Source organism: Bacillus sp. es.036 (genome assembly GCF_002563635.1).
GTDB lineage: Bacteria > Bacillota > Bacilli > Bacillales > Guptibacillaceae > Guptibacillus.
Map to the genome: position 1 here is coordinate 689,088 of NZ_PDIZ01000001.1, position 57,671 is coordinate 746,758.

Consider the following 57,671-nt stretch of genomic DNA (forward strand, 5'->3'; position numbering starts at 1 on the left):
ATTCATGTGAAACTAATTTCTATTCCACATATGATCGAAAACAAGATGCAAGGTATTATTGTTATCGTAGAGGATATTACGGAGTTTAAAGAAACGGAGGAACTTTTAAGACGCTCTGAAAAACTAACGGCTGTCGGTGAGCTTGCGGCAGGAGTGGCGCATGAAATCCGGAATCCTCTGACGTCGCTAAAAGGATTTGCGAGCCTTGTTTATAGCTCCTCTCATGATGAGAAATCAAAAGAGTTTTTGCAAATTATGCTTTCGGAAATCGATCGTATTAATTTTATTGTTAGTGAATTTATGCTTCTAGCAAGGCCACATGAAAAAGAATTCGCCAGGAGTGATCTGGTTTCTCTGCTCAGGCATGTGATTTCTTTATTAAAATCCCAGGCAATTTTAAAGAACATTGAGATCCGAACACAGTATGATTGTGAAGAGTTTCCAATTTTAGGTGAAGAAAATCAGCTGAAGCAAGTATTTGTAAATGTGCTTAAAAATGCTATTGAAGCGATGGAAGATGGAGGGATTATTTACGTTAAAGTCACTGAATGCGAGACGGGTGTGACTGTTCGTATAAAAGACCAAGGAGTGGGGATCCCTGAGCATCAATTATCAAGAATAGGGGAACCCTTTTATACATTAAAGGAAAACGGAACGGGACTTGGTCTGATGGTAAGCTTCGGCATCATTGATAATCATAATGGAAAAATGAGGTTATCAAGTGTGGAAGGGAAGGGGACAACAGTTGAAGTTTCTTTACCATTATATGAAAGAAGGTTAGTGAAAGCATAAGAAAAAAGCGCTGATTCAGCGCTTTTTTCTTATGCTTTCATGTTTATATACTAGAGTCCGCCTTTTTCAACGCCTCAATCGTATCTTTTTCAAGAAATTCAGAGGCTGGAATATCTAGCGCAGTCGAGATTTTTAACAATGTTTGGACGTCTGGCTGATAACGATTTTCTTCAATTTTTTGCATAAGACCTGCTCCAATACGAACTTTTACAGCCAATTCTTGAATGGTCATATTTGCTTCTAAACGATGTTTACGTATTTTGTCTGCTATGTTCATCGTGATGCCCCTCCTTACTTGGAACTTTCACACCACGTACAACCATCACATCGCAAGTGGCATTACGGGTAATATGTTCTGAAACGCTGCCCATAAGCAATCTCTCAACACGATTCATACCAGTTGCACCACAAACGATTAAATCAATTTTGTTTTGTGGAGCAATGGTTTTAGCGATTTTCACTTTCGGTGATCCATACTCGATTACAGTTTTCACATTCGTTACTCCGGCGATCATTGCTTTTTCTTCATATTCTTTCAATAGCCGCTTTCCGAAATCTTCAGCTCTCTCTGTTGCGATATCATATAGCTCAAATGTGGAAAAATTTCTTGTGTCGATAACGTGCGCAATGATTAGGGATGCTTGATCTTGAATAGAAAGTTCGACCGCTCTTGAGAAAGCGACCTCAGCAGATTCAGAACCATCAACAGCAACAAGTATGTTTGTGTGTTTTACACTCATTTGCAATCCCTCCATTTATAATTCTTGTACTTCATATGTTTATTGTAGATGTTATTTTTGTAAAAAACTGTGATCTTTCTCACACCTTTTCAGAAAAACTTCTACTTTTTCACTTTTTTGAATAAACTAATGTTGACAAACATGCATTCGCGCGATAGTTTTGTATTAAGGAAACAATTGTGCGGATGGGCACGAAAGAGATATAAACTGATTGCTTATTTTTTTATCTTAAAGTTGCCTTTGGGAAAAAAATATTCGGAAGGCGAAGAATAGAGCTGTTAAGCAAATGTTTTTCGCGAAAGAGACTTGGAAAAGCACATCAAGAGAAGAAAGCCCATACGTTAGGTTAAAGCATTGTATAGCGGATTAAATGAATGAAGGAGAGGTTATTTAAATGAAAAAATGGATTGGGTATCTTTTGGGGGCATCATTATTCTTACTTATACTGGCAGGATGTAGCAATGAGGCGGATAAACAAAGTGAAGGCAAGATTAAAGTAACAACAACGATCGGTCAAATTGGTGATATTGCCAAAAGTGTGGGCAAAGAGCATGTTGCAGTTGATTCTCTTATGGGACCAGGAATTGATCCTCATTTATACAAAGCTTCTCAGGGAGATATTAATAAGCTATCGCAAGCAGATATCATTTTTTACAATGGTCTTCACCTCGAAGGGAAAATGGGAGATATCTTTGCAAAGATGAAGGAAGACAAACCAACCTATCCTGTTGCTGAAGCAATTCCGGAAGATAAGCTATTGGTTGATCAAGCGAATTCGGCAGCTATTGATCCACACGTATGGTTCGATATTGAATTATGGCAATATGCTGTAATGGAAGTTCGCGATGCATTAATCGAGTATGATCCTGATCATAAAGCAGACTATGAGAAAAATGCAGAAACCTATTTAAATGAGTTAAAGAAACTAGAAGAAGAAGCTCAGGCAAAGATTAATGAAATACCAGAAGAGAGTCGTGTGCTTGTTACTGCCCATGATGCTTTCCAATACTTCGGTCAGGCGTATGGGATGGAAGTAAAGGGGCTGCAGGGCTTGAGTACAGATTCAGAATATGGTCTAAGAGATGTACAGAATCTTGTTAATACTCTCGCTGATCGCAATATTAAAGCTGTCTTTATAGAAAGCAGTATTTCAGAAAGATCGATCAATGCTGTTGTCGAAGGTGCAAGAGAAAAAGGGCATGAAGTGAAAATCGGTGGCGAACTCTATTCAGATGCAATGGGTGAAAAAGGTTCACCTGAGGGCACGTATACAGGCATGTATCGCCATAACATTGAGACGATTGCCAAGGCTTTGAAATAGATGTTGAAGGGAGCTTAAAAATGAATCCAATTCAAGTATCAAATTTAACAGTGGCATATGATCGGAAACCAGTTCTTCAGGAAGTAACATTTCAAATGCCAGAAGGAAAATTAATTGGTGTTGTGGGACCAAATGGTGCGGGGAAATCAACGTTAATTAAAGCCATTTTGGGGTTAATTCCTAAAGCTTCTGGATCTGTTGAGATATATGGAAAGTCTTATCGTACACAGCGGAAATTAGTTGGGTATGTACCGCAGCGTGGTTCAGTGGACTGGGATTTTCCTACCAATGCTCTTGATGTTGTTCTCATGGGAAGGTACGGTCATATTGGATGGTTTCGCCGACCAGGGAAGAAGGATACGGCGATTGCGATGCAGGCCCTTGATAAAGTAGGAATGAAAGAATATGCTGATCGTCAAATTAGTCAGCTTTCAGGTGGCCAGCAGCAAAGAGTCTTTCTTGCTAGGGCTCTTGCTCAGGATGCAACAGTCTATTTCATGGATGAACCGTTTGTAGGTGTGGATGCAGCAACAGAGAAAGCGATCATTTCTTTACTAAACGAACTCAAAGCACAAGGAAAAACGGTGCTTGTTGTGCATCATGATTTACAGACCGTAAAAGAATATTTTGATTGGACGCTGTTATTAAATAAACAAAAAATTGCGCTTGGACCTACAGAAGAAGTATTTACAGTGGAAAATTTACAAAAAACATATGGAGGTCGTCTAGCCTTTCTCGATTCTCAGGTTAGTCCTTCCTATGTGGTGCAGCCATAAGGGGGACCAAGTATGTTTAATGACTTAATCTTAACGTTACAAGATGCAAACACACAGTGGGTCCTTTTTGGAACCATTCTTCTCGGGGTTGCAAGTGGCGTTTTAGGTAGTTTTGCTCTTTTGCGTAAGCAAAGCTTGATCGGAGATGCAATGGCGCATGCAGCCCTTCCAGGTATTTGCCTTGCCTTCTTACTTTATGGAACGAAATCAATAGGATGGTTTTTAGTTGGTGCTGCTTTATCTGGTTTGCTTGCCACATACTTCATTCAGGTCATTATTAATCATTCGCGTATTAAGGAAGATACGGCGATTGGACTTGTCTTATCTGTATTCTTCGGATTTGGTATTGTTCTTCTTACCAAGATAGCTCAATCCGAGAATGGAAATCAAAGCGGGCTAGATGACTTTATTTTTGGTCAGGCAGCATCGCTTGTAGGGAATGATGTTCGCGTCATATCTGGTGTAGCGATCGTCCTTCTTATTGTGACCTGGTTATTGTTTAAGGAATTGAAGTTGTTTACATTTGATCGTCAATTTGCGCAAGGAATTGGGTTGCCTACAGGTCTGCTTAATGGGCTATTGATGGCTTTGATCGTAAGTGCTGTCGTTATTGGGCTTCAGGCAGTTGGTGTAATCCTAATGGCGGCCATGCTCATTACGCCTGCTATTTCAGCAAGATATTGGACCGATCGACTTGATCGTATGGTAATCGTAGCTGGGACGATTGGCGCTTTATCAGGCATGCTTGGAACGTTGTTAAGTTCGATGGCAAATCGACTTCCGACAGGTCCAGTCATTGTTCTTGCGGCAACGGTTATCTTTTTAATTTCACTGATCTTTGCTCCTAACCGTGGGTTAGTTTCAAAAGGAGTAAAGCTCTATCGAATTCGAAAAATCGTTGCAAGAGAAACTGTGCTTCAAACGATGTATGATCTATCCGAAGAAGCAAGCATAACGAACAATAAACTTCTTTTCTCTAAGGAAGAGCTTCTCTCTAGAAGAAAAATGACGGTTCGAAAGCTTGATTCGAATCTAAAGCGACTACAAAAAGAAGGCTATGTTCACCGAAAAAAAGACTTGTGGTATTTAACAGAGTCAGGCGGACATAAAGCTTACGAGATTGTATTAAATAATCGCCTATTCGAAATATATACGATGTATGAGATGAAATTCGCTTCTCTTCAATTTGCGACGAATGATGTTTGGGATTATAAAACTATTAGTTCTTCCACGCTTCATGAGCTTGAACAACTAATGGCTATTCATGAGCGGACACCAAAGCTTGAGCCCGAATACTTTGGTGAAGGAGAAACGTTACGCAAGGAAAAGCCATCTCATAATCCGAAAAAACGTAAGAAAGAGGTGAAATCATCATGAGTTATGGAGCATGGATTATGCTTACGGGATCTCTTGTAGGTGTATCATGTGGCATCATTGGCTGTTTTCTTATACTAAGAAAAATGGCGATGCTTGCCGATGCCATTAGCCATACCGTCTTATTAGGGATTGTACTTGCATACCTCGTTAGCCATTCATTAGAAGGCATTTATATGCTAGTAGGTGCTGGTATTATTGGATTGTTAACCGCATTTCTTGTGCAGGTGCTACATTCTAGTGGCGTACAATCGGATGCGGCAATCGGGGTGGTTTTCACTTCTTTGTTTGCCTTTGGAGTTATCCTGTTATCTGCTTTTGCAGGTAAAGTTCACCTGGATGTGAACCATGCCTTAATGGGAGAGATTACATTTATTCCATGGAACACATTAACGATCGGGGGTATGGATCTTGGTCCATCAGCCGTGTGGATGCTTGGCATTGTTCTGATTATTAACCTCATTCTAATTTTTCTCTTTTATAAAGAGATTAAAATTAGTTCGTTTGATCCTGCGATGGCCACGGCCATTGGCATTCCTGTCATGTTCATTCACTATTTATTGATGTCGATGGTATCCATTACAACGGTTGCTTCATTTGATAGCGTTGGTGCAATTCTTGTCGTGGCCATGTTAATTGTTCCGGGAGCTACCGCCTATCTATTAACAGATAAACTTCTTGCCATGCTTTTTATTAGTGCAGTAATCGGCGTCATTTCAGCGATAGGTGGTTATTACGCTGCGCTCGTTTGGAATATTTCCATCTCAGGTTCGATGGCTTCTATTGCTGGTCTTATCTTCGCCGCAACGTTTATTTTGTCACCTCGATATGGTTTGTTATCAAAGTTACTCGCAAGGAAAAGTATAATCACAGAACAATCTTAATAGTTTAACGCGATGAATCGCAAAAGAAATGATTCGAAACTATATGAAAATTTCGTGATCTGTAGTATAGTAAAGAAACGCGATAGCTTGTGCCCACAAGTCTATCTCCTCAATTAACAGCTCTGTAAGCGAATGCTGGATTCGCTTACAGAGCTATTTTTTTATAAAAGATTAATTTTCCTAATAATGGTTTGAGAAAAAATTACCCTTTTAGATTGAAAGTAATAATTTTTGGGAATAGAGAGAGTGGATAAATGATCTGAGAGAAATGGAAGGGGAATGATGATGGAAACTGGGACAGCAGCAAAACACAAAGCAAGACAAGCATCAAACGATGTAAAGCCCTGGATTAGAGGGCTTGCAAGAGTGGGGTATGCAGCAAAAGGCGTTGTGTATTTAATTATAGGAATTTTAGCATTTCAGGCAGCGTTTGGTCCTGGAGGAAAAACAACGGACTCTAAAGGGGCTTTTGCAACGATTGCAGGAAAACCTTTTGGTGAAGTCCTTTTGTGGATTCTTATTGTAGGATTAATAGGTTACTCCGTTTGGAAAGGAATCCAGGCAATTAAAGATCCTGATAATTATGGCAATGATACGAAAGGTATTTTAATACGAACAGGATTCTTTGGCGCTGGCGTCATCCATTTATTCCTTGCGTATAACGCTGTTTCGATTATTACGAGAGCAGGTAGTTCATCTTCTGGTGGTAAACAATCAATGTCTGCTAAACTATTAGGCCAACCATTTGGTCAGTGGGTTATTGGATTTATCGGCTTATGTTTTATAGGTTTTGGTGTTTATCAGGTAATCAGAGGGTATAAGAAATCATTTATGAAGCAACTAAAGCAGTATGAAATGCATAATCAAGAAGAATGGTGGGGTAAGCGAGCTGGACAAATTGGCCTTGCAGCTCGAGGCGTTGTTTTTACTATGATGGGTGTGTTCTTTATTCAAACAGCGATTACAGCTAACCCTGACAAAACAAAAGGGCTTGATGGCGCACTGTCAGAACTAGCGAAACAACCATACGGCGCTATTCTGCTTGGATTAGTAGCTATTGGATTTATTGCTTACGGCATCTTTATGTTCGTTAAAGGGAAGAATAGAAGAATGAATTTTTCATAATCGCAACGATGTAAGAAGGTGATGGAACTGAAAAAAGTTACACTTGAAGAAGCAAAAGAAGGAATTGAACAGAAACGCCTGTACTTTTTGTACTTATATGGTACGAATTGTTCAGTGTGTCATGCACTGTTGCCTCAAGTTGAGGATGTACTTAAGGATTTTCCACAAATTACGCGGGAAAAGCTTAATGTTCATGAAATTCCTGAAGCGGCTGGAGCTTTTTCGGTTTTTACAATACCTGTTCTTTTGCTGTATGTTAATGGAAAAGAAAGCATTAGAGAAGCCAGGTTTGTCAACATCGAATCTTTTCGTTCTTCGCTTAATCGAATTGTGACATTGTTGGACTAAAAACACGCATTTGGTGGTGCACCCCGAAAGTTAGAGTTAAAAACTAACTTTCGGGGTATTTTTTGTTTGAAAAAACATATACACTCGAATGGAAAATTCAGTATACTGAACATATCTCTTTTGGAAAGGAATTATGTGACAGTAGAATGAATCACTCCAAACAATTAACTTCAACCTCTGAAACATCTCTTTTTATTATTTTATTAGTATTTAGTATTCTCACTTATATTTTCTTGTTTTTTTCAGTTATTGGAATCGTGATTATCGCACTATTATGGTTGATTTCCTTTTTTAGCCATGGCCTTTTTCTTGGACAAATCAGAAGCAATGGAGTGAAGATAACTGATAGCCAGTACCCTCAAATCAATCAAAAGGTTTATGATCTATGTAAGGAAATGAATATTTTTAAAACTCCAAGTGTTTATGTGGTGGAATCGGCAGGGATCTTAAATGCATTTGCGACGCGGCTATTAGGTCGTAATTTTGTTGTACTCTATTCAGATATCTTTGAACTGATTGAAGAAGGTGCTGAGGATGAAGTGACGTTTATTCTTGCTCATGAGCTCGCTCATATTAAACGAAATCACATTTTAAAACAAATCCTCCTTTTACCAGGTAATGTCGTTCCTTTTCTAGGTTCAGCCTATTCTAGAGCATGTGAATATACATGTGATCGAATGGGGGCGTATTTCATTGAAAATGGAGAGTGTGCAGGGAACGGATTAATGATTCTTGCGGTAGGCAAGCGCTTATACCAAAGTGTGAACAAAGATGCTTACATCATGCAACTCCAATCTGAGAGAAGCTTTTTTGTGTGGTTAAGTGAATTGTTGTCGACCCATCCACCACTACCTAAACGAATAGCTGCAGTAGAGACATTTATGAATATGCGGGAAGAAACGCATTTTCCTGCTCCTCGAAAGAAAATAGTCATTCTTTCACTAATCATTTTTCTTTTCTTTGTAGGTGGAGTTGGATCAGCGGTAGTTGCATCGGAAGTGATTATTCCGTCCCTTTCCTCAGTATTTGAGGAGGAAAGCGTGTTTGATGATGGGGGGGTTACTGGCATTACCCCACTTATGGAAGCCATTATGTCAGAAGATGAAGCGGAATTTCAGTCGCTGATCTCAACCGGCAATCTGGAGGCAACGGATTCTGACGGTTGGAATGCACTTCATTATGCAGCAGAATATCCGGAAGATGAAAAAATGCTTGAGACACTCCTGGATCTTGGAATGAATCCCGACCAAAATGATCATTATGGTATGACCCCGCTCATGGTTTCAAGTCAAAATGGCTTTGTTTCTAAAGTTGAGCTTCTACTTGTCGCTGGAGCAGATCCAAATCTTGAAGATCAGGAAGGGTGGACCCCACTTATTTATATTGCTTACATGGAGCCAACCAATCGAAACGATCTTTATAAAGTGCTTCTTGCAGCTGGTGGGGACCCTTTAAAGGAAGATGAAGCAGGTTATACTGCAATTGACTATGCACGAGATGCAGGGAATGAAGCAGACGTTAAGTTGTTATCTCAATAATGGAACAGTCACAGGGTGTTGACCCTTTTTATGAAGTGACACTAATAGGAGAGGCGGAAGTAAAATGAATGATTCGCAAGTGTTAAAGCAATTTACGTTTTGGCGCTATCGTACGATTCAAGCGCTGGATGCTGTCACTAAAGAACAAGCTGATTGTCTTCCGGAAGGTTTTACGAATACGGTTCGATGGAATTTAGGGCATATTCTTGTGACGGCTGAATTTGCTTTAGACCGCTTTACAGATATGGAAAAGAGTCTTCCAGGAAATTACACACCATTATTTAAAGCGGGTACGCGACCTGAGCAATGGGCGGAATCACCGCCTTCACTTGCAGAGATAAAATACTACTTATTAGAGCAAATTAACCGTATAAAGGAGTTGGAAGGTAAACTTCGCGATCCGCTTCAACATGAATTTTCAATAGGCTCTTATTTGGAACTCGAGACAATTGGAGAACTTTTATTATTTCTAATGAATCATGAGAATCTTCATCTTGGAACAATTAGTGGCATTAAACGAGCTCAAGGTATAAAAGAACTTTGGGAAAAAGCATCTGTATGAGTACAGTCAAAAACGCGTGTGATTCACGCGTTTTTTTGTTTGGTTACAAAAAAACGTGTAAAAAGGCAAGTTAAGACGCTAGGTATTTGTAAAAAACACAGGAATTTTAAATTTTCTAAAAAAAGGTTGAACACTTTCGAAAAGTTGTTATATAATACTAACAAATAAAACAAATTGTATTATAACAGATGGAGGGAATCTAAAATGGATTGTTACACTTGTTATGGAAATGGTGAACTTGAATGTCCGCACTGTCATGGGAAAGAAAGAAAAAATGAAGGTTGTCACCACTGTGAGGGAGAAGGATGCGTTGGGTGTCACCGTTGTAACAGTAGCGGTAGGCTTGAATAGGAGGGAAAGCTGTGCTTGATGGAATTGTTGAAAGCGCTAACGTTCACGGAAGTGACTTACTAACAAATGAAGCGATGATGTTTCTAGAGAAGCTTCATCGTCGCTTTCATCAAGATCTACATCAGTTAGAAGAACAGCAAAATCGGACATCGAATGGTCAACTTCTAATGGAAACAAAGGATATAAGAGAAGCTAGTTGGGAAGTGAAAAATGTTCGTAAAGACCTTCAAGAGAGACGCGTCGTTCTCAAGAATTCGGCCTCTCCATTAGAGGCGGTACCTCAAAAATCTGGGGCCAACCTTTTTATAGCTGATTACTTTGCTGAATCGCTTTCTTTCACTGATCGTTTGATCGCACAGGAAAATCTGAAGTCGTTTATTCAAAAAAATTTTTTTCACACGGTCCAAAAACCAATTGCCGTAATGATTACACCTTCTGACTGGAGAAGGAAAGATACGATTAATGGTTTGCAAATGTCAGCTAGTCTAGTAGATTTTGGTCTTTATGTTTTTCATCATACTGAAACTTTAAAAAGAAATGGTTCAGCTCCATACCTTTGCTTAAAAGGGCTAGCGACTTACGAGGAAGCGAAGTGGTGGAATAACGTTCTTACTTATTTAGAAAGAGAAATGAATTTGAAAGAAGGCACAATGAAAGCAACAATCACGATCACAATGGAAAATGTTCATCAAACAGAAGAAATGCTTTATGAACTACGTAACCATTGTGCGGGGATTCACTTGATAGAAGGAAACAGGGGGATAACGGACGTAGCAAGGTATGTTATTAGTATTGGACACAAGCGAAAAACCCACGTCATTAGTGAGGGTAGTGAAAAGAAAAGACAGGCGGATCTTTTCGAAACACTCACGCGAGAAGCGGTAGAAGGATTTGATGGTAAATGCGTCACAGACGCCAGTTTGATACAGATGATAAAAGGCATTTGGAATCATTATATGCCTGAACCAAATCAAATGTGGAAAAAGCGCCATGAATATTTAAGTATATTGGCTGATTTGAACCAAACAAAGGTTGTATAACTTAAAAAACTTAGGGGGAATTAATTATGACAAAGCAAACGGCAGCATCACTTCAAGAAAATTGGAAGCAAGAACGTTTTAAAGGAATCGAACGCCCATATTCACCTGAGGAAGTGTTGAGGTTGCAGGGATCCATTCAAATTGAGTACACCCTTGCAAAGAGAGGGTCAGAAAGGTTATGGAAGCTCGTTAACGAGGAGGATTTTGTTAACGCGCTAGGTGCTCTTACTGGTAACCAGGCAGTTCAGCAGGTGAAAGCTGGCTTAAAAGCCATATACTTAAGCGGTTGGCAAGTAGCCGCAGATGCGAATGTATCAGGTCAAATGTATCCGGACCAAAGTTTGTATCCTGTAAACAGCGTACCACAAGTTGTAAAACGAATTAATCAAGCGCTTCAACGAGCGGATCAAATTGAACATTCAGAGGGTATTCACGATCGAGATTGGTTTGTCCCAATTGTGGCTGATGCTGAAGCCGGTTTTGGTGGGGCGCTAAATGTTTTTGAACTTATGAAGTCCATGATTGAAGCAGGTGCAGCTGCTGTCCACTTTGAGGATCAACTTTCTTCAGAGAAGAAATGTGGTCACCTTGGAGGAAAGGTTCTTCTTCCAACACAGCAGGCGGTGAAAAATTTAATTTCAGCACGTTTAGCAGCAGATGTGATGGGCGTACCAACGTTAATCATTGCGCGGACGGATGCGAATGCAGCCAACTTAATTACGAGCGATGTTGATAAATATGATGGTGAGTTTTTAACAGGTGAACGCACTCCTGAAGGCTTTTTCTACACGAAACCAGGTCTTGATCAGGCGATTGCAAGAGGCCTTGCTTATGCGCCGTACGCTGATCTTATCTGGTGTGAAACGTCTGAACCTAATTTGGAAGAAGCTCAGAAATTCGCAAATGCTATACATGAGCGTTTCCCTGGAAAATTGCTAGCTTACAACTGTTCGCCTTCTTTTAACTGGAAAAAGAAGTTGGATGATGAAACGATCGCTAAATTCCAACGCGAATTAGGTAAGATGGGCTATAAGTTCCAATTTGTTACACTTGCTGGTTTCCATGCGCTCAATCACAGCATGTTCGAACTTGCACGCGACTATAAGGATAATGGAATGGCAGCTTACTCAAGACTTCAGCAAGCAGAATTTGCTAGTGAGGCAGATGGTTACTCTGCTACAAGACACCAGCGTGAGGTTGGAACTGGTTACTTTGATGCTGTATCGCAGGTCATTACAGGAGGAACATCCTCTACGACTGCTTTAAAAGGTTCAACAGAAGAAGAGCAGTTTACTTCAACGAAATAAGAGAAAAAACCGGCTGAAATCCAGCCGGTTTTTGTGTGGATTGCGTTTAAGTAGAGAAAGCGGATGAGAAAGAGTACTAGAAAACGGAAGGGTAATGAGTGAAAAACACTTATTTCCGCGATACTTCCAAGAATTCCGCGAAATTTCGTATATATCCGCGAAAGTAGGATTAATTCCGCGAGATTGGTTTTGGATCTCTCACGGCCCACTTCCGCTTTTCATGTCCAGCTGCAGCGCCCAGACACTCGGTCACTTCACCTTTTCATCCGAACACAAAGACCGTGTTCAAATGAAAAGGCTCCAGTGCCTGCCGTGTCTAAACGGGCGCTTCCGCTTTTCATTATTTAAACTTAATTCCTGATTCTTCTACGTTTCCGCCTTCTTTGGCTTCGACTAGGGTGTTGAGGGCTTTGTTTAGGACTTGTTTATGTTGTTCTTTGTTGTTAGGTTGTCCTACGGCGCTGCCGAATGGGAAGCGGTTGTAGAGAGAGCGAGGTACGTTAACTTGTTCGCTGATTTCTTTAGACATTGTTAATGTGATTGTTGGAATGCCGTTTTCTTCAAGTACGCGTGCGACCAGACCGGCCGACTGTTGACAGACTGGTCAGGAAGGCACCAACAAAGCGAAGTCTACGTTTTCATTAAGTAACTTTTGCGCCACCTCTTGAGCTGTCACATTTTTTAGTGGGTGAGGTGTTGGGATATATCCCATAAAGCTATAGTGCGTTTCTGCAAGTTCACCAATACGTCCTTCTTCTTGAAGTTCTTTCATGACATCAAGAGGGAAGAGGACGTTTGCATCTTGCCTCGCATTTGTTTGATCATAGTGCTCATGAGAGATAGAAAGATCTTTTAATGAAGTTGAAACAGGGATCTCACGATAAGATGGGTCACCAAGTCCATAGTTATCATTAAAAGGTGTTTGTCCTTTTACATAAAAGCCACCAGTTGAGATTAAAGCACCTTTGGCTTTACTTAAGTCTTTATTAAACGGTGTAAAGGGACTTGTTTCATTCTTTTCGTAACGAAAAGAGGGTACCCAATTTTGTTGAACGGCTTGTTCGACTTTTTCAATCATATATTTTCCTCCTTCATTTAAAATTTATGGTACCTGTTTGTTTTAGCATGTATACAAAAAAAACAAAAGTAAAACGTCTTGACCAGCATAAACGGCTTCCTTATGAAATAGGATGAATAGTAAAAGAGCAAGGAGGGACAGGCCGCTATGATAAAGAGAAGAAACGCCATAATCAAATGATCATTCGCTTCTTCACTTTCTTAATCGGATTTGGTCTCTCCGTTGCGGGCGGTGTTACGTTAATTCTTCAACTAAATTTAATTATTATTGGACATAGCTTGTTTGAATATTTTGCGTATATTTCACAAACAACGGAACTTTATTTATTTGTTTCGGGGGTTATCGTCGTTTGGTTTAGTGTTTATTGGCCGAGGTTGTAGTTCTTAAGAATTCGAACTTCTCCGCTAATGCCCCTTCCCGAATAAGAAACCTCTCATACCCTATACTGTAGGCAACCATCATGATAGCCAACAGGAAAGGGAGGAGACCTATGGACAATTATCTCCCCTCACAGGGGAATTTTTTTCAATATCCAGAAACAAGAGTGACTCATGAAATGAGACAATATGCTCACCAGCGGCCATATCCCTTTATTGGTGGTTTTGCAGGAGGGCTCGCTGGAGGACTTGCAGGAGGCTTATTAGGTGCTTTTCTAATTCCAGGATTATACGGTGGTGGATATGGCTATCCTCCGCCGCGACCAGGATATGGTTACCCAGGTCCTGGCTATGGCGGTTATCCTGGATATGGATATCCTGGAAATCCTGGAGGACGCCCCCCTTATGGATATGGACCATACCGGTCATAATTGTAATAAAAAGCAAAGGACTTCCTTTGCTTTTTATTTTGTCATTTTAAAAAGGTTTCCATGTTAATTGACGAGCTTTCGCAAATCGCTTGTTTACTTCATTCCAATTAACAATACTCCACCAGTTCTCAATATATTGCTTTCGTTTATTTTCGTACTGTAAATAATAAGCGTGTTCCCATACGTCGATGGCAAGAAGGGGAACGATATCCCATTGGCTCAAGTTTTGATGTTTCTCTGCTTGAAGAATTTCAAGTCTTCTTGATACAGGAGACCAAACTAAGATTGCCCAGCCGGAACCTTCTACTTTATTCGCAGCATTCGTATACTGTTGCTTAAATTGATTAAAGGAGCCAAAACTCTTTTGAATTTCAGATAGGAGTTCACTATCCGGTTCTCCACCTTTAGGACTCATAACACTCCAAAATAATGTGTGAAGATAATGACCCGCTCCGTTGAAAGCTAATTCACGTTCCCAATGCTTAATGAGGTCAAAATCATTGTTCTTTCTAGCTTCCTGTAGGGCGAGTTCCGCTTTGTTTAATCCATCAACATAGCTTTTGTGGTGAATATCATGGTGTAGCTCCATAATCCTTGAACTAATTGCTGGTTCAAGTGCATTGTACTTGTATGGCAAAGGAGGTAGTGTATGTTCTCCAATCGGAACGGAGGTCGTATTCTCTGGCAAGTTTCGCCATTGATCATATAAGTTGTGAGCTACTTCATTCCATGCGTTTTCTTGTTCACCATCAAGACGCCCTTCTAAACGTTGCATGTCGTCTAACCACTTTTCTGTTCGACGAAGTAAGGGGGATTTCAATTGTTCATGAGCTTTACTAGCTAAGATTCGATCTCTTAGTAGATATCCCCATTCAAGCAGTTCATCTGACAATTCTCTCAACCCCTCAATTCTTATTTAGACGTTATTACTATATGAGTCGTGTTACTAAATTGTTTCAATCTCTTAATAAATGTTTTTAATATGAAACATTTGGGTAACCCCTCTTTATGGAGTTTTACGTTAAGGGGGATTATTATGGGGAAAAAAATGAATGAAGAACCACATACAGGAAAAAACGAGGGGTTAAGGAAAAAGAAGCGTTTTGCTCGAAATGTATTATTAACAGCAGCTTTTTTAATGGTGTTTGTCTTAACTTTTGGGGGTTACCAAACGTATGCGTACATTAACGAAGCACCAACGCTTGAAGGAAATAAACTGAGCTTACCGCAATCTTCTACTTTATTTGATGCTAAAGGAAACAAAATAACTGACATCGTCGGAAAAGAACATCGAAAGGTTGTTTCATTTGATGAAATACCTGAACATGTCGTGAATGCTTTTATTGCAGTTGAAGATGTAAGGTATTGGGAACACAATGGCGTTGATATTAAACGAATTGGTGGAGCCGTTGTCGCAAATATTCAAGATGGGTTTGGGGCAGAAGGAGCAAGTACGATTACACAACAGGTCGTTAAAAATATGCTTCTTGAACCTGATAAGACCGTAAAGCGGAAAGTTCAGGAAGCTTATCTTGCAATGGAATTAGAAAAGCAGTATTCCAAAGAAGAAATTTTAGAAATGTATTTAAATAAAATTTATTTTGGTCAGGGAGCCTATGGCGTTGCAACGGCAGCTGAGACATATTTTAATAAGTCACTTGAAGAGTTAACGACGGCTGAAGCTGCTTTATTAGCGGGACTTCCACAGCGTCCGTCTGGATATGATCCATATAAACATCCGGACATTGCTACTGATCGTCGAGCAACGGTACTAAGCTTAATGGAGCAACATGGGTTTATTTCTGTTCAAGAACGTGAAGAGGCTTCTTCTGTAGCTATTGAAGATACAATTGTAGAGAAGAAAAATCAGTCTACAACGAACGATGCTTTTATTGATCAAGTGATCGATGATTTAGAGAAAGCAGGTATCCCTGAAGATGCTCTTTATTCAGGAGGATTAGAAATTCATACAACGCTAGACGCTCAAGCACAGAAAATTGTCGACGAGTCGCTTACAACAAATCAAGTAGTTGAATACCCCGATGAGGAATTTAGAGCGGGTATCTCTCTTGTTGATACTCAGTCTGGTGCTATTCGTGCCATAGGTGGGAATCGTCAAACCGGGGAAGACGACGTGCAAAAAGGCTTTAATTATGCAACTCAATTAGAACGTTCACCAGGTTCTACGATCAAGCCAATTCTTGATTATGCACCAGGTATAGAAAAACTTAAATGGTCGACAAATCAACAGTTTATCGATGAAGAGCTTGAATTGAACGGAAAAGAATTTAGTAATTGGAATGACGAGTTTCAAGGCAGCGTTTCAATTCGAGAAGCGCTACAATGGTCTTATAATATTCCTGCTATTAAAGCATTTATGGAAGTTGGGGGAGAAGAAGCTCAAAGCTTTGCAAAGAAACTTGGCATTTCAATTGAAGAAACATATCCGGCCTATGCAATCGGTGGCTTTGCGAATGGAATCTCACCTTTACAGCTTTCAGGAGCGTATGCGGCGTTTGGTTCTGGCGGAACTTTTCACGAACCTTATAGTGTAGAGAAAGTGGTCTATCCAAACGGAAAAGAAATGCAACTTTCCTCAAAACCTGAAAAAGCAATGAGTGAAGGAACAGCCTATATGATTACAGATATGCTACGAACCGTCGTTAAAGAAGGGACGGGCATGCAGGCAGCTGTAAAAGGGTTAGATATAGCCGGAAAGACGGGAACAACGAGTCTTGAAGAAGGCATTCATGGAGATGGTGTATCAGATGCATGGTTCTCTGGATATACAACAAACTACACTGCAGCAGTTTGGACCGGATACGATAAAACCACTCAAAGTACTTACATTCATAAAAAAGATGATGACATTGCAAAATTGCTATTCCAGCATGTAATGAGTGAAGTATCAAAAGGGAAAGATACGCCAGATTTTGAACAGCCTGATACAGTTGAAGAGATTGAAATTGATAAAACATCTGGACTACGTGCAAATAATGCAACGCCTTCATCAAATATTATTAAAGAACTTTATTTTAAAGGAGAAGAGCCGAAAAGAGCTCCTTTGCCTAAAAAGAAAGAACCATCAAATGATAGCGAAAATGATCAAACCGATAAGAAACGCGAGACCGAAAAACCTGCAGATAACGCTGCAAAAGAAAAAGATCAACCTGAGAAAAAAGTAGAAGAAAAGCCACAGCCGAAACCAAATAATTCTGTAAAGGAAAAAGAAAAGGAAAAGGAAAAGGAAAAGGAAAAACCTAAGAAACAGAAAGAGCCGGAAGTAAAACAAGAGGAACAAAATAAACCAGAAGAAAAAAAGGAGGAACAAAATAAACCAGAAGAGCCATCAACCGATCCAGTAGAAAGTTCAGAGTCCGATAGCTCTGGAAATGCTGATGGTGAGAGTACCGATGAAAGTGAGACGACACCAGATACGAATAATAGTGAAACAGGTAATGAAGACTCAGGTAATGAAGAAACGAGTGAAGATGAAACTGGTACCGAAGAAAGTGGTGACAACTCAGGAAACGCAAACGCTGATCAGTCTGACGATACGGGAGAAGGTACGACTGGAAATGACTCCTCTTCAGGTACAAATGATGACAGCGGAAGTAGTGAGGAAGGCGAGGAGTCAGAACCTGTGGAAAGTGAAGAAGCAAGTGAACCAACAGAAAGTACAGAAAATCAGCCTTCTGAAGAAGAGACTTCCTCTTCTCAGAAGAACAATGATTCTACTGTAGAAGAAAAAAAGGAAGAAAATCCAACTGAATAACCTCAATTTGTGACGAATGTAACAGTCGTAGCAAGTAACCTCCATTATGATGAAGAAGGAAAAGAAAATTCATCATATGGAGGTTTTTATTATGAAAGCAGCCGTTGTACATGCATTTAAAGAGCCCTTATCTGTTAAGAATGTGGACAAACCTGTTATTGGTCATGGTGAAATATTAGTGCGTATTAAAGCATGTGGCGTGTGTCATACAGATTTACATGCTGCACACGGAGATTGGCCAGTAAAACCTAAACTACCGCTTATCCCTGGTCATGAAGGTGCAGGAATTATTGAGGAAATAGGAGACGGCGTAACACACCTGAAGGTAGGAGACCGCGTCGGTGTACCGTGGCTCTACTCTGCGTGTGGCCACTGTGAGTATTGCTTGACTGGACGCGAAACGCTTTGTAAAGAGCAACAAAATGCTGGCTATTCTGTAGATGGTGGCTATGCACAGTATTGCAAAGCAGATGCTGATTACGCAGTTAAAATTCCAGATAACTTAAGCTTTGAAGAAGTAGCGCCAATCTTTTGTGCAGGAGTTACAACTTACAAAGCTCTGAAAGTGACGGAGGCGAAGCCTGGGCAGTGGGTCGGTATTTATGGAGTTGGTGGCTTAGGACACGTTGCTGTTCAATACGCGAAAGCGATGGGACTTCATGTCGTTGCGGTTGATACGCATAATGAAAAACTTGCTTTAGCAAAAGAACTTGGCGCAGATCTTACGGTGAATCCACTAGAAGAAAACTCAGCAGAATTTATTCAACGAGAAATTGGAGGGGCCCATGGTACAGTTTGTACAGCTGTTTCTAAGCCCGCTTTTAGTGAAGCTTATGCTGCTGTTCGCCGTGGTGGAAGTGTCGTTGCAGTCGGATTACCACCAGAAGAGATGCCGATTCCCATTTTTGATACGGTACTAAACGGAGTAAAAGTAATTGGGTCTATTGTTGGAACGCGTAAGGATTTGATGGAAGCTCTCCAATTTGCTGCTGAAGGAAAAGTGAAAACGATCATTGAGACTCGTCCACTAGAAGAGATTAATCAAATTTTTGAAGAACTCGAAAATGGAGACATTAATGGAAGAGTTGTTCTTACGTTCGAATAAAAAAACCGCCACTGGCGGTTTTTTTATGTTGGAGGAGCTAGTGGTACATATGGTGTTGTTTCTGAAGTTTGTGCACTTGGGAGTTCAGGAGCAGGTTCGGTATATCCGCCTGTGTTATATAGGTTTGAAAGTGGTTTAATAATACCAGCACTACCAATTTGGAGAACGGAAGAATTCGAGATTCCCTCGACTCTTAGCTGATGAATGACGATGTTTTGGTTCACAAAGAAATTCACGAATCCTCAGCTCCCTAATTGTTAGCAGTTATGTTTTCATCGGCAACGTCTGGATCAAGCGAATTAGTTAAGCTGAATCCATTGTTTACAATATGAAAATCCCCTGTATTGAATCCTCCTGAACCAGCATATGTTTTAGAGGTTGATTTCGGTGTCGTGTTAAAACTATCACCGAAGTTGACGACTCCACCTGCGCTATTTATTTTAACTGGTCCTACAATTGAAGGCATGATTGAACACCCTTTAATTCGTTATACAGTAGTGTATGTGCTTGTAAGCCGATACGTTCTTAATCTTCGTCTGCATAAGGATCAGAGAAATATTCGCGGTTATGTTTTACTCGAGCTTCTGTGCGAATCGTTCTTGTAGATCCTACGTGAAGAACAGATGAAGCAGCGATACCTGTGATACGTATACTACCAACTTTAATAATTGGATTCTCATGGATCGTCGTTTGCCTTAGATCTTCAGTAAGAAGAGGGAGGGGCAGAGGTTGTGAGTAAATCGGGAATTGGGTCAGGTCTTCAACTTCATTGCCACTAAAAATGGGTTGTTCTCTTTGTAAGGCATAAATTTTTGCTTCAGGTGTAATTTGATTGCTATCACCAATTTGCACAATGCCACTACTATCGAGTGAGGTGACATAAATCCAGTTTACAAGTGAAGATCGGCTATACATAAAATCATATCCTTATGACGTTGATAGCGGTACAAAAGGTCTTGAGATGATTAAAGATTCAGGAGGCGTATCAAAAATAGAAGAGCAAACAATCGATTCGGTGTCACCTATGAGAAATACAGACGAACTTGCGACCGCCGTAATATCTATGTGACCGACTGATAATCCCCTGTTAATTACGGTGTAATTCACTTTAAATCAGTCCTTCCGGGTAAGTTTTTAAGGAAAGCTTCCATTCCATTTGAGATGTCTCGCTTAATTTTAGCTGATACATCCTCTACCAGTTGCTCAACATTTGCTTCGGGTGAACGCGTCGTTTGTTGGTTCACATAATAATTAATTCTCTGATCAAGCTGCTTTTGAATGTCATTTAAGATAAAGTGGCGATACGGGTCATCCAGCGGATACTGATATTTTTTTTCTAATTCGCCTAGCTTCTGTAGCGCCCCGTTTTGCATATACGACTCCACATTCTGTTGAATGGATTGGATCGCTTCAGGTGGAACATTTGAGGGATTCATCCCATTCCCACCATTTACGGTGAAGTCATCAAGCACGTCGGCCCCTCCGTTAGGAGTAAGGCCAATATTTAATGTTCCATCAAGTCTTTCAATTTTTAATTGATCGAATTTGTATTCGATTTTTTCGATATTGGTTTTTGGAGATTTAGATAATTCATTGCAATTATCTCTTAACTCATCAATCATATCTTCAAGCATTTTGATACGATTGTTTTGTTGTTCAATGCTTTGTTGCATCCGCTGTAAGATCGCGTAGAAATTATCGTTTGGATACATTGACCATCAACTCCCGTATCAAAATGTTGGTTTCACCTTATTTAATTGTATGTTGTAAATAAATTTAGGTGAATGCCCTCTTATATATTCGCAACCACATTTTGATCTGCAACATCACTATCGTCTACACTTGTTACGCTATAAGAACTGCTCACGTTCAAGCCATCCCCAGTGTTGAATGAGCCTCCACCTGCAAATGTCCGTATGACGCTGGTTGGAGATACAACAAAAACATCACCGACGTGAAATACTGCGCTGCTCCCCATCGTGTTTACTTTAATAGCTCCGACGATTGCCGGCATGGTTTCACATCCTTAGAAACAGATTTCACTTATTACTGTATGCGGGATAATAGCGTATGTTCGAAAAGAAGAGGTATGGTACACTACCTGAGTAAGGTAGGTGTGAAGAATGAATGAGGTAAGTAAACTAAATATAGAGCTTGTCCATGTGATTAAAGAATGGGACCCGCTGTCCATTGGAATAGATGATTATGATACGGAAGCAGCAGATGTGGTCCAGCTTGTTCATCAGCTAGATGATGTCGCCGAGTTAAGCAAAGAAATTCAAGCCATTTATCATTTTTCGTATGAAGAAGTGATTCCACTCTCGAAGTGTGAACAGATAGCCGTTCAGCTTCTCGCGAAAAAAAACAATTCATCATGTGAGCGATGAACATGAAGCAGATCCTAAGAGGGTCTGTTTTTTTATGAATAATATTTTTCTTTCGGTAAAAAATAGGCAAGTCACCAAACAAAGCAGAAGGGATGTAATTTTTATGAAATGGATATGGAGTTTCATTATGGTGGTTGCACTTTTAGTAGCCGTCTCTCCACAAAGTTTAGCAGCGGAAAAGAATAACAATGCGAACGTTCGAGTCATTCATGCTTCACCAGATGCGCCAGCAGTTGATATTTATGTAGATGGGCAACCAGCCTTTAAGAACGCAGCTTTCAAAGATGTGACAGACTATGCAATGTTGGCACCAGGTGAGAAGACAATTCAAGTATTTGCTTCTACTGCTAATGGAGAAGGAAAGCCAGTCCTTGAACAAAAATTATCTGTAGAAGCAGGGAAAACTTATTCCGTACTGGCGGTCGGTAAGCTCGAGAATCTTGCGCTAAAAGTACTAGAAGACCAAAAGGGATCAGGGGAAAAAGCTGGTTTAAGGGCAGTACATGCATCACCAAATGCGCCGGCGGTTGACATCGGGGTTAAGGGTGGAGATGCACTTATTAAAAACCTTGCTTTTACCCAAAACTCGGAATACCAGTTTATTGATCCAGGAACGTACAATCTAGAAATTCGACCGGCTGGAACGGATAAAGCCGTGTTGGATCTACCTAATTTACCAGTAGAAGCTGGAGTAAACTACACCGCGATTGCATTAGGTTTATTAGATGGAGATCCATCATTAAATGTTATTCTTCTAAAAGATGGGAAATAATGATAAAACCGCAGCTTAGCTGCGGTTTTATTTATCTATAAAATCGATAAAGGAGCAGAAAGAAAGATGCATACTAAACATACTGTAAGGTACATTTGTGAACGCTATTCTAGCGGAAATTGTTACTATTATAAACAAGAGCTTATTACACATGATTCCTGGCAAAATCCAGCTTCAATCAACTGGTCAACGAAAAGACCAATATCTAGTAGAACGTTTTTTGCTAAGGAGAGGGAAGGGTATAAAACAGTCAACATTTTGCATCGTAAAAAACCAGCTGAAGTTCTTCCATTCTCAAGAACATAAGAAGGTTTATGTGATTAAGAAGGAAGGAATGTGATAGAAAAAGGGGGAATTATTAATGATGAAAACAATTTATCATGTTCAAACTGGAAAGACCAAATCATGGGAGATAAAAAAAGAAGGAGCCGAACAAGCGACAAAATCGTTTGAAACAAAAGAAGAAGCTTACCAGTTTGGAAGAAAAATGTGTGATGAAAATCGCCCTTCAGAGCTAGTCGTTCACAAAGAAAACGGTCAAATTGATGATCGAAGTCTTTATAATAGCTAGGCAAATCTTTTCGATTCGTACATATTTTTCAGCTTATGAATAAACATAGTACTAACTACTATCCTGATGAAAGAAGGGAATATTCATGGATTTTATAAGTCCAACAGCTGGAAAAGTAACGATCGAACAGGTAACACATTTGATTGAGGATTATACGAAAGAAGATCCTAAGGGTATCTATCGGATTGTTATTGGAACCGATTCACAGACAAGCCGTAAAGCGACGCAGTTTGTGACGGCGCTTATTATTCACCGTGTCGGCAAAGGAGCAAGGATATTCTACCGGAAAGTGAAACAAAAACCGATTCATGAGCTCAGGCATCGCATTTACAAAGAGACTGAAATGAGTCTTGAGCTCATGGAATCGTTAAAAAATGAAGGGTTTGCAGAACTATTAGAAACGTGGCCAATTGAAATTCATCTTGATGTTGGAAAACAAGGTGAAACGCGGAAAGTGATTCAAGAAGTCGTGGGATGGGTTACTTCTGTAGGATATATCGCACGCATTAAGCCCGATTCATATGGAGCAAGTAGCGTTGCAGATCGTTACACGAAATCTATTAGCTAAACTGGCCGAATGTGCCGGTTTTTTTGTTGTGAAAATAGGATGAAATGCACAATGATTGAAACCTCATCTCTGCTCACTCGTATTACTAGTAGAGTAAAAATATAGGAGGAGAGCTAAATGAAGTTTCGAATGATTGCAATGGTTAGTGCACTCATGCTTATCTTGGTTGCATGCAGTGGGACAACGGAATCTGGTGGAGAAGTGAGCGTGGAAGAAGGTGTCGACGCCAAAGAAGTTTTTGAGAGATCCATTTCAGCTCAGGAAGACATAGAAAACTTCCATATGAAAGCGGATATGATTCAGAGCATCGGTTCAGGTGAAGAAGAGATGGAAGTGAAAAGCGTGATTGATGCTGACATGGTGATGGACCCAATGGCTTTTCATCAAATGATTGATATGACAGCAAATGGAGAAAGCATGCAAGTAGAATCATACTTTACTGAAGAAGGCTTTTTTATGAAGCAAGGTGAACAGTGGATGAAATTTCCTGATGATATGACGGATACGCTGCTTTCTCTTCAGGAAACACAAGGGGATCCACAAGAACAAATGGAAATGTTAAAAGAATTTGTTGATGAATTTACGTTAACAGAAGAAGAAGATACGTATGTGATGACACTCAAAGCATCTGGTGAGAAATTTCAAGGTCTAATGGAAAAGACAGCGGAAGAAATGGGTGGACAAAATCAAATGATGGAAGAAGCAATGGATCAAATGACCGTAAATGAAGTTGCCTACACCTATACAATTGATAAGGAAAATTACCTTCCTGTGCAAATGAAAATGACGATGGATAGTGAGATGACCATGGAAGGTGAAACGATTTCAAGCGTGATGGAAATGAACTCCACTTATGATCAGTATAATAAAATTGATGAAGTAAAGGTGCCGGAAGAAGTGATTGAACAGGCCAAGGATATGCCAGGAATGAGTGAGTAATCAAACGAGTGCTGTGTAAAGCAGCACTTTTTTTGATGTTGAAAACCGAAGAAATGCGATATTACTGGAAAAAAGTGCACGAAAGCGTTACGATTAGCTCATTCGTATTGTTAGAAAGGAGCGAAGATAATGCCATCAGAAAACCTTGTATACGATCAATTTAAACGTCCGCTAAGGGATCTTCGTATATCAGTTACAGACCGGTGTAACTTTCGCTGCCGTTATTGTATGCCTGAAGAAACGTTCGGACCAGATTATGAATTTCTTCCAAAAACAAGTCTCCTTCAATTTGAAGAGATTACAAGGCTTGCTCGTTTGTTTGTTGAAATGGGGGTTGAGAAAATTCGCCTTACTGGTGGCGAACCGCTTTTAAGAAGAGACCTGGATGTGCTGATTACCATGTTATCTGAGATTAACGGGTTAACTGATATAGCGCTTACGACAAATGCTTCGCTACTTAAAAAACAAGCCTTCAAGTTAAAAGAGGCAGGACTAACTCGAGTGAATGTTAGTCTAGATGCCATTCATGACGAAACATTTGGAAAGATGAATGGAAGAGGCACGAAGATTAAACCTGTCCTTGAAGGAATTCAAGCAGCCGCTGATGCCGGTCTTCAAGTCAAAATCAATATGGTCGTTCAAAAAGGTGTTAATGACCATGAAATTGTACCTATGGCTTCTTATTTTAGAAATAGTGGTCACATCGTCCGTTTCATCGAGTACATGGACGTAGGAAATTCAAACGGATGGAAATTTGATCATGTGATGAGTAAAAAGGAAATCATTGATCAATTATCAGAAGTTTATGATTTAGAACCTCTTGATGCAGCATACTTCGGAGAGGTCGCGTCCCGTTACCAATACAAAGATGGTAGTGGTGAGGTTGGCGTCATTTCCTCTGTTAGCGATTCATTTTGTTCAAGTTGCACAAGAGCGCGTCTTTCTGCTGATGGTGCTCTGTACACATGCTTATTTGCTTCAAAAGGGACTAGTCTTCGAAACCCACTAAGAAACGGAGCCACTGATGAAGAGCTAAGGACCATGGTAGCAAACTTATGGAATGGACGAGATGATCGTTATTCAGATGAGCGAACGGAAGAAAGTGTATTAAATCGAGAAAAGATTGAAATGTCCTTTATAGGTGGTTAACAATGGAGAAACACTTAACAGATCGAATCGTATTAAGCTATCGTGAAGGCGAATGGGTGGAAAAAAATGATCAAATTGCATTAGAAAAGCCGTTCACCATTCGAGTGAATCGTAAAGAGTTTGCAACGCTCGTTTGCACACCGGATCATTTAGAGGATATGGTTACAGGTTTTTTAGCATCAGAGGGAGTCATCCGGTCTTGCGCGGACATTGAGGAAATGCTCTTTAATGAAGGTCAAGGAATTGTGAATGTCAAAGCCAATGTTCACATTCCTTTAACATCTGAAACGTATACAAAACGAGTGATCGGCTCCTGTTGTGGGAAAAGTAGACACTTTTACTTGCAAAGCGATTCCAGGACAGCTAGGACTATAACCAAGGCGCCACAGCTAACAGCGCAAGAATGCCTCGGGAACATGATGGCGCTACAAAGCCAATCAACGACTTTTAAAACAACCGGTGGTGTACATAATGCGGCTATCTTTCTCAATGGTGAGCTTTTAGCTTCACGAACCGATATTGGAAGACACAATGCGCTCGATAAATTATATGGTTATGTTCTTCGTCAGCATCTTAGGCCGTCCCATCTTAGCGTAGCCTTTAGTGGCAGAATATCGTCTGAAGTCGTCATTAAACTTTCTAAAATGGGTATTGGTGTTCTTCTCTCGAAGTCTGCCCCTACTGAGTTAGCGATTCAATTGGCTGAGGATTTAAACATAACAACCGTAGGTTTTATCCGAAACGGCGGATTTAATGTCTACACAAAGCCCGAACGCATTAAACGCTAAACACCTCAACTTTTGAGGTGTTTTTTTTGATGAAGTCGTTCATACTACAGAACAAAAGGCGTTTAGAGAAAGGCGGATCAAGTATGGCTTGGACAATAGCTGTCGTTTTTTGGGTTGCTGGTGTTGCGTTAGTAGGAAGTCCCCGGTATTTGTTTCATCGCCTTGAGGCTATGAAGTCTAATACGGCTGGCCGTGCAAGAGCCTCTGAAGCTTCCAACAAAGATGAAAGTATTTTTTTCTTTATTGAAACAAAAGCCCTTGACTCAATACCATGGTGGGTCGTAACAATCACTTGTGTGACAATAGGACTTTTTTTCATTGCGTTCGGTGTCATCGCCTTAGTTTTTTCATACTAAATTGAAACTTTCTTGTTCTTTTATTCGTCATTAATAGAGGAAGGAGACTGTGAGCGGTTTGGTTTCCCTTCTTTAGTGGTAAATAAAGAGAAAGCTCGTTTGAGATAGGGAGATATGAGGGGTGCATAATTGATGGATGTAGAGAGAAGAAAAGAAAAGGATTTGTGGCGATTTTATTTTTTATTAATAGCGTTACTTTCCCTAAAAACGTACCTTGTTTATCGGTTTGAATTTACTTTTTCGTTAAACGGTATTGGGGAAGAGCTATTCCTGATGATAAATTCAATAGGATCAATCGCATTACTGCTAGGTATCGGTCTATTTAGAAAGCAGTCAAAACCAGGCCTGATGCTAGCAGTTTATTTTGTTTTGTCAGCACTACTTTATTGCAACATTTTATATTATCGTTTTTACATAGACTTTGTAACAGTACCCGTCCTCTTTCAGTTTGGGAATGTTGGAGGTCTTGGTCAGAGTACAGTTGAGTTATTGAACTTATATGATCCATTCATTGTTTTTGATTCAATCGTTTTATTTTGGTTATTAAAGCGTAAAGGACTACATAAATTAGCTCTTTCCAAGAAACTTAAGAAAAGGACAGCGATTAGTAGCGTCGCAGTTCTTCTATGTACAGCTACGTTAGCACTTATCATGCATCCTCTTTTATTTGAAAAATCATATGATCGAGAACTTTTTGTTAAATCGTTAGGAGCCTATACGTATCATGTTTATGATATCGGGTTTAATTCTTTTACGTCAATTAATAGTGCATTTGCAGATGATACCGAGCTATCTGAAATTGAGAAGTATGTGAAAGATAAGGAAGTTGAACCTTCCTCTTATGAAGGAATCGCAAATGGGAAGAACCTTATTCTTATCTCATTAGAATCGACTCAAGCATTTATGCTTAATGAGAGTGTTGACGGAGAAGAAGCAACACCTTTTTTAAATAAGTTAAAAGAAGACAGTTTTTTCTTCCCTAATTTCTACCATCAAACCGCACAAGGAAAAACTTCCGATGCTGAATTTATGATTGATAGTAGTTTATACCCTCTTTCAGGAGGATCTGTTTTTGTAAGAAAGCCACAAAACGAATTTCTCTCTCTGCCAGAGGCATTAAATAACGAAGGGTATACAACAACATCTTTTCACGGAAATGATCGTGAGTTTTGGAATCGATCAGAAATGTATGAGACACTAGGTTATGATCGCTTCTATTCGAAAAAAGACTTTGACGTTAGTGATGAGAATTCCATTAACTATGGCTTAAAAGACATTCCATTTTTTAAACAGTCGATTCCCTATCTAAAAGAGTTGGAACAGCCATATTCTGCTAAATTCTTAACGCTGACGAATCATTTCCCTTATTTATTAGAGGAAGAAGATACAATGATTTCTCTTCCTGAGACGGAAGAAGAGGTAGTGAACCGCTATTTTGCAACGGTGCGATATGAAGATGAATCGATTAAAACCTTTTTTGAAGAAATGAAAGCAGCCGGTTTATATGAAGATTCGATTTTTGTTTTATATGGTGATCACTATGGTTTATCTGAAACGTACGATAAGGCGCTTGGCGAATATCTTGGTAAAGAAATTGGCCCGGTTGAACACGTTGATCTCCAAAAAGTTCCTCTCATCATTCATATTCCTGGGGAGGATGGAGAAGTCATTAATACGGTTGGTGGACAGGTTGATCTTAAACCAACAATTTTAGAATTATTAGGTGTAGAAGAAAGTAAGAGTTTAAATTTCGGAACGAGCCTTTTTTCAGAAAAACGAAAAGACCTTGTGATTTTTCGTGATGGAAGCTTTATTACAAAGAATCTAATTTATACAAAGAATACGTGTTATAACAAAGAAAGCACGTCAAAAACGAATCGAAACAAATGTGCTCGTTATTTTGGTGATGTTCAAGATGAACTCGATTATTCAGATCAGGTTATCTATGGTGACTTACTGCGTTTTATTCAATAATTCCAGTGTTTTTTCTGACAAATTCATGATAGGATTTAATTGGATATACTTTGCAAAGGGATGAGGATATATGGACTTACAAAGACTGCAAATACTCACTGAAGTTGTAAGAGAGTACAAAACCGCTCTTCATATGGATCAAAATAAAAATGAAGTTGGAAGAGAAGTGCTTGATATTGTGATGAACTCACAGGATCTTGTTTTATACGGTCATGTAAAAAGAGCAAAAGACATTGATAAATTTCCTGGTGAAGCAATTAAGCATCTTGATCAGGCAACCTCATACCTCCATGAAAAAATAGATGAACAACTAAAACGCTCCTAGTATAAGGAGTGTTTTTTTGGTTGTAGTACTTTGTGGTAATATGTGAAAAATAGGAATAGTTTGCATTTTGAAGAGAGCGTTGTAACAGTTGCAATACAATGTCATATAGTGATAAGCTTTTGCTGTTTACTAGATTAAAGGAGAGTGAAATAAATGACGAATTTCATGAAGCGACTGGCTCCTGTTCTTTTAATGGGACTAGTTGTTTTTGTTATAAGTGCTTGTTCGAATGGTGGGAATGAATCGAATGGAGCTTCAGACGAAAAAGAAGCAACGAAATGGGAAGAAATACAAGAAGAAGGCAAACTTGTCGTTGCAACTTCAGGAACGCTTTATCCTACATCTTATTACGAAGAAGGATCGGATAAAGTGACGGGCTACGAAGTAGAAGTTGTAAGAGAAGTGGGGAAACGCCTTGACCTTGATGTAGAATTTGAAGAAATGGGCTTTGATGGTATGTTAACAAGCATTAATTCGGGCAAAGTTGATTTAGCAGCCAACGATATTACTTCAACAGATGAAAGAATGGAAAAGTTCACTTTCTCTGAGCCTGTTAAGTATTCTTATGGTACAGCGATCGTAAGAAAAGATGATCTATCCGGTATTCAATCTCTTGATGATCTAGATGGAAAGATTGCGGCTGGTGCTTCTACGACGGTTTATATGGAAGTTGCCCGTGAGCATGGTGCAGAAGAAAAAATTTATGATAATGCGACGAATGAACAGTATTTACGTGATGTATCGAATGGTCGAACGGATATTATTTTAAATGATTATTACTTACAAACACTTGCTCTTGCTGCTTTTCCAGATTTAAACATAACCATCCATCCTGATATTGAGTACTATCCTAACAACCAACATATTGTAATGAAAAAGGATAGTGGCGAATTAGAAACAAAAGTGAACGAGACGATAAAAGAAATGAAAGAAGACGGCACGATGAAAGAACTATCTGAGAAGTTCTTCAATGGAGCTGATGTATCGGTTAAGCCAGATCTAGATATTGAAGAATAAGTGGGAGTTGTAACAAGTGGGGGAAATACACTGGGAATATTTATTTGATGCAGGTCTTGCGTTAAAATCATTTCCCTATGTGATCCAGGGTCTTGGGTTAACGCTATTAATTGCGTTTGTTGGAATGATTATTGGTTTGGGTATGGGCTTATTTCTTGCTCTTGGTAGAATGTCCAAATGGAAAGCCCTCAGATGGCCAGCGCGCCTCTACATTTCCTTTATGAGAGGAACGCCAATTCTTGTTTTTCTTTATATTCTTTATTTTGGTCTACCGGTTGTAGGAATTCAATTCTCAGCGTTAACGTGTGCGTTAATTGGGTTTAGCTTAAATAGTGCGGCATATATTGCAGAAATTCAACGCTCTGCTCTTTCATCAGTTGAAAAAGGCCAATGGGAAGCTTCGACCGCTCTAGGCATGTCCTATTGGACGACGATGAGAGAAGTGGTTTTGCCACAAGCAACGCGAATCGCCATACCGCCTCTATCGAACGTGATGCTCGATCTGATCAAAGCGTCTTCTTTAGCCGCCGTTATTACCGTTCCAGAACTGCTCCATCATGCGAAAATTGTTGGCGGAAGAGAATTTGATTTTATGACAATGTATATCCTCGTAGCTTTTATATATTGGGGAGTATGCGTTTGTGTTTCCTTCTTCCAGGAACGACTAGAAAAGCGGTATCATTATTTACACTAACCCTGGGTTTCTTTCCAGGGTTTTTTCTTTCGATTTTTTAAATAGAGCGCTCAATTGAAACAGCACTTTTATTATAAGGCTCTTTTTCTAATAAATTGTTACTTTTGAATCAATTATTGAATAAAAAAAACACACTTCGCTAATTGTAGCGGAAGGAGGCTCACCGCCCGCCCGGCGGAAAGCGGTGAGGAGCGGAAATTAACCACTTATCTAAAAGCAACAATATCTACGAGCAGAGTCTATTAAAAAAACAAAAATATCCCATATTCTTCATGAAGTTTTTTTAAGAATGTTATACTAAGTAAAATAAACACCATAGACGATTCGTCATATTGGAAGGGAGTTCATCAATTGCATGAAAAAATATCTTAATTTATTATTGATTGTTGGGGTTCTAATGCTTGCTGCTTGTAGTAATAATAGTGAGGCAACGGACGAAGAACCTGCTTCTGAAGATTCAGCAACTGTAGAAACGCAAAAAGAACTTGAAGCGATGAAGGTAGAAGAAGACAAGGTTGTCGCAACGGTTAATGGTGAAGAGATCAAAGGAAAAGATTATAATTCTATGCTTGTACAAACTCAGCTTCGCTATACGATGAGCGGGGAAGATCCATCAGATACTGAGGTAGCGAAATCGATTGAGCAAGAAGTGATGGATAATTTAATAGGACAGGAACTTTTACTTCAAAAAGCGAAGGAAGAAGGTTTCTCTGCATCAGATAAAGAGGTTGAAACAGAACTTGAACAAATAAAAGCACAATTCGATGGGGAAAAGGAGCTTGAGAAAGCGCTACAAGGTCAAGGGATAACTCTTGAGCAGCTTGAAAGCCAGTATGCGGATATTGTAGTTGTTGATAAATTTGTAAAAGAAAAAATTGGTACACCAGAAGTATCTGATGAAGAAGTAAAGGCATTTTATGATGAGCAATTCTCAAAAGATGCTGAAAATCCCCCTTCTTTTGACGAAATGAAAGATCGGATAAAAGACTATTTAGTTGAAACGAAAACACAAGAGAAAGTTCAAGAAATGAAAGCTGAACTGATGAAAAAAGCAGAAGTGAAAGAGAATTTATAGGTCAGCATAGAGCTGGCCTTTTTCTATGATAAGCAACGTTAAATTGAAACAGGGAGAGATCAAGTTATGGACCATGTTATCGCTGAACTCCGTACATATGTGAAACAAAAATTAGAAAAGGAAGGAAGTGGACATGATTGGTACCACATTGATCGTGTCGTAAAACAAGCGCGCAGCATTGCAAAAGAAGAGGGGGCTAACCTCTTTATTTGTGAAGTTGCTGCACTTGTTCATGATCTTGCTGATGATAAAATCGCTTCATCAGAACAAGCTGGATTAGAAGAAGTAGAGCAACTGCTTTTCCCTTTAAATAAGGCTGATCTCGAGCACGTATTGGAAATCATTACAACCATTTCCTTTAAAGGGGGGAATCGTCCACCTGTTCGTAGCCTCGAAGCAAAGGTTGTTCAAGATGCCGATCGTTTAGATGCGATAGGTGCGATTGGAGTTGCCAGGACGTTTGTTTATGCTGGCTCGAAGGGAGATTTAATTTATGATCCATCCATACAGCCACGTGAGCACATGTCAGCTAGCTCGTATCGGAATGAAAAGTCGACAGCCATCAATCATTTCTATGAAAAATTATTGAATTTAAAAGATTTAATGAATACGAATACAGGTTTAAGAATTGCTGAAGAGCGACATGAATTTATGACATCATTTTTAACACAATTTCATGGAGAGTGGGAAGGGTTAAAATGATGATTATTCAGCCAATGACAGAAGATACTGCAAAAAAGATCCAAACGTGGCAATATGAGGAGCCCTATTCCTTGTACAACCTAAATGGAGATTCAGAAGTGTTATTAGAACTTTTGAACGGCTCTTATTTTTCAGTTACAGAAAACAACAAATTAATCGGCTATTTTTGTTTTGGGAAGTCAGCTCAAGTTCCTGCTGGTTATAAAGAAAATGCTTATGCGGCTCCTTTACTTGATTTTGGGCTGGGTCTTCACCCGATGCAGACCGGAAATGGAAAAGGCCTTCGCTTTGTTCAAGCTGGGCTCGCATATGCGTATGAGAAGTACGGTGATAAGAGCGTTCGACTTACGGTAGCCTCCTTTAATAAACGCGCAAAAATAGTTTATGAAAGGGCAGGATTTACATATGAGCAATCCTTCTTAAAGGTAAGTGATAGCGGTTCGACAACCTTTGAAGTTATGGTAAAAAAGATATGAAAATAGGGAGAAATGGGCTGTGGTCACAAACTCTGGATTAAACTGTGAAAAAGCGGGAATAACAGAAGTATACAAGCAAGAAAGAACAGGAGGAAGGTTTCATATTCATAGTGCTATAACTAAAATAGAATCGAATCCTATTGGTCCAACTTGTCTTATTCTTACTAATTCTGACAGACTATAGGAAGTTTGGTCGAATGCGTTTTGATTCCTCTGAGATTTGGGCATAATGATAATGTATTGGCATGAGGAGGAATGAGCATGTATGATGCAATTGAAAGAAAGCGTAAAGAAATGTTCGATATGGCGGGACGTTACGGCTTTGCATCAGAGAGAACCATTCGCTGTAGTCAGGAATTGGACCGATTATTAAATGCCTTAATGCAAACAAAACAACATAATGAGGAAGTATTGTGAAACTTAAATCTAATTTTTTCTTCCTGTAGGGTAAAATAAAGGAGGAAACCTTATGAAATTTGATCTTAAATCAATTCTCACAAAAGAGTTATTTGATTGGATAGATGAACATCCTAAGCGCAATCAGTTGATTGAATCCATTCAAGGAGAGATCTTTCAATCCGTTGTCCATTTCCGTGAGTGGAATGACTCTGATTATAATGGGAACGATGACTGGATTCTGTATGCGCTTCGAAATGAAGAAGTGTGGCAAGATGAAGTCGATCCGATCGATCAGTGTGAAAGCCGTTAGAAGCACGGCTTTTTTTTGTGGGATTTTAGAACTTAATGTAGATTTAAGCAGGAATCATTTGCTTGGAAAGAGAAAAACTACATACTATGGAATTTATCCGGAGTACGTAGGGGGACTTATGGTGAAACATTCACAAGACGTTCTTATAGATAAGCAAGAGCTTCATGAACTTCATAGAAATTATCAAACGTACAAATCGCTATTTGCCCATTATCCAGGTATGATGTACCTTTTAGATCATAATGGACTCATTCAAAATATTAACCACTTCGGTGATGCCTTATCAAAGTATTACAATGTCACAATTAAAAGTAAGCATTATACAAACTTTATTCTAGCTTCAGAACATGACGAAGTTAATCACTTTTTTTATAAAACGCTTCAGGGGCAAGTTACACATTTTAATACGGTTTTCCTTACACCCGATCAAGAGCCATTCGAGGTTGAATTGGTAAATATTCCTGTTTATGTTGACCATGAAGTAAAAGGTGTATTTACGTACGTTCGAGATATTACGGAAGAACGAGCAGCAGCATTTGCTCTACGAGAAAGTCAGGAAAAGTACCGGCTGATTGCTGAGCATACATCAGAGTTAATTAGACTAGTGAATGTCGAGAGCGGTATCATTACCTATGCTTCTCCTTCCCATGAAACCATTCTTGGTTTCAAAACTGAAGAGTATACAGGTCAGTCGTTTTATGAAGACATCCATCCTGATGACCAGGATGCCGTTATTCATTTACTACATAGTACGAAAGATAAGCCAGCAGTCGCAGAATTTCGACGGAGGCATGTAAATGGAAACTGGATTACGTTAGAAGATAGAGCAAGATCCATACCTTATGGCGTCAATGGAGAAAGAATGAATGTTGTCGTCTCAAGAGACATTACTGAGAAAAAAAGAGCTGAACAGGAGCTTCAAAGCACGCTAAAACAGTTAAAAGATTTAAAATATGCCCTTGATGAAAGTGCCCTAGTTTCTGTGACAGATGAGTCTGGGAAGATTACTTCTGTGAATGAGAAATTTTGTGAGATTACGGAATATACCGAAGGCGAACTCCTCGGTCAAACACATATGATTCTAGATTCAGGGTATCATCCGCAGTCTTTTTTTGACGAAATGGACTTGCAAATTCAATCGGGTGCAGTCTGGAAAGGCGAAATCAATAATAAAACGAAACATGGAAACGATTTTTGGGTCGATACAACGGTTGTGCCGTTCACTGGTGATAACGGAGAATCGTACCAATATGTTTATATCCGTAAAGATATTACAGATCGTAAGCGCGCCGAAGAACTGCTTCGAACGTCCGATAAATTATCAGTTATAGGTGAACTAGCTGCTGGCGTTGCTCATGAGATTCGAAATCCATTAACTTCTCTTAAAGGTTTTACACAAATTTTAAAATCAAGGCTGGATAGTGACAGTGATCAAGAGTTTATTAGCATTATGCTTGATGAATTGGATCGCATTAATATGATCGTTAATGAATTTATGGTGCTGGCGCGACCGCAGGCTTTAGCTCCTGAGAAAGCGAACTTACAAGATTTACTTCAAAATGTCCTTACCTTGATTGAAACGCAGGCAACGTTAAACAACGTGCAAATAATCACTAGAGTGATTGAAAACATTCCTAACATATCTTGCAATGAAAATCAGATCAAACAAGTTCTCATCAATGTTATAAAGAATTCGATCGAAGCAATGCCGAACGGTGGAGAAATCATACTCTCCCTTTTTCCAATTAAAAATGAAGTTATCATTGAAGTGAGAGATAATGGGGAAGGCATTCCAAATCACCAGCTAACCCATCTAGGAGAGCCTTTTTATACGACTAAAAAAAAGGGGAATGGCCTCGGTTTGATGATCTGTCGACGAATTGTTCAAAATCATCAGGGCAACTTGTTAATCGATAGTAAAGAAGGAGAAGGCACTGTGGTAACGATAAAACTCCCTTATCGTCTTTCTGATGAATCGCGCTGAGCAAGCGCTTTTTTCTTTTATGCAACTCTTTACTTTAGTTAAGTAAGCGCTTACAATTATAAAAAAGAATAGTTGTAATAAGGGGCGTGTTGAGAATGAGAAGCGAGACGAGTTATCGAATGCTTGCCTTTGAAAAGTTCAACGCTGAAAAGAATTGGTCAGAAAACAATCGCCTTTTTAATTATTCCATTGTAGGATGCGGAACATTATTTTATATTTTATCGAATATATTTTAACGAACAGTACGAATGGGCTTCTCAAAAAAATCGAACTTCTTTTTATTAAAAGAGAAGTTCCTTTTTGAGAAGTCTCTTTTTATAATGGTCGTCTATTCATTATGGCTAAAGTGAAAGGTTCGAATCTCAAATGGAGTCGTCTGATAGGCTTTAGCGATTCCTTCAACTGCTACTAATTCTTTCGGAACCCGCTTTAATTTAACATGAAACGAGTGCTCTTCATGAAATAGTGGGTATGAGATATGAATGTTTTCCTTAGAAAGCCAGTGTGTAAGAATGGCATTATCTGTCGTTAGAAAATAAAAAGATTGTGAAAACCCTTTCTTAAACCACGAAAGTTCTTCGCTTTTTGAAACTCCAGGTTCTTGAAAGCAGACGTATAGTGACAAGTCATCACAAAATTGTAGTAATTGGTAATGAAAGATGAGTAGGGATTCCGAAATGCGAAAAGTTTCTAACAGTTGATTCTGTCTAGTATCCTCTTCAGCATAAAACGTTTTAGCTGCCATAGATGTAGCATTGTAAAAAAACGATTGATAATGTTTGCTACAAAGAAAACCGCCGTAAGTCGTCTTATTTATAACATCTTCTAATCCTTTTTTGTAAAAGGTTAGCTTGGGAGCAAGTGGGAAATCTAGAAAAGTATAAGGGGCCTCGCGTCGATCGTTCCAAAACGGTACGTCATCGATCGGGATCCATCCACAATCATGATAGCGAATCGCATGTAAGACCTCTTCACGATAAAGCGAATCGGGCCAATAGTCTTCACGTAACGCTTCTGCAAACTGGCCCGATAAAAGCGCATGATCATGCTGACTAGTCATCACAAAACAATCATTCTCCTCATAAACAATCATCCAATCCATCCTTTCAAGATAAGCGAATTTGAAGCAATCGTGAGGCTGGTCAAAGAAGGTAGCCAAACAGTTGACCGCTTAGCCTCAACAAAATAAGGGGTGAGGATTTGTATTTGAAAGCGCAAACAAATAAATCGAGACAAAAAAGCGAGTCCATTAAGGAGCGCTTTTTTGAATTTCTTTAAAATTAACGCGTGCATTCGTCATATCTATTTTTGAGATTACAAATGGTTTTGTAATCGCTTGGGTGACCATATCCTCTTTTTTAGGATCGGTATAGTAATAAGAGACGACAAGTTCATTGTTTATTTTCTCGATGCTTTCGATGTTAACCGAATAGCCGCCTGTGGGCATCTCACCGCGAGTAATGATAATATACAGTTCTTCACCTGATGGAATCGTAAAGGTCGATTTCTCTAACCACTTTTGTTGAACGGTCGTTTGAATATCTCTTGGCGCGTTTTGCATTTCTACTGTTTCAAAAGTGATTTCCTCCTTCATTTCATCTCCCCCACTTGAATCGTCTGTAGACTGTGATGAATTATCTCCACATCCTGTCAAAATGACAAAGACCAGTGATAGTAGCAATAATATTGGACGCAATGTCTTACCCCTTTCTTCTCGTAACCTCTATATTTAGAAAATGATTCCATTAAGTTATAACGCTATCTTAAGTTTAGCGAATTTCAATAAGCTTGGAAAGAGTAAGGAGATTAAACGATTACATTTTCTTTACATAGGGTATTGAATAATTGTGAGTAAATGGCGTAAAAAAAGGAGAATAGACATGCAAAAAGAAATTATAAGCTTTTTAAAGAACGTAGAAGAACCCGTAACAACAAGAGAGATTATGGAATATTTATCTGGGAAGGGATACAACCCCGATGAAGAAGAGCTTGTTCGAGTTATAAAAGATATGCCCCAAGGTGTTGTGAAAGAAGAATACGATGCATCTGTTATTGATCCTTCCCCATCAGTTGTTTATAAAGCAGGACCAAACGCTTAAGGATTCATTTTCGAAAAAGATCGACGAAATACAAACCAATGATTAGAAAAAATACGATTCCAACTCCATAGAGGATATCCATGATCAAGTCCATTCGATAACATCCTTTCGAGAAGCTTAATGTAAGTGTATCAAACGTTCTTATTCCTTTCAGATTTTTTTGTTTTGTTCGAATGAGGAAATGATATAATAGTAGCATTGAGTTAAGCATGGAAGGATGTCGTCATGAAGAATTGGAAGTTTGATAGCTCTAAACTGATCATCTTATTTTTTATTGTGTTTATTATTGTAGGCGCTGTCAACGTCATATTTAGCGACCGGAAAATGAATACGAGTGAATACTTACTGAGTGAAAACCAACGAGATGTTGTTTCACGATCTGAAACGCAGCCTAAAGTACCGGTCGGTGCCCTTGTAAATAGCAAACTCGCTGAAAATAACGCCATCACTCTTACAGCTAAATTGAAATATGAAGGGGAAGAAGAAACGGGAATAAAGGTAGTCGAAAATAGTATGTTAGATTATCAGATTACGGAACATCAGACAAACGATATTGTTATTCCTTATACATCCCCTGACCCATCTGTCCTGAAAAACGTCTCAACAGATGATATAGTTGAAGGAGAGTCACTAAAGACTGAACCACTTGACTCTGGTGCTTACCAAATAGAAGTAAAGGTGCCGATTATAATTGATGATAAGGAAGAGAGTTTCCTGTTTCGTATTCCTGTCGAAATAACTCCATAGTGAGCGCTAAAAAAACTTCCAATTAGGAAGTTTTTTTAGTGACTGTTTTTGAATGACCCACGTAGGGTTAAACATGGTAATAGAAACTGATAGAATAGAAGTATATGACAGAAATGGGGGGCTATATGAAGAAGTTAAATCTCTATAAAATTATTGGAATTTTCGTATCTTTCGCTTTGTTTCTTATCATTTTTAATCAACTCAAGAGCGGAGAACCGAATTTTAAGGTTGATGAATCTTTGTTTGAGGTTTATGAATCCGCTAACCAATGGGAGGATTCTATGAATGATATGATCCCTCAGCTTCAACTAGCTAGAGAGATCGGAGCATTAAATAGCAGTGATCACCTTATCCCCATATTGGCAAATGATCGTGATCTTGTTATCCATGATGTGATGGTCATTAATTTTGGAGCTGTGTACATTACATACTCTTTCTCATTGAAAGAAAATGATCAGCCGTCTAATTTACCGACCTTTCATATCGGTTCCTTGCGATTTAACGGCACCAGCGATACGGATCAATCCTTTTTAGTTAGTCAGCAGGAAGTTTCAAACCAGCCAGGAAAACAGCCAGCGGTTATTAATCATCGTATTTATCGAGCAGAAATTCTATACCCGAATAGTGAAGAGGCTGATTTCATCGAAGAATTTGCTCGCTTTTCAGATGCAGATTCGGTTATCTTCGAGAATGTGTACGCACAGATTGATGATGACAAAATAAAACTTGAAAATCAAGAGCTTGCTTTGGAAAGCGATTTTTCGAACAACATTTATGCCAAAGCAGATCTGAATGAAACAATTCATACAGATGAAGGCGATTTTACTTTTACACATTTTGAAGCTGGTCTTAATACGAATAAATTATATATGAAGGGCAATGATGATCTACATACACGACTCGTCATGACGAATGCAACAGAAGAAGATTTTTATCCATTTGAACGGGTTTTATTAAAGGATGAGAAAGGGACTTATGTAGCGCTAGAACCGTTTCGTACGTTACAAGAGACGTTTTCTTATAAAGTAAATGAAGTCGTTTTTAATAAAGATGGCCTCATTTCTAAGAGGATTACAAATGAGGATTGGGAAGCTATACAAAATGGGAAAAAGGTCAGCCTTGGAGACTATAGCGGGTTAACTTATACTGTACATACCCAGAGTAGTGGTGATGGCAATCAGCTGGTAATTAGAATAGATGGAAATAAAGATCACTCGCCCAAATTATTGAATCAGATTTACATGGAAAGCAGTCAAGCTTATGAAGATCGTCTAGGTTCTATACCGGAAGAAGAGCGAGAATCTTATGAACAACAAAAGCCTGTATTGTTAGAAATAAAGGATAAGAATAAAAGTGATATTCTGATTTATCAAACCTCTTCTACGGAATCACCGAAAGAATTTCGGCTTGACCTTGATTATGAGCATTTTTCTTCAGGATTGCCTGCGGTTATGACCTTATCAAATTTACCAAATTTCGAAACTGTCGATGTTGATTTAAAAGGGTCTCTTCAATTAAATGAAAAAAAGTAGTATCCATTTTAAATTTGTAGTTTGGTTTTTATAGAATCGGGAATATTCTTTATCAAACCCCCTAAGTAGTTTGAAAGTGATTTTCCCCCTGTTAACCGTGCTCAAATGAGTACGGTTTTTTTATTATTTTTCTCATAAGCAGTGCGATTCTGTGAAGCGTTTCCATTATGCGGAATTCGTGGTAATCTTTTAGAAGAGAGTCGATAATAGTAAGTGAAAGGATGAGGCATTTGGCGAAGAAAGGAATTTTGACGGAACTTAATGAGGATCTTGTATCTTTTTTTGAAGGAGAGAAGCTTGTTATGCTTTCAACGATTGATCATGAAAGCCAAACTCCAAACGTATCTGCCATATCGTGGGTGAAATGTTTAGATAAGAACAATATTCGGTTTTCAGTTACAACAAATTCACGTACGATTCAAAATGTCAAAGAAAATCCTCATGTAGTATTCACGATCATTGGATTGGAAACCGTGTATTCCATTCATGGAAGTGCCTCAATCCTAGAAGATGCCATGAAAGGTGTTTCACTAAAGCTTGCGAAAATTAATGTAAATGTCAATCAAGTGCTTGAGACAATGTTTTGGGGAGCTAAAATCACAACAGAACCTCAATACGAAAAAACATATAATCAAAAGAAAGCAGAAGAATTGGATAAAGAAGTGTACGATTCCTTGTTGAAATAGCACCAAACTTTCTTATCGCAATTTTTTGTGATTTAATGGTGTAAACAAGCATTTCGTGCGATCACTCTGACGAAGGCACCAGGAAACGAGGTTGATTCCCAGATGGAGTGGGAAATGATTAAAGACTTTTTAAATGAAGAAACAATCAGACAATGGCTCGGTCAGTATCGTGCTCTTGGACCATTACCAGGAATTTTGCTTCCTATGCTAGAAGCAGTTATTCCGATATTGCCGCTATTTCTATTTGTGGCAGGCAATGCAGCAGCGTATGGTTTCTGGTACGGCTCGTTGCTTTCATGGCTTGGTGCATCTCTAGGTGCTCTGATTGTTTTTATGGTGGTCAGGCGGCTTGCAAGACAGCGATTCATGCGAGTGGTAACAAAACACGCCAAAATAGAAAAAACACTGCGCTGGATTGAGCGACATGGGTTTGGGATGGTGTTTTTGCTTCTATGTTTTCCATTTACGCCCTCGGCTTTAATCAATGTGGTAGCAGGCCTTTCGAATATGAGTATTCGAAGCTTTGTATTAGCTGTATTACTTGGAAAAATGGTGATGATTTCGATCGTTTCTTTTATTGGACATGATGTTTTTGCGTTAATTCATCAACCTCTGCAAATGGTTCTTATCCTAGTAGCGATCGTTCTTCTTTGGGGGGCAGGCAAATTAATTGAAGTGAAACTAAATCAGCGTCCTCGTAAGCATCGTACCGAGGATCAGGCGAGATAGAAGGAAAGCCATGCCGGTTTCGGCATGGCTTTTGCATGTTTATGGAATGAAAAAGATATGTTTAAGAGTTCTAAATATCTCCCTTCTAACCGGGCGTCTCCGCTTTTCGTGTCTAGCTGCAGTGGGCAGACACTCTGTCACTTCACCCTTCAATCCGAACACAAAGGGCGTGTTCTAGTTCAAGAGTTCCAATATCTCCGTTTCTAAACGCTCGTCTCCGCATTTCGTGTCCAGCTGCAGCGCCCAGCCTCTCGATCGCTTCACCCCGTAAAATGAACACAAAGACCGTGTTCTTTTTACGGGGCTCCAGCGCTTGTCGAGGCTAAACGGGCGCTTCCGCATTTCGTGTCTAGCTGCAGTGGGCAGACACTCGGTCACTTCACCCTATAACTCGAACACAAAGACCGTGTTCAATTTATAGGGTTCCAGTGCCTGCCGTGTCTAACCGCCCACTTCCGCATTTCGTGTCTAGCTGCGCGGGCCAAATCCTCCGGCTGTTTCGCCCTTTCGATTGAGACAAAAAGCGTCTCATTCGAAAGGGCTCCAACATCCTGCGGATTTAAGCGGGCCCTCTCCGCATTTCGTGTCTAGCTGCAGCGGGCAGGTCCTCGATCGCTTCACCCTTCAATCCGAACACAAAGGGCGTGTTCATATTGAAGGGCTCCAGCGCTTGTCGGACCTAAACGCCCACTTCCGCATTTCGAACTAAAATATCCTTTTCTTATCTCTTTCTTCTTTAAGTATTTCAACGGCTTCTCGGAAGCGTTGGGAGTGGATGATTTCGCGTTCTCTTAGGAAGGCGAGGGAGTCGTTTAGGTCTGGGTCGTCTGAGAGGTCGATGATCCATTGGTAGGTGGCTCTTGCTTTTTCTTCTGCGGCGATGTCTTCGTATAGGTCAGCGATGGGATCGCCTTTGGCGGCGATGTAGCTTGCTGTCCATGGAACGCCTGCTGCGTTGGAATAGAAGAGAGCACTGTCATGATTGGCATAGTGGGCGCCGAGTCCGGCTTCTTTCATTTGGTCTGCTGTGGCATCTTTTGTTAGTTTGTATACCATTGTGGCGATCATTTCTAGGTGAGCGAATTCTTCTGTTCCGATATCCGTTAATAAACCAACAACTTTATCTGGAATCGTATAACGCTGGTTTAGGTAGCGGAGAGCGGCAGCAAGTTCACCATCGGCTCCTCCATACTGCTCGATTAAAAACTTTGCTAGCATGGGGTTACATGTGCTTACTTTGACTGGGTATTGCAATTTCTTTTCATACACCCACATATCATGTACATCCTTTCTGAGTTAAACTTGCCACGGCCATGGTGCATCTTTCCAATCCCATGGATAGTTTGAATAACTGTTCCCATATTGTTGTAATGGACCATATTCTTTTTCGTATCGCTTTTTAAGTTGTTTTTTCATTTTTGCGTATTCATTGAATTGTTGAATGGCTTCATAATCATTTGGATGGGTATCAAGGTAAAGGGTTAGGTCTACGAGAACGAAATCCACAGCCTGAAGTTCTTCCAATAACTCATAATACTCTTTGGGCAATTGTTTTTGAGACATGGTTTACTCCTCCCGCTTTGAAGGATAAGGGTACGGATCATAGAAAGCTTTCCAGAGCGTTCCTTTGCGTAGCGCTTCACGTGCAGAGTATTGTTCAAGACCAGGCGGCTGAAATCCCATGTAGAGGTTAGGGGGAGTTGAATAAGATTTCACTCGAATCGGAGGACATGGATCAAACGGACTAACATACGGCTCGTAAAACTTCCTGTGTGTATACATTTAGTGACCTCCTTCTGTACGAATCTCTACTCTTAAGATGTATGAACAAAAAAAGAAATCATGAATGACAAATAAAGAAGCACTTCCAAAAGTGGAAGTGCTTCTTAGGCTTTACATTTTATTAACTGTATTGTTCCAGGTTGCGAGCATGTTCTTTAAGTCATGAAGATCTGATTTGAACGGATAGTCCGTTGAAACACTGCGCTTCTGCCCATCATCTAGCTTTTCATAACTATGAACAAATTCGGTCATGTCTCGTGTAAGCCGATTTAATTCCCATTTAAACGTTTCAAATTCCTTTTCCATTTTGAAAACTCCTTTATGATCAATTTCTTATGAGTACTATACCCGTGCGTATGTAGGAGGAAACCATCAAGTCTTCCATTTGGCATAATTTGTCGGGTGCTATACGAACGTATCTTCCTATTTGCTATTCAATTCATTGAAAACATGAGATAATAGACAAAGAATTTACGGTGTAGGAGGTAGAGCAAATGACAGTGAAATTTGTCATTGGTCGTTCAGGAAGTGGGAAATCGAATCATTGTTTAACAGAAATGCAAAATGAACTAACCGATCGGCCAATCGGACAGGATATGATTTACCTCGTTCCTGAGCAAATGACGTTTCAATCAGAGTATGAATTAGTACATAATAGAGGTTTAAAAGGAATGATTCGAGCGCAGGTTTTTAGTTTCACAAGACTTGCCTGGAAAGTACTTCAAGAAACTGGGGGCATGGCTCGTCCTCATTTAAGTAGTGTTGGAACAAGTATGATGCTTCGACAGATCATTGAGGAAAATAAGCAGCAATTACGAATTTATCAGCGTTCTTCTGAGAAAACAGGATACGTGGAACAGCTAAATGATATGGTAACGGAATTTAAGCGGTATTGTCTCGAACCAGATGATATCAAGAGCTTTGCTGATGATTTTTATGTAGAAGATGAGCGGAACATACTTCGAGATAAGCTCTATGACTTGCATCTTGTTTACGAAGCTTTTCAAAAGAAGATGATAGGTCACTACCTCGATTCAGAAGACTATTTAGCGCTGCTGGCAGAGAAAATTGAGGAATCAGACTATCTAGCGAACGCTACAATATGGATAGACGGCTTTCATAGTTTTACCCCTCAGGAACTACTGGTCATTCAATCTTTAATGAAAAAAGGAACCACCCTTACGTTTACGATTACGATGGATTCTGAAATGGTCCCTTCCGCTATTCATGAACTCGACCTGTTTCATGAACCAGGTAAAACATATCAAACCCTTCAGGGACTGGCGAATGAAGAAGGGGTAGAAATCGAGGAACCTCTCGTTTTAACAACGCAGAAGAGGTATCAAAACAGAGAGATCTCTCATTTAGAAGCTAATTATGGTGAACGGCCGCCGGTTGTTTATCGTGGGGAGTTGCAGCACATACAAGTTCATCATGCAGTGAATATACGTTCTGAAGTTGAGGCAGTAGCACGAGAAGCGCTAAGGCTTGTGCGAGATGAAGGTTATCGTTACAGGGATATTTCAATCATGGTACGCAATATGTCAACTTATTATGAACTTGTGGAAACGATATTCGAGGATCACGGGATTCCAATTTTCTCAGATCAAAAGCGGACAATGCTTCATCACCCGTTAATTGAGTTGATTCGCTCAAGTTTGGATATTATCCAGTACAACTGGCGCTATGAATCGGTTTTTCGATGTGTCAAAACGGAGCTATTGTTTCCAGACGATACGGGGGAAAGCTTTGAAACCATTCGCGAACGGATGGATGAGCTTGAAAATTACGTTATAGCAAAAGGCATCAAAGGCTATCGTTGGAAAACTGGTGAAAGATTTAAAGCAAATATTTATCGTCAGCTAGAAGATAAAGAAGTCATCACTTCCGATGATCTCGAAAAAATGGAAGATCGCCTCAATGAAACGAAAGACTGGATTGCGACGCCGCTTGAGAAATTTGAGAGACACATGACAAAAGCAAAAACCGTTGAAGAAATGTGCGAAATTCTTTATTATCTTCTTGAAAATTGCCACGCAGCGGAAAAAATCGATCGTTTAAAAGAGCGGGCAGAAAAGGCAGGTCACCTTGCCAAAGCACGTGAACATGATCAGGTTTGGGACGCAGTGATTTCGCTACTTGATGAAACAGTGGAATTAATTGGTGATCAGAAACTCTCCGTGGAGCAATTTACAAAGTTGCTTGAAGCCGGAATGGAAAATATGAAATTTGCTCTCGTACCTGCTTCACTTGACCAGGTAGTGATTGGAAGCATTGATCGTACAAGATTTACTGATGTAAAATGTGGCTTTCTTCTAGGTGTAAATGAAGGTGTCTTACCGGCTCGCATTCAGGAAGATGGACTGTTAAGTGAGCAGGATAGAGAAAAGTTAGAAGAACAGGGAATTCAGTTAGCACCTGGGTTGAAGCGGCGTTTGCTTGATGAAGAATTTTTGATTTACCATTCGCTAGCTACACCTTCGGATTCTTTATGGGTTAGCTGTCCACTTGCTGATGAAGAAGGAAAGGGTCTGCAGCCTTCTATCGTCATGAATCGATTGCAGGAGATGTTCCCGGATCTTGAGATGGGACTGAAATTTGCAGAGCCTGGTGAAGAAGCAACGGAAGAACTCTCTTTCATAACAAACCCATCCAAGACAATAGGGCGACTGACGGGACAGCTTCGACAATGGCACCGAGGGTATCCGATTGATCCTATTTGGTGGGATGCATACAACTGGTTTATTTCGGCTCCAACTGAGAAAGATCGCGTACGCTTAATTGATAGTCTTTTTTATCGAAATAAAGCCGAACGTCTAACTGAATCAACGAGTAGAAAACTTTATGGTCACCAAATTCAGACGAGTGTTTCAAGAATGGAAAGATATAAATCTTGTGCTTTCTCTCAGTTTGCTTCTCATGGTTTACGCTTAAAAGAACGAGCGACATTCAAGCTTGAAGCGCCTGATATCGGACAGCTGTTTCATGCGGCGCTCAATATGATCGCCGAAACGATTAAGCAGCGTCACTGGGATTGGGCAAAACTCTCATCTAATCAATATTATGAACTTTCAGGACAAATCGTTGAACAGCTCGCACCAAAGTTACAGAATGAAATTCTATTAAGTTCAAATCGCTATCATTATATTATGAGAAAGCTAACGCAAGTTGTTGGCCGCGCCTCGTCCGTTCTTGGGCAACAGGCAAAGAAAAGCGGGTTTCAACCAGCAGGACTTGAATTAGGATTTGGGCCCAATCAAGAGCTCCCTCCAATCGAGTTCACGCTTAAAAATGGTGTTAAAATCCAGCTCATCGGACGTGTCGATCGGGTTGATCAGGCACTGAACGGAGAAGAGCTTCTCCTTCGTATTATCGACTATAAGTCTAGCGGTACTTCTCTTGATCTATCGGAAGTGTATTTTGGACTCGCGCTACAAATGCTGACGTATCTCGATGTTGTTATATCCAATGCGAACGTCTGGCTTGGAAGAGAGGCAACTGCTGCGGGTATGCTTTATTTTCATGTCCACAACCCTATGCTCCAAACATCAGCGCCTGGACAAGCGGCAATTCAACAGGAGCTTTTCAGAAAGTTTAAGATGAAGGGACTTCTCCTTGCTGATAAAGACGTTGTGAGCTTAATGGATAATGAGATAGAAACGAAGAAATCGGATATTATTCCGGCCGCACTGAAAAAAGATGGTAGCTTTTACAAAAACTCGTCCGTCTTATCTTCTGATGATTTTCATGCGCTTCGTTCTTATACAAGAAAAACGATTCAATCGATTGGATCGGAAATTTCAGATGGCCGTATTGAGATTGATCCTTATAAAATGAAAGATCGAGTACCATGTACATTCTGTTCATACCGATCCTTTTGCCAGTTTGATCAGGCGATGGAAGATAATGCTTATCGTCCTATTACTGCTCAGGATGACGAAACGATTTTAAGACGCATGAGAGAGGAGGCAGATGATGATAACTAAACCTGAAGGATCAAGATGGACTGATGAGCAGTGGGAAGCCATTGCTTCAAGAAACCAAGATGTTTTAGTAGCCGCTGCGGCAGGGTCGGGGAAAACCGCTGTTTTAGTTGAACGAATTATAAGACGTTTAGCCGATGAAAAAGATCCGGCTGAAGTTGATCGGATTCTAGTCGTAACATTTACGAATGCAGCAGCTGCTGAAATGCGCCACCGAATTGGAGAAGCGCTTGAAGAAAAGCTGAAGGAAGATCCTTCTTCGCTATACTTAAGAAGACAGCTTTCTATGTTAAATCGTGCTTCTATTTCTACACTACATTCGTTTTGTATGGAAGTTCTTCGCCGCTATTATTACAAGATCGATCTTGATCCTGCTTTTCGAGTAGCCGATCAAACGGAAGCCGCTTTACTTCGTGAAGAAGCGATGGAAGAGCTCTTTGAAGAGCACTACAGCCAGAAAGAAAATGAAGCATTTTATGACCTCGTCGACCGCTATAGTAGTGATCGGAGCGACGTCGATCTTCAGCTTCTAGTTGAACGACTTTTTCATTTCTCTTCAAGTCATCCTTGGCCGAAACAGTGGTTGGCAGATAGTGTAGATTTATATAAACATGCAGGTAATAAAAGCTTCGATGAGCTGATCTGGGTAGAGGAATTAAAGAAAGATGTTGTGCTTCAGTTAGAAGGAATGCGTGAAGTGCAGGAAAAAGCCCTTTCCATTTCATCTTCCCCAGGTGGTCCAGAACCGTACCTTTCCACGTTAGAAATCGAGCGCGAAATGGTGAATGGACTTCTCCAGGCTTCTAAGGAATCATGGGCAGCATTAAAAAACGCGTTTGAAGCTGTTTCATTTGGACGCTTAAAGCCTTGTAAAGGTGACCAGTTTGATCCTGAGCTTATTGATGCTGTCAAAGGAATGCGTGATCGGGTAAAGAAAACCGTTCAAAGTATGAAAGAAGATCTGTTTCAACGGGAAGCAGAGGAGTATCTTGAGGATATCCAAAAACTTGCGCCTGTTCTTGAAACGTTATCTTCTCTCGTAAATGAATTTAGGGATAAGTATGCTGATCTAAAAAAAGAAAAGGGACTTGTTGACTACAGTGACCTTGAGCATTACTGTCTTTCGATTTTATTAGATGAGGCATCAACATCTGATAACCCTATCGCTTCAAGTGCGGCGAAGGAATATCAGACGCAGTTCGCTGAAGTGCTCATTGATGAGTACCAGGATACGAACTCTGTTCAAGAAACGATTCTTAATGCCATTAGCCGAACGTCCGAACACGGTGGGAATCGTTTTATGGTAGGTGATGTTAAACAAAGTATATACAGGTTTAGACTTGCTGAGCCTGGGTTATTTCTAGCAAAATATAAGTCGTTTGGCCGCTCTTCAGATGAGCCTACTAAACGCATCGATCTTGCACGAAACTTTCGAAGTCGTGAGGAAGTTCTAAATAGCACCAACTTTATTTTTAAACAAATTATGGATGAACGCGTTGGAGAAATAAAATATGATCGTGCAGCTGAACTTATTCCTGGTGCAGAGTATCCGAAGTCTCAATCGGTGGTACCAGAAGTTCATGTGATTGATCAAAGCTCTGATGTAGAAGAAGATGAAGAGGTTGAAAAAGTTCAGCTTGAAGCACGTCTAATTGCATCGAACATTAAATCCATGATGGGAAAGAGCGAAAACGAGCGAACGAAAATATACGATCGAAAAGAAGATCGGATGAGACCTATTCAGTACAGAGATATGGTGATCTTAATGCGCGCCACTAGTAGCTGGGCGCCGGTTATGATGGAAGAATTAAAGCAGGCGGGTATTCCATCTTATTCAGACCTTGCGACAGGGTATTTCGAAGCGACAGAAGTAGCGATCATGATGAGTCTTCTAAACGTGATCGATAATCCCTATCAGGATATTCCGCTCGCATCTGTCTTGCGATCACCGATTATTGGGTTATCGGAAGAAGAACTTGCGTTGATTCGGATAAATGAGAAGCAATCAAGTTATTATCTCGCCATGCAGGCGTATTGTGAGACAGAGTCAGCTGAGCTTTCAGAGAAAATAGCACGATTTATCGATGATTTAAATCGCTGGCGAGAACAGGCAAGGCAGTCATCGTTAAGTGAATTAATTTGGCAATTGTATCGCGAAACGAATTACTATGAATTTGTCGGCGGAATGCCCGCTGGTTTGCAACGCCAGGCGAATCTGCGTGCTTTATATGATCGTGCAAGACAATACGAAGCAACCTCATTTCGTGGATTGTTCCGCTTTCTGCGGTTTATCGATCGAATGAAAGAGCGAGGAAGTGATCTTGGAACAGCCCGTGCGCTTGGAGAGCAGGAAGATGTTGTGCGCGTGATGACGATTCACAAAAGCAAAGGACTTGAATTCCCTGTTGTCTTTGTCGCAGGCATAGCAAAGCAATTCAACATGAGAGACATGGCAAATCAAATGCTTCTTCATAAAGAATTCGGTTTAGCAACGAAATACATTGATCCAATCAATCGTATTAGTTATCCGACGTTACCTTACTTTACATTACAAAAGCGAATGAAACTTGAGCTATTGGCTGAAGAAATGCGGGTTCTTTACGTTGCTTTAACGAGAGCAAAAGAAAAATTAATTCTAGTTGGTACGGTGAATGACTGGGAGAAAGAATTACTCTCCTGGGCAGAGGCACCAGGAGAGGAGTGGCTCCTTTCTGATTATGAGCGCTCAACAAGTAAAACGTATTTGAGCTGGATTGGACCATCTATTATCAGGCATCAAGATCTTTCTTCCATAACAGACGGCATCGCTAGTTTCCTGAAACATGATGAGGTTTTTCATCACCCATCACGATGGTCGTTAACGCTCCATCAAGCTTCGAATTTTTCTCAAGTTGAAGCAGAAGACGTTAAGAAACACGAGGAATACGAGGAACTCATTCGAAGGAAAGCCTACGTTCCAGAAGAAAGTGCCTTTAAAGACGTTGTTCATAATCGTCTTAATTGGACATATCCACACCAGGCAGCTGCTGAAACAAGATCAAAGCAGTCGGTAACGGAAGTGAAGCGTCAGCGGGAAATTTTCCAGGACGAACGGAGTGACGATCGCCTTGTAAAAGGCTTTAGCCAATCGTTAAAAGAACGCCCACGCTTTCTTCAAAGTAAAAAGCTTACGCCTGCTGAGCGCGGAACCGCGATGCATATCGTTATGCAGCATATTGATTTGCACCAACGGCATGAAGAAAAGGATATTAAAGAATTAATCGCAAAGCTTGAAACGAAAGAATTATTAACTAACGATCAGGCTCAAGCCATTGATGTGAAACAAATTAAGCACTTGATTGATTCTGATCTAGGTGACAAGATGAGAAATGCGGTCGAAATATATAAAGAGGTTCCCTTTAGTCTCGGGGTGGATTCGAAGTGGATTTATCCAGAATTCAAAGGAGACCAAGAAACGGTCGTGTTACAGGGGGTTATTGATTGTATCCTGCGCGATCAACACGGAGAATTACTGTTAGTCGATTATAAAACAGACGTGATTGAAAATCGTTTTTCTTCAGAGCAACAGGCAATGGAGACAATGAAACGACGTTATACAACACAGCTTCAACTATATGAAAAAGCGATTAATGAGATTTGGGGTTTGCCTTGTAAAGAAAAAATTCTTTTCTTTTTTGATGGTGGCAAATCACTCTTAATCGATTAAAAATAGCCGGGCGAATGTCCGGCTTCTTCATTTCAAAAATAAAACGATAAGGAGTGAGAAACATGAAATTGCTTCATACCGCTGACTGGCATCTTGGCAAAACATTAGAAGGTAGAAGCCGCCTTCCTGAACAGCGAGCGTTTCTTGAAGAGCTTCAAATGATTGCAGATGAAGAAAATGTAGACGCGATTTTAATGGCTGGTGACGTGTTTGATACAGTCAACCCCCCAGCAGCCGCAGAAACCCTTTTTTATGAAGCTGCTGTGAAATTAACAAGCAGAGGCGAGCGTCCACTTATTATTATTTCGGGCAACCACGACAATCCAGAACGGTTATCGGCTTCACGTCCACTAGCTCATACAAGTGGCATCACGATTATTGGCTTTCCAACAATAGATCCGGTTGAAATAACGGTTCGAAATGGACAAAAGCTTTCGATCGCGGCTCTTCCTTATCCGTCGGAATCCCGATTAAATGAATGTTTAACAGAAGGCCAGGAAGAAGATGCACTCCAGCTCGCTTATGACGATCGCGTAAAAAAACTATTTAGCGATTTATCTGAGGCAGGTGGTGAGGATGCTGTTCATATTGCGATGAGTCACATTTACGTAGCTGGAAGCCGTGAAAGTGATTCAGAAAGGCCGATTCAAGTTGGCGGAGCTTATACCGTGTCTGCCAATTCCTTGCCAGAACAAGCGCAGTACGTGGCGCTTGGGCATTTGCACCGCCCTCAGACGATTACGAAAGGTTCCGCCCTTGCCCGCTATTCAGGCTCTCCTCTCGCATATAGCTTTTCGGAGGCCAATCAAGCCAAATCAGTAACGATAATTGATGTTGAGCCGGATGGACTAGCTCACATTAGTGAAATTCCGTTACAGTCTGGAAAACCCCTTGTGCGCTGGGTTGCAGATGAGGGAATCGAACAAGTCTATACATGGTTAGAAGAAGGAAAAGACGAGGAAGCATGGATCGATCTCGAAGTGCATTTAAACGATACGCTTTCCATTGAAGAAATCCATCGTCTTCGCAGTCAACATAAAGGCTTTATACATATTAGACCCGTTTTTAAAAAGAAAGAAGAACAGCGTGAAGTGTCGTATGCGAATTTACCAATAGAAGAGCTTTTTAAACGGTTTTATGAAAAGCAAACAGATGGTGCTGTCCCAGATGATGAACTTGTCCAGCTTTTTCTAGATTTATCACAGTCAGAGGAAGAGGAGTAAGAGAGGAGTGAGAAAATGAGACCAATTACATTGTCCGTTTCAGGACTGCATAGTTTTCGTGAAAAACAAGAAATTGACTTTGAAACGCTTTGTCAGGGAGGGATTTTCGGGATTTTTGGCCCAACTGGTAGTGGGAAATCCTCTCTTCTTGATGCGATGACGCTTGCTCTTTACGGCAAAGTTGAACGGGCAACAAATAATACCCAGGGGATTATGAACCACGCGGAAGACACCTTATCTGTGTCATTTACGTTTGCACTGAGTGACTTACGCTATCGCGTAGAACGTACGTATAAAAGGTCAGGCGATGTATCCATTCGCTCTGCTAATTCTCGTCTTATCGAAATCGGTGAAGAGAATACGGTACTAGCAGATAAAGACCGCGATGTTTCTCAAAAAATCCAGGAAATTCTCGGATTAACAATTGATGATTTCACTCGCGCTGTTGTTCTACCTCAAGGGAAATTTGCGGAGTTTTTATCACTCAAAGGAACAGAAAGAAGGCAGATGCTCCAGCGCCTTTTTCAGCTTGAAAAATATGGTGATCAGTTTAACCGTCGATTAAAATCACGAGTGGATGAGAAAAAACATCAATTAAATGAAGTATCCGCGGAGCAAACTGGCCTTGGCGATGCCTCAAAAGAATTTCTTAAAGAAGCTAAGAATGCTGTGGATATCGCTGATAAAGCAGCTCAAAAAGCGAAAGAAGACCTCATTTCAGCTGATAAGCAAAAAGAACACGTGATAGAAATCTGGAACCTTCAACAACAGCTTGCGGACCTCCAAGCTAAGAAAAACACGCTTTCAGAAGGCCAGGCTGAAATCGATGCAATTGAAGAAAAGATCGCCCAAGCAACGGCGGCTGCACAAATAAAACCCTATTTAGATGCGGTTGAAGCGACTGAGAAAGAAGTGCAGGATGCAAAGCTTCGTTACGAAGAGACGAAACGTGTATTAGAAGAAATGAAGTCCTTCTTTCAAACAACGAAAAAAGCTTACGAGGAAGAACGATCGAACAAGGAGAAGCAAGAGCCGCTTCTTATTAAACAAATTAATGATCTTGAGCGAGGCTTGGCTCTTGAAAAAGAAATCAATCAGCTTACCAAACAGTTAAAGGATATTGAACAGCAATCTACCCGACATGACAAAGAAGCGAAAGCGGCTGAAGAGGAAACGTCAAAAGCGCAACAAGATTTAAAGAAAGCGCGGACGCTTCAGTCTGATTTAAATGAAGAACTTACAAGTCTCCAGGTCACCCCAGAAAAACGAAAGAAAATGGGAAGAGCACAAAGCTTAAAGCAGGAGTTTGAGTCGCTCAGTAAACAGCTTGAATCGGCTAAGATTGAAGAAAAAAAGCAGGACAATGAACAAAAGCGACTGCAGCCTCTTTACGAGGAAACCGTAAAAAATCTGAATGAAATGAGAGAGCGGTATACAGGTTATTACCAAGCTGTGCTTTCAACTTACCATGCCGTTTCTTCCCACAAATTAACGCTCGAACAGCACATTCGAACGGTTCAAGAGGAAGTCGAACATAACGAGCGTAAACTAGACGAAAGTCGAGCGCATGCCATTGCGATTCGGCTTGCAAAAGGGTTAGGAGAAGGCGACGCGTGCCCTGTTTGTGGAGCGAAGGAACACGTTCATCTGGCAGATGGAGAAGATCATACAGCGGAAATCAAAGATCTCCTACAGCAAAAGGAACAAACGCGTGAAACGTTAAAAGATAAGCTCCAATCAGCGAAGCAGCTTCAGTATCAGCTAGAACAAATGTCTGATGCGATGATAGCGCAAGAAGAAGGGTTTAACGTTCAGAAGGACTTGAACGAAGTGAAGCGTAACTTTTCAGTAGAAGAAATTCTTACTGAGATGAAGTCCCTTGCTCAAGATGTACGTGAATTAGAAGAGAAAGTGAAGCTTTTAGGGAAGAACATTCAAGAGAAGCAGTCAAAAGTTTCTGAGTATGCGTATCAGCTGACGCAAGTTCAGAACGAGCTTCAATCCAAGACCGAGAAACGAATGGATCTAAGCAAAGAAACGGCATCGATTGAGGAAACCATTCAGAAAGAATTATCTCTTTCAGTTCACCAGATTGAAGCGGAAGTGGTTCATATTGAAAAAATGGATCAACAAGCAGACGTGATTCGTGAAAGACTTTCGAAAAGTGGGCCATATATTGAAGCCAAGGAACAACGTCTTCAGGAGCTTCAGGAAAAGATGCAGCAGTATTCTGTCCGAAAGGTAGAGTTAACAAGCTCGATTCATCAACTATCTGAACAAATGAAAAAAGCGGATGCAGATTATATTGCGATTGTCGGAAATACGTCGGCTCAAGAAGGTTTAACGCAAGTAAATAAGCAGCTAAATGAGATTCGTCAGGCTGAAAAAAGTTCGCTCGAGCAACTGCAACATGCACAAGAACGCTACCAGCAAGCTGAAAGACGTGCAGCTGCTGATGAAAACTATAATAACGATGCGCAACTTCGTTTAAAGAAGGCTATCGAAACCTATGAAGCGGCTGAAGCATCTTCTATATTCGAAAATCGAACTCAGATTCGAAATGCTGAAGTATCGCAGGAACAGAAACTTAATTGGGAAAAGCGTGTGGAAGCGTATCGGAATGAATGGAAGCAAACGGAGTACTCAATCGGTGAGCTTAACAAAAAGCTTGCGGGAAGAACGATCTCAGAAGATCATTACAACGAAACGATCCAGCACGCAACAAGAGCAAACGAAGTTCGAGAAGAAGCGCTCTCTCAATTTGCGGCAGCACGTCACCATCTCGATGATGTGACAAAGCGACATGACCGTTATATGGAACTCGAAACGATGCGAAAAACAGTCAGTGAAGAACTCGAAAAGCTTGGTAAGCTTCAAACAGTTTTCCGAGCAAATAGTTTTGTTGAATTTATTGCATCTGAACAGCTCGAACAAGTGAGTCTCGACGCCTCACAAAAACTTGGTGATCTAACCTCCCAAAGGTATGCGATTGAGGTTGATTCAGCTGGAGGTTTCTTAATTCGAGATGATGCGAATGGAGGAGTGAAGCGACCTGTTTCCACCTTATCTGGAGGCGAAACGTTCTTAACCTCTCTTGCGCTCGCACTTGCTCTCTCTGGACAAATCCAACTAAGGGGAGCGCATCCACTGCAATTTTTCTTCCTGGACGAAGGGTTTGGTACATTGGACGAATCGCTGCTAGATACGGTGATTACGGCGCTTGAAAAGTTACAAAACGAGAGTTTATCCGTGGGTGTCATCAGTCACGTTCCAGAACTTAGGGCAAGACTGCCGAGAAAAGTGATTGTCTCTCCTTCAGAACCATCTGGTCGAGGAAGTCGAATCGAAATGGAATCGTTGTAAGTGCAGGTATGGTTGCGAGAATAATTCTTGTTAGCCAATAAATTGGGATTATAGCTAAAATATTTCGAATATGGCCAATAAAAAGGAAAAATGGCCAACTTATCAAGATTTTAGCCAATAAAGTGCCATCCCACCCACATCGGTACTAGTCTATAGCATAGGTATGTCTAGGTGCGTCTAAACAGAGAGAAAACATGTCCTTTAGACATGTTTTCTCTTTTTTTCTTGAAAGATACTGTCAAAATACGAGAGTTTATGTAAAAATATGAATAGTAGTTGAGGTAACTTACATAGGAGGAACATGGATGTCGCATTCTATGAGACTAGTTTTAGGAAGTTTTAAACCTTATTCACACTTTCGACCACTTCATTCAGCCTATCGGTTGAAAGGGTCATGGTGGCGCTTAATTTTACTCGCTATTTTTTCTTTTCTAATTGTTGGGATTACATCATTTATGAACATTAAATATGCTGGAGAAATGCCAGAATATACGGGTATTGCCCCTGACGAGCGTATACTTTTTGTCCTCAGTGAAGTCATCACAGATGGTTTGCTTGGTGTTCTGACACTAATCGTCATTGTGGTAGGAGGTGCGCTACTATACTGGCCGTTTTTTCAGCAAGTTGGCTTCAAAAGACTTGCTTACATACATAGCTATGTTGTCTTTATTCTTTTAATCGGTATGCTTCTTCAGCTACCCTTTATCCCATTTCTTCATGAACCGTCGCTCATTTCCCCGTATAGTCTAGGTGTTTACGTTGATTTGTTAACAAACATTCCATTCTGGCTGTATTTCAGCTATAGTTTGTCGCTATTTCTTGCATGGGGCACGTTTGTTCAGTATGCGGCAATTAGGCAGAGTACTACGGTGTCCAGAGGATACGCTCTTTTCTGGATTATCATTTTGAACGTATTTATGGTTGCGATCACGGCTTATATGAGAACGGCATTTTAATGAAAAAGTTGGAGGGTCAATCTGTGAAACGTAAGTCACTGTGGATTAGTATTAGCGTTACGCTTGTTATACTTCTTTTTATTACTGCGAACACGCTGATCATACAGAGTGTTATTGCAGGAGAGAAGAAGCTTGAGACCGTTACGGTAAAAGGGAAGACGTATCAGGAACTTTCAACTTTTGAAGGGGTCCTTATTCCAGAATTAGAGGAATCCTATTATTATCAATCATCTCGAGGGGATATCTCGAATGTGCTCGTAAAAGAAGGAGACGATGTCTCTATAGGTACGTCCCTGTTTGAATATGATGAAGGGGAGGTCGTTAATGTATCTGATTTGAAAGCACAAGTGAACAAGGCGGAAACAGCTGTTTCTGTCCTTGATGATCAGCTAAGTGACCTTGCTGTTCAGTCATCGAGAATTGAATCGAACGAGGATCTAGAAGATGAGCAAAAGCTTCAATTACAGTTGGATGTCGAAGAACAAATAAGAGATACGGAGTATAAGAAAAGACTTGCAGAGCTTGATGTGAAAGAGTTGGAGCGCCAAATTGCTGAAGTAGATACTGAAAAAGTAGAATTATCCGTTGATTCAACGCTTGATGGAACGGTGGAGCAAGTAAACCGGACACCAGAAGACGGGGAGAGCGTCGTAACGCTATTGTCAAACAAGCTAACTGTTCAAGGTTCGGTTAATGAATTGAACTATCCGACGCTAGCTGTGGATCAGGAAGTTGTTATACGTTCAGGCGCTTATCCAGGACAACCAGCAACGGGCAGGCTGACAATACTAGAAAATCGACCTTATGAAGTGGATGAAGAGACGGGTCTCAGTATGTATCATTTTAACGTTATGTTAAATGAGGAAAGTGAAATGAAGGCAGGTACGCACGTGGTCATTGACATCCCTCTTCATCAAAATAACAATGCTCCTTCAGTCCCAAAAGGAAGTATAATTGTAAAAGATGATAAGAGCTATGTTGTTGTCTATGAAGAAGAGAAGCTTCATTTAAGAAAAGTAGAGCAAGGCCGAATAGAAGGTGGCAAGGTTGAAATTCTTTCAGGTCTTCAGCTAAAGGAAAAAGTGTTAACTAAGCCTAGAGAAGCTTTTACTGAATTGCTTTCTGAGAAGGATGAGCTGGAGAAAGACCAAAAAGACCAAGATGAAAATCCAGAGATGGATACCGAAAGCAAAGGATAACGGAAAGACCTGTCGCGCGACAGGTCTTTTTTGTATGTCGACATAAAGTTATCAAACAATTCATGAAACAGTGCAGTGTTCATGTCATAATAGATTTAAGCGTTTTAAAGCAAAGGAGAGGTTAGTGTTATGAAGTTTGTTTCATTTAAGGACAAGAAAGCAGTTGGATTTGGAATTTTAGATGAAAAAAATCAGCAAATTATTAATCTAAAAACGTATTTTCACGACCAAGGTCTAGACATACCTGACCTGCGAA

General features: G+C 40.1%; 62 protein-coding genes (2 of these 62 cut by a window edge). 46 read left to right on the forward strand and 16 right to left on the reverse strand.

Going from position 1 to position 57,671, the window contains the following annotated elements:
- Positions 1 to 792, forward strand: partial view of an ATP-binding protein gene (locus ATG70_RS03650; protein WP_098443012.1) — the 3' portion only. The gene continues 999 nt to the left of window position 1, outside the view; only the last 792 of its 1,791 coding nucleotides appear in the window; its start codon lies off the left edge, out of view; the stop codon is at positions 790 to 792.
- 43 nt (positions 793 to 835) lie between these two features.
- Here the strand turns inward: ATG70_RS03650 and ATG70_RS03655 are convergent, their stop codons facing one another.
- Entirely contained in the window at positions 836 to 1,069 is a 234-nt protein-coding gene (locus ATG70_RS03655) for a helix-turn-helix domain-containing protein (protein ID WP_098443013.1), read from the reverse strand.
- Positions 1,044 to 1,532 (reverse strand): universal stress protein, encoded by a 489-nt coding sequence (locus ATG70_RS03660; protein WP_098443014.1) that lies wholly within the window; start codon positions 1,530 to 1,532, stop codon positions 1,044 to 1,046. The genes ATG70_RS03655 and ATG70_RS03660 overlap by 26 nt, the downstream gene beginning before the upstream one ends.
- Positions 1,533 to 1,926: 394 nt before the next feature.
- Between ATG70_RS03660 and ATG70_RS03665 the strand changes: the two genes are divergently transcribed.
- The 10 genes from ATG70_RS03665 (at position 1,927) to aceA (ending at position 12,158) form a co-directional block, all read left to right on the forward strand.
- Positions 1,927 to 2,853, forward strand: a complete 927-nt coding sequence (locus tag ATG70_RS03665; protein ID WP_098443015.1) for a metal ABC transporter solute-binding protein, Zn/Mn family — start codon at positions 1,927 to 1,929, stop codon at positions 2,851 to 2,853.
- A gap of 20 nt (positions 2,854 to 2,873) precedes the next feature.
- Complete coding sequence (locus tag ATG70_RS03670) at positions 2,874 to 3,629, forward strand: metal ABC transporter ATP-binding protein (RefSeq protein WP_098443016.1); 756 nt, start codon at positions 2,874 to 2,876, stop codon at positions 3,627 to 3,629.
- Positions 3,630 to 3,641: 12 nt separating this feature from the next.
- Complete coding sequence (locus tag ATG70_RS03675; protein ID WP_098443017.1) at positions 3,642 to 5,006, forward strand: metal ABC transporter permease; 1,365 nt, start codon at positions 3,642 to 3,644, stop codon at positions 5,004 to 5,006.
- Positions 5,003 to 5,887 carry a metal ABC transporter permease gene (locus ATG70_RS03680; RefSeq protein ID WP_098443018.1) on the forward strand — a complete coding sequence of 295 codons (885 nt, stop codon included), beginning with the start codon at positions 5,003 to 5,005 and terminating at the stop codon, positions 5,885 to 5,887. The genes ATG70_RS03675 and ATG70_RS03680 overlap by 4 nt, the downstream gene beginning before the upstream one ends.
- A gap of 285 nt (positions 5,888 to 6,172) precedes the next feature.
- Complete coding sequence (locus tag ATG70_RS03685) at positions 6,173 to 7,012, forward strand: DUF1206 domain-containing protein (RefSeq protein ID WP_257147605.1); 840 nt, start codon at positions 6,173 to 6,175, stop codon at positions 7,010 to 7,012.
- Positions 7,013 to 7,033: 21 nt separating this feature from the next.
- On the forward strand, positions 7,034 to 7,360 hold the full coding sequence (locus ATG70_RS03690; protein ID WP_257147606.1) for a thioredoxin family protein: 327 nt from the start codon (positions 7,034 to 7,036) through the stop codon (positions 7,358 to 7,360).
- Between the two features lie 146 nt (positions 7,361 to 7,506).
- Positions 7,507 to 8,898, forward strand: a complete 1,392-nt coding sequence (locus ATG70_RS03695; protein ID WP_142329550.1) for a M48 family metallopeptidase — start codon at positions 7,507 to 7,509, stop codon at positions 8,896 to 8,898.
- A gap of 64 nt (positions 8,899 to 8,962) precedes the next feature.
- Positions 8,963 to 9,460 carry a DinB family protein gene (locus ATG70_RS03700; RefSeq protein ID WP_098443021.1) on the forward strand — a complete coding sequence of 166 codons (498 nt, stop codon included), beginning with the start codon at positions 8,963 to 8,965 and terminating at the stop codon, positions 9,458 to 9,460.
- Positions 9,461 to 9,822: 362 nt separating this feature from the next.
- Entirely contained in the window at positions 9,823 to 10,851 is a 1,029-nt protein-coding gene (locus ATG70_RS03705; RefSeq protein WP_179886174.1) for a hypothetical protein, read from the forward strand.
- Positions 10,852 to 10,877: 26 nt separating this feature from the next.
- Positions 10,878 to 12,158, forward strand: a complete 1,281-nt coding sequence (aceA, locus tag ATG70_RS03710) for an isocitrate lyase (RefSeq protein WP_098443023.1) — start codon at positions 10,878 to 10,880, stop codon at positions 12,156 to 12,158.
- 604 nt (positions 12,159 to 12,762) lie between these two features.
- On the opposite strand, the gene ATG70_RS03715 is transcribed toward aceA, so the two are convergent.
- Entirely contained in the window at positions 12,763 to 13,236 is a 474-nt protein-coding gene (locus tag ATG70_RS03715) for a glycine/sarcosine/betaine reductase selenoprotein B family protein (RefSeq protein WP_098443024.1), read from the reverse strand.
- Positions 13,237 to 13,412: 176 nt separating this feature from the next.
- Between ATG70_RS03715 and ATG70_RS03720 the strand changes: the two genes are divergently transcribed.
- On the forward strand, positions 13,413 to 13,616 hold the full coding sequence (locus ATG70_RS03720; RefSeq protein WP_098443025.1) for a hypothetical protein: 204 nt from the start codon (positions 13,413 to 13,415) through the stop codon (positions 13,614 to 13,616).
- A gap of 110 nt (positions 13,617 to 13,726) precedes the next feature.
- Positions 13,727 to 14,044 carry a hypothetical protein gene (locus ATG70_RS03725; protein WP_257147607.1) on the forward strand — a complete coding sequence of 106 codons (318 nt, stop codon included), beginning with the start codon at positions 13,727 to 13,729 and terminating at the stop codon, positions 14,042 to 14,044.
- A gap of 46 nt (positions 14,045 to 14,090) precedes the next feature.
- Here the strand turns inward: ATG70_RS03725 and ATG70_RS03730 are convergent, their stop codons facing one another.
- The gene (locus ATG70_RS03730; RefSeq protein ID WP_257147608.1) at positions 14,091 to 14,936 is read right to left on the reverse strand and encodes a superoxide dismutase; all 846 of its coding nucleotides are present in this window, start codon (positions 14,934 to 14,936) and stop codon (positions 14,091 to 14,093) included.
- Positions 14,937 to 15,080: 144 nt separating this feature from the next.
- On the opposite strand from ATG70_RS03730, the gene ATG70_RS03735 reads away from it, so the two are divergent.
- On the forward strand, positions 15,081 to 17,819 hold the full coding sequence (locus tag ATG70_RS03735) for a PBP1A family penicillin-binding protein (protein ID WP_179886175.1): 2,739 nt from the start codon (positions 15,081 to 15,083) through the stop codon (positions 17,817 to 17,819).
- Between the two features lie 91 nt (positions 17,820 to 17,910).
- On the forward strand, positions 17,911 to 18,924 hold the full coding sequence (gene adhP / locus ATG70_RS03740; RefSeq protein WP_098443027.1) for an alcohol dehydrogenase AdhP: 1,014 nt from the start codon (positions 17,911 to 17,913) through the stop codon (positions 18,922 to 18,924).
- Positions 18,925 to 18,947: 23 nt separating this feature from the next.
- Here adhP and ATG70_RS03745 read toward each other — a convergent pair whose 3' ends face one another.
- From ATG70_RS03745 to ATG70_RS03770, 6 genes are all read right to left on the reverse strand, one after another.
- Positions 18,948 to 19,160 carry a spore germination protein GerPB gene (locus tag ATG70_RS03745; RefSeq protein ID WP_098443028.1) on the reverse strand — a complete coding sequence of 71 codons (213 nt, stop codon included), beginning with the start codon at positions 19,158 to 19,160 and terminating at the stop codon, positions 18,948 to 18,950.
- Positions 19,161 to 19,174: 14 nt separating this feature from the next.
- Positions 19,175 to 19,390: a spore germination protein gene (locus tag ATG70_RS03750; RefSeq protein WP_098443029.1), complete on the reverse strand. Its 216-nt coding sequence runs from the start codon at positions 19,388 to 19,390 to the stop codon at positions 19,175 to 19,177.
- 59 nt (positions 19,391 to 19,449) lie between these two features.
- Entirely contained in the window at positions 19,450 to 19,839 is a 390-nt protein-coding gene (locus ATG70_RS03755) for a spore germination protein GerPE (RefSeq protein ID WP_098443030.1), read from the reverse strand.
- A 12-nt stretch (positions 19,840 to 19,851) separates the two neighbouring features.
- Positions 19,852 to 20,031, reverse strand: a complete 180-nt coding sequence (locus ATG70_RS22725; RefSeq protein WP_098443031.1) for a spore gernimation protein GerPD — start codon at positions 20,029 to 20,031, stop codon at positions 19,852 to 19,854.
- Positions 20,028 to 20,636 (reverse strand): spore germination protein GerPC, encoded by a 609-nt coding sequence (gene gerPC / locus ATG70_RS03765; protein ID WP_098443032.1) that lies wholly within the window; start codon positions 20,634 to 20,636, stop codon positions 20,028 to 20,030. The genes ATG70_RS22725 and gerPC overlap by 4 nt, the downstream gene beginning before the upstream one ends.
- Positions 20,637 to 20,716: 80 nt before the next feature.
- Positions 20,717 to 20,938, reverse strand: a complete 222-nt coding sequence (locus tag ATG70_RS03770; protein WP_098443033.1) for a spore germination protein — start codon at positions 20,936 to 20,938, stop codon at positions 20,717 to 20,719.
- Positions 20,939 to 21,047: 109 nt separating this feature from the next.
- Between ATG70_RS03770 and ATG70_RS03775 the strand changes: the two genes are divergently transcribed.
- From ATG70_RS03775 to ATG70_RS03860, 19 genes are all read left to right on the forward strand, one after another.
- Positions 21,048 to 21,311: a DUF1871 family protein gene (locus tag ATG70_RS03775; RefSeq protein ID WP_098443034.1), complete on the forward strand. Its 264-nt coding sequence runs from the start codon at positions 21,048 to 21,050 to the stop codon at positions 21,309 to 21,311.
- Positions 21,312 to 21,414: 103 nt separating this feature from the next.
- A complete protein-coding gene (locus ATG70_RS03780; RefSeq protein ID WP_179886176.1) occupies positions 21,415 to 22,083 on the forward strand; it encodes a DUF4397 domain-containing protein in 669 nt (222 codons plus the stop codon).
- 66 nt (positions 22,084 to 22,149) lie between these two features.
- Complete coding sequence (locus ATG70_RS03785) at positions 22,150 to 22,389, forward strand: hypothetical protein (RefSeq protein ID WP_098443036.1); 240 nt, start codon at positions 22,150 to 22,152, stop codon at positions 22,387 to 22,389.
- A 55-nt stretch (positions 22,390 to 22,444) separates the two neighbouring features.
- On the forward strand, positions 22,445 to 22,654 hold the full coding sequence (locus ATG70_RS03790) for a DUF2188 domain-containing protein (RefSeq protein ID WP_098443037.1): 210 nt from the start codon (positions 22,445 to 22,447) through the stop codon (positions 22,652 to 22,654).
- Between the two features lie 85 nt (positions 22,655 to 22,739).
- On the forward strand, positions 22,740 to 23,222 hold the full coding sequence (locus ATG70_RS03795) for a ribonuclease H-like YkuK family protein (RefSeq protein WP_098443038.1): 483 nt from the start codon (positions 22,740 to 22,742) through the stop codon (positions 23,220 to 23,222).
- Positions 23,223 to 23,339: 117 nt separating this feature from the next.
- Positions 23,340 to 24,161: a DUF6612 family protein gene (locus tag ATG70_RS03800; RefSeq protein ID WP_098443039.1), complete on the forward strand. Its 822-nt coding sequence runs from the start codon at positions 23,340 to 23,342 to the stop codon at positions 24,159 to 24,161.
- 129 nt (positions 24,162 to 24,290) lie between these two features.
- Positions 24,291 to 25,310, forward strand: a complete 1,020-nt coding sequence (gene moaA, locus ATG70_RS03805) for a GTP 3',8-cyclase MoaA (RefSeq protein WP_098443040.1) — start codon at positions 24,291 to 24,293, stop codon at positions 25,308 to 25,310.
- Between the two features lie 2 nt (positions 25,311 to 25,312).
- Positions 25,313 to 26,098, forward strand: a complete 786-nt coding sequence (gene fdhD, locus ATG70_RS03810) for a formate dehydrogenase accessory sulfurtransferase FdhD (RefSeq protein ID WP_098443041.1) — start codon at positions 25,313 to 25,315, stop codon at positions 26,096 to 26,098.
- Between the two features lie 83 nt (positions 26,099 to 26,181).
- A complete protein-coding gene (locus tag ATG70_RS03815) occupies positions 26,182 to 26,454 on the forward strand; it encodes a hypothetical protein (protein ID WP_142329551.1) in 273 nt (90 codons plus the stop codon).
- 132 nt (positions 26,455 to 26,586) lie between these two features.
- Complete coding sequence (locus tag ATG70_RS03820; RefSeq protein WP_098443043.1) at positions 26,587 to 28,428, forward strand: LTA synthase family protein; 1,842 nt, start codon at positions 26,587 to 26,589, stop codon at positions 28,426 to 28,428.
- Between the two features lie 70 nt (positions 28,429 to 28,498).
- Positions 28,499 to 28,753, forward strand: coding sequence for a hypothetical protein (locus ATG70_RS03825; protein ID WP_098443044.1), 255 nt, complete (start codon positions 28,499 to 28,501; stop codon positions 28,751 to 28,753).
- Between the two features lie 153 nt (positions 28,754 to 28,906).
- Positions 28,907 to 29,770 (forward strand): transporter substrate-binding domain-containing protein, encoded by an 864-nt coding sequence (locus tag ATG70_RS03830; protein ID WP_098443045.1) that lies wholly within the window; start codon positions 28,907 to 28,909, stop codon positions 29,768 to 29,770.
- A gap of 16 nt (positions 29,771 to 29,786) precedes the next feature.
- A complete protein-coding gene (locus ATG70_RS03835; RefSeq protein ID WP_098443046.1) occupies positions 29,787 to 30,464 on the forward strand; it encodes an amino acid ABC transporter permease in 678 nt (225 codons plus the stop codon).
- A gap of 355 nt (positions 30,465 to 30,819) precedes the next feature.
- A complete protein-coding gene (locus ATG70_RS03840; protein WP_098443047.1) occupies positions 30,820 to 31,539 on the forward strand; it encodes a SurA N-terminal domain-containing protein in 720 nt (239 codons plus the stop codon).
- A gap of 66 nt (positions 31,540 to 31,605) precedes the next feature.
- Entirely contained in the window at positions 31,606 to 32,241 is a 636-nt protein-coding gene (locus ATG70_RS03845) for an HD domain-containing protein (RefSeq protein ID WP_098443048.1), read from the forward strand.
- Positions 32,238 to 32,717, forward strand: a complete 480-nt coding sequence (locus ATG70_RS03850) for a GNAT family N-acetyltransferase (RefSeq protein ID WP_098443049.1) — start codon at positions 32,238 to 32,240, stop codon at positions 32,715 to 32,717. The genes ATG70_RS03845 and ATG70_RS03850 overlap by 4 nt, the downstream gene beginning before the upstream one ends.
- 255 nt (positions 32,718 to 32,972) lie before the next feature.
- Complete coding sequence (locus ATG70_RS03855) at positions 32,973 to 33,134, forward strand: Spo0E family sporulation regulatory protein-aspartic acid phosphatase (protein WP_373560754.1); 162 nt, start codon at positions 32,973 to 32,975, stop codon at positions 33,132 to 33,134.
- A gap of 52 nt (positions 33,135 to 33,186) precedes the next feature.
- Positions 33,187 to 33,426 (forward strand): hypothetical protein, encoded by a 240-nt coding sequence (locus ATG70_RS22150; RefSeq protein WP_142329552.1) that lies wholly within the window; start codon positions 33,187 to 33,189, stop codon positions 33,424 to 33,426.
- A gap of 121 nt (positions 33,427 to 33,547) precedes the next feature.
- Positions 33,548 to 35,410, forward strand: coding sequence for a PAS domain S-box protein (locus ATG70_RS03860; protein ID WP_179886177.1), 1,863 nt, complete (start codon positions 33,548 to 33,550; stop codon positions 35,408 to 35,410).
- Between the two features lie 328 nt (positions 35,411 to 35,738).
- Here ATG70_RS03860 and ATG70_RS03865 read toward each other — a convergent pair whose 3' ends face one another.
- The gene (locus ATG70_RS03865) at positions 35,739 to 36,503 is read right to left on the reverse strand and encodes a DUF3891 family protein (protein ID WP_179886178.1); all 765 of its coding nucleotides are present in this window, start codon (positions 36,501 to 36,503) and stop codon (positions 35,739 to 35,741) included.
- A 156-nt stretch (positions 36,504 to 36,659) separates the two neighbouring features.
- On the reverse strand, positions 36,660 to 37,106 hold the full coding sequence (locus ATG70_RS03870; protein ID WP_142329554.1) for a protease complex subunit PrcB family protein: 447 nt from the start codon (positions 37,104 to 37,106) through the stop codon (positions 36,660 to 36,662).
- A 184-nt stretch (positions 37,107 to 37,290) separates the two neighbouring features.
- On the opposite strand from ATG70_RS03870, the gene ATG70_RS03875 reads away from it, so the two are divergent.
- From ATG70_RS03875 to ATG70_RS03895, 5 genes are all read left to right on the forward strand, one after another.
- A complete protein-coding gene (locus ATG70_RS03875) occupies positions 37,291 to 37,509 on the forward strand; it encodes a hypothetical protein (RefSeq protein ID WP_098443054.1) in 219 nt (72 codons plus the stop codon).
- A 225-nt stretch (positions 37,510 to 37,734) separates the two neighbouring features.
- Entirely contained in the window at positions 37,735 to 38,256 is a 522-nt protein-coding gene (locus ATG70_RS03880) for a hypothetical protein (protein ID WP_098443055.1), read from the forward strand.
- Positions 38,257 to 38,381: 125 nt separating this feature from the next.
- Positions 38,382 to 39,788, forward strand: coding sequence for a hypothetical protein (locus tag ATG70_RS03885; RefSeq protein ID WP_098443056.1), 1,407 nt, complete (start codon positions 38,382 to 38,384; stop codon positions 39,786 to 39,788).
- 230 nt (positions 39,789 to 40,018) lie between these two features.
- A complete protein-coding gene (locus ATG70_RS03890) occupies positions 40,019 to 40,474 on the forward strand; it encodes a pyridoxamine 5'-phosphate oxidase family protein (RefSeq protein ID WP_257147609.1) in 456 nt (151 codons plus the stop codon).
- Positions 40,475 to 40,576: 102 nt separating this feature from the next.
- Complete coding sequence (locus tag ATG70_RS03895; protein ID WP_098443058.1) at positions 40,577 to 41,203, forward strand: TVP38/TMEM64 family protein; 627 nt, start codon at positions 40,577 to 40,579, stop codon at positions 41,201 to 41,203.
- Positions 41,204 to 41,908: 705 nt separating this feature from the next.
- On the opposite strand, the gene cotJC is transcribed toward ATG70_RS03895, so the two are convergent.
- The 4 genes from cotJC to ATG70_RS03915 form a co-directional block, all read right to left on the reverse strand.
- Positions 41,909 to 42,478, reverse strand: a complete 570-nt coding sequence (gene cotJC, locus ATG70_RS03900) for a spore coat protein CotJC (protein ID WP_098443059.1) — start codon at positions 42,476 to 42,478, stop codon at positions 41,909 to 41,911.
- Between the two features lie 21 nt (positions 42,479 to 42,499).
- Positions 42,500 to 42,766 (reverse strand): spore coat protein CotJB, encoded by a 267-nt coding sequence (locus ATG70_RS03905; protein WP_098443060.1) that lies wholly within the window; start codon positions 42,764 to 42,766, stop codon positions 42,500 to 42,502.
- Positions 42,767 to 42,769: 3 nt separating this feature from the next.
- On the reverse strand, positions 42,770 to 42,985 hold the full coding sequence (locus ATG70_RS03910) for a spore coat associated protein CotJA (RefSeq protein ID WP_098443061.1): 216 nt from the start codon (positions 42,983 to 42,985) through the stop codon (positions 42,770 to 42,772).
- Positions 42,986 to 43,096: 111 nt separating this feature from the next.
- Positions 43,097 to 43,291, reverse strand: a complete 195-nt coding sequence (locus tag ATG70_RS03915) for a hypothetical protein (RefSeq protein ID WP_098443062.1) — start codon at positions 43,289 to 43,291, stop codon at positions 43,097 to 43,099.
- Between the two features lie 188 nt (positions 43,292 to 43,479).
- On the opposite strand from ATG70_RS03915, the gene addB reads away from it, so the two are divergent.
- The 7 genes from addB to ATG70_RS03950 form a co-directional block, all read left to right on the forward strand.
- Positions 43,480 to 46,971 carry a helicase-exonuclease AddAB subunit AddB gene (addB, locus tag ATG70_RS03920; protein ID WP_098443063.1) on the forward strand — a complete coding sequence of 1,164 codons (3,492 nt, stop codon included), beginning with the start codon at positions 43,480 to 43,482 and terminating at the stop codon, positions 46,969 to 46,971.
- Positions 46,961 to 50,674, forward strand: coding sequence for a helicase-exonuclease AddAB subunit AddA (gene addA / locus ATG70_RS03925; RefSeq protein WP_257147610.1), 3,714 nt, complete (start codon positions 46,961 to 46,963; stop codon positions 50,672 to 50,674). The genes addB and addA overlap by 11 nt, the downstream gene beginning before the upstream one ends.
- A 62-nt stretch (positions 50,675 to 50,736) precedes the next feature.
- A complete protein-coding gene (locus tag ATG70_RS03930) occupies positions 50,737 to 51,897 on the forward strand; it encodes an exonuclease SbcCD subunit D (protein ID WP_098443065.1) in 1,161 nt (386 codons plus the stop codon).
- Positions 51,898 to 51,912: 15 nt separating this feature from the next.
- Positions 51,913 to 55,260 carry an AAA family ATPase gene (locus ATG70_RS03935; RefSeq protein ID WP_098443066.1) on the forward strand — a complete coding sequence of 1,116 codons (3,348 nt, stop codon included), beginning with the start codon at positions 51,913 to 51,915 and terminating at the stop codon, positions 55,258 to 55,260.
- Between the two features lie 305 nt (positions 55,261 to 55,565).
- On the forward strand, positions 55,566 to 56,216 hold the full coding sequence (locus ATG70_RS03940) for a hypothetical protein (RefSeq protein WP_098443067.1): 651 nt from the start codon (positions 55,566 to 55,568) through the stop codon (positions 56,214 to 56,216).
- Between the two features lie 23 nt (positions 56,217 to 56,239).
- Positions 56,240 to 57,415, forward strand: a complete 1,176-nt coding sequence (locus ATG70_RS03945) for an efflux RND transporter periplasmic adaptor subunit (RefSeq protein WP_098443068.1) — start codon at positions 56,240 to 56,242, stop codon at positions 57,413 to 57,415.
- 129 nt (positions 57,416 to 57,544) lie between these two features.
- Positions 57,545 to 57,671 carry the 5' end (the start) of a fumarylacetoacetate hydrolase family protein gene (locus tag ATG70_RS03950; protein ID WP_098443069.1) on the forward strand. The gene runs 749 nt beyond the window's last position, so only the first 127 of its 876 coding nucleotides appear in the window; it begins with the start codon at positions 57,545 to 57,547; the stop codon falls past the right edge of the window.

Excerpts from the sequence above, each read along its gene's own strand:
- ATG70_RS03790 (WP_098443037.1), top strand. The coding sequence starts at position 22,445 with ATGATGAAAACAATTTATCATGTTCAAACTGGAAAGACCAAATCATGG.
- ATG70_RS03775 (WP_098443034.1), top strand. The coding sequence starts at position 21,048 with ATGAATGAGGTAAGTAAACTAAATATAGAGCTTGTCCATGTGATTAAA.
- ATG70_RS03670 (WP_098443016.1), top strand. The coding sequence starts at position 2,874 with ATGAATCCAATTCAAGTATCAAATTTAACAGTGGCATATGATCGGAAA.
- ATG70_RS03695 (WP_142329550.1), top strand. The coding sequence starts at position 7,507 with ATGAATCACTCCAAACAATTAACTTCAACCTCTGAAACATCTCTTTTT.
- ATG70_RS03660 (WP_098443014.1), bottom strand. The coding sequence starts at position 1,532 with ATGAGTGTAAAACACACAAACATACTTGTTGCTGTTGATGGTTCTGAA.
- ATG70_RS03905 (WP_098443060.1), bottom strand. The coding sequence starts at position 42,766 with ATGTCTCAAAAACAATTGCCCAAAGAGTATTATGAGTTATTGGAAGAA.
- ATG70_RS03825 (WP_098443044.1), top strand. The coding sequence starts at position 28,499 with ATGGACTTACAAAGACTGCAAATACTCACTGAAGTTGTAAGAGAGTAC.
- gerPC (WP_098443032.1), bottom strand. The coding sequence starts at position 20,636 with ATGTATCCAAACGATAATTTCTACGCGATCTTACAGCGGATGCAACAA.
- ATG70_RS22150 (WP_142329552.1), top strand. The coding sequence starts at position 33,187 with ATGAAATTTGATCTTAAATCAATTCTCACAAAAGAGTTATTTGATTGG.
- addB (WP_098443063.1), top strand. The coding sequence starts at position 43,480 with ATGACAGTGAAATTTGTCATTGGTCGTTCAGGAAGTGGGAAATCGAAT.
- ATG70_RS03940 (WP_098443067.1), top strand. The coding sequence starts at position 55,566 with ATGTCGCATTCTATGAGACTAGTTTTAGGAAGTTTTAAACCTTATTCA.
- ATG70_RS03795 (WP_098443038.1), top strand. The coding sequence starts at position 22,740 with ATGGATTTTATAAGTCCAACAGCTGGAAAAGTAACGATCGAACAGGTA.
- ATG70_RS03680 (WP_098443018.1), top strand. The coding sequence starts at position 5,003 with ATGAGTTATGGAGCATGGATTATGCTTACGGGATCTCTTGTAGGTGTA.
- ATG70_RS03755 (WP_098443030.1), bottom strand. The coding sequence starts at position 19,839 with ATGTATAGCCGATCTTCACTTGTAAACTGGATTTATGTCACCTCACTC.
- fdhD (WP_098443041.1), top strand. The coding sequence starts at position 25,313 with ATGGAGAAACACTTAACAGATCGAATCGTATTAAGCTATCGTGAAGGC.
- ATG70_RS03840 (WP_098443047.1), top strand. The coding sequence starts at position 30,820 with ATGAAAAAATATCTTAATTTATTATTGATTGTTGGGGTTCTAATGCTT.
- ATG70_RS03685 (WP_257147605.1), top strand. The coding sequence starts at position 6,173 with ATGGAAACTGGGACAGCAGCAAAACACAAAGCAAGACAAGCATCAAAC.
- ATG70_RS03720 (WP_098443025.1), top strand. The coding sequence starts at position 13,413 with ATGATCATTCGCTTCTTCACTTTCTTAATCGGATTTGGTCTCTCCGTT.
- ATG70_RS03915 (WP_098443062.1), bottom strand. The coding sequence starts at position 43,291 with ATGGAAAAGGAATTTGAAACGTTTAAATGGGAATTAAATCGGCTTACA.
- moaA (WP_098443040.1), top strand. The coding sequence starts at position 24,291 with ATGCCATCAGAAAACCTTGTATACGATCAATTTAAACGTCCGCTAAGG.
- ATG70_RS03815 (WP_142329551.1), top strand. The coding sequence starts at position 26,182 with ATGGCTTGGACAATAGCTGTCGTTTTTTGGGTTGCTGGTGTTGCGTTA.
- adhP (WP_098443027.1), top strand. The coding sequence starts at position 17,911 with ATGAAAGCAGCCGTTGTACATGCATTTAAAGAGCCCTTATCTGTTAAG.
- ATG70_RS03675 (WP_098443017.1), top strand. The coding sequence starts at position 3,642 with ATGTTTAATGACTTAATCTTAACGTTACAAGATGCAAACACACAGTGG.
- addA (WP_257147610.1), top strand. The coding sequence starts at position 46,961 with ATGATAACTAAACCTGAAGGATCAAGATGGACTGATGAGCAGTGGGAA.
- ATG70_RS03785 (WP_098443036.1), top strand. The coding sequence starts at position 22,150 with ATGCATACTAAACATACTGTAAGGTACATTTGTGAACGCTATTCTAGC.
- cotJC (WP_098443059.1), bottom strand. The coding sequence starts at position 42,478 with ATGTGGGTGTATGAAAAGAAATTGCAATACCCAGTCAAAGTAAGCACA.
- ATG70_RS03865 (WP_179886178.1), bottom strand. The coding sequence starts at position 36,503 with ATGATTGTTTATGAGGAGAATGATTGTTTTGTGATGACTAGTCAGCAT.
- ATG70_RS03855 (WP_373560754.1), top strand. The coding sequence starts at position 32,973 with ATGAGCATGTATGATGCAATTGAAAGAAAGCGTAAAGAAATGTTCGAT.
- ATG70_RS03875 (WP_098443054.1), top strand. The coding sequence starts at position 37,291 with ATGCAAAAAGAAATTATAAGCTTTTTAAAGAACGTAGAAGAACCCGTA.
- aceA (WP_098443023.1), top strand. The coding sequence starts at position 10,878 with ATGACAAAGCAAACGGCAGCATCACTTCAAGAAAATTGGAAGCAAGAA.
- ATG70_RS03715 (WP_098443024.1), bottom strand. The coding sequence starts at position 13,236 with ATGATTGAAAAAGTCGAACAAGCCGTTCAACAAAATTGGGTACCCTCT.
- ATG70_RS03820 (WP_098443043.1), top strand. The coding sequence starts at position 26,587 with ATGGATGTAGAGAGAAGAAAAGAAAAGGATTTGTGGCGATTTTATTTT.
- ATG70_RS03910 (WP_098443061.1), bottom strand. The coding sequence starts at position 42,985 with ATGTATACACACAGGAAGTTTTACGAGCCGTATGTTAGTCCGTTTGAT.
- ATG70_RS03700 (WP_098443021.1), top strand. The coding sequence starts at position 8,963 with ATGAATGATTCGCAAGTGTTAAAGCAATTTACGTTTTGGCGCTATCGT.
- ATG70_RS03930 (WP_098443065.1), top strand. The coding sequence starts at position 50,737 with ATGAAATTGCTTCATACCGCTGACTGGCATCTTGGCAAAACATTAGAA.
- ATG70_RS03665 (WP_098443015.1), top strand. The coding sequence starts at position 1,927 with ATGAAAAAATGGATTGGGTATCTTTTGGGGGCATCATTATTCTTACTT.
- ATG70_RS03780 (WP_179886176.1), top strand. The coding sequence starts at position 21,415 with ATGAAATGGATATGGAGTTTCATTATGGTGGTTGCACTTTTAGTAGCC.
- ATG70_RS03885 (WP_098443056.1), top strand. The coding sequence starts at position 38,382 with ATGAAGAAGTTAAATCTCTATAAAATTATTGGAATTTTCGTATCTTTC.
- ATG70_RS03830 (WP_098443045.1), top strand. The coding sequence starts at position 28,907 with ATGACGAATTTCATGAAGCGACTGGCTCCTGTTCTTTTAATGGGACTA.
- ATG70_RS03895 (WP_098443058.1), top strand. The coding sequence starts at position 40,577 with ATGGAGTGGGAAATGATTAAAGACTTTTTAAATGAAGAAACAATCAGA.
- ATG70_RS03935 (WP_098443066.1), top strand. The coding sequence starts at position 51,913 with ATGAGACCAATTACATTGTCCGTTTCAGGACTGCATAGTTTTCGTGAA.
- ATG70_RS03845 (WP_098443048.1), top strand. The coding sequence starts at position 31,606 with ATGGACCATGTTATCGCTGAACTCCGTACATATGTGAAACAAAAATTA.
- ATG70_RS03850 (WP_098443049.1), top strand. The coding sequence starts at position 32,238 with ATGATGATTATTCAGCCAATGACAGAAGATACTGCAAAAAAGATCCAA.
- ATG70_RS03725 (WP_257147607.1), top strand. The coding sequence starts at position 13,727 with ATGGACAATTATCTCCCCTCACAGGGGAATTTTTTTCAATATCCAGAA.
- ATG70_RS03655 (WP_098443013.1), bottom strand. The coding sequence starts at position 1,069 with ATGAACATAGCAGACAAAATACGTAAACATCGTTTAGAAGCAAATATG.
- ATG70_RS03750 (WP_098443029.1), bottom strand. The coding sequence starts at position 19,390 with ATGCCTTCAATTGTAGGACCAGTTAAAATAAATAGCGCAGGTGGAGTC.
- ATG70_RS03800 (WP_098443039.1), top strand. The coding sequence starts at position 23,340 with ATGAAGTTTCGAATGATTGCAATGGTTAGTGCACTCATGCTTATCTTG.
- ATG70_RS03770 (WP_098443033.1), bottom strand. The coding sequence starts at position 20,938 with ATGCCGGCAATCGTCGGAGCTATTAAAGTAAACACGATGGGGAGCAGC.
- ATG70_RS03690 (WP_257147606.1), top strand. The coding sequence starts at position 7,034 with ATGGAACTGAAAAAAGTTACACTTGAAGAAGCAAAAGAAGGAATTGAA.
- ATG70_RS03880 (WP_098443055.1), top strand. The coding sequence starts at position 37,735 with ATGAAGAATTGGAAGTTTGATAGCTCTAAACTGATCATCTTATTTTTT.
- ATG70_RS03735 (WP_179886175.1), top strand. The coding sequence starts at position 15,081 with ATGGGGAAAAAAATGAATGAAGAACCACATACAGGAAAAAACGAGGGG.